This is a genomic window from Streptomyces cylindrosporus, assembly GCF_022698165.1.
Classification (GTDB): Bacteria; Actinomycetota; Actinomycetes; order Streptomycetales; family Streptomycetaceae; genus Streptomyces; species Streptomyces cylindrosporus.
The window spans coordinates 229636-287306 of record NZ_JALDAY010000001.1 but is presented as its reverse complement, the minus strand read 5'-3'; the positions used below and the strand labels follow the sequence as shown (position 1 = coordinate 287306).

Here is a 57671-nt window from a genome sequence, read left to right as displayed (position 1 = left end):
CAACTCCTCGACAGGGGACGCCCGTAGAGGGCTGTTACGCCTCCCGCGTGCCCGCGTACATCTCGTCGATCAGGTGCTTGTACTCCCGCTCCACCACCGGGCGCTTCAGCTTCAGGCTCGGGGTGATCTCGCCGTGTTCGACGTCGAGGTCGCGGGGCAGGAGGCGGAACTTCTTGATGGTCTGCCACTTCTGCAGGCCCTCGTTGAGCTCCTTGACGTACGCCTCGACCATCGAGACGGTGGCCGGCGCCGCGACGATCTCCGCGTACGACCTGCCCTCAAGGCCGTTCTCCTTGGCCCACTCCAGGATGGAGGGCTCGTCCAGGGCGATGAGCGCCGTGCAGAAGTTCCGGTCGGCGCCGTGCACCAGGATGTTGGAGACGTACGGGCACACCGCCTTGAACTGGCCCTCGACCTCGGCGGGCGCGATGTACTTGCCGCCCGAGGTCTTGATGAGGTCCTTCTTGCGGTCGGTGATCCGCAGATAGCCGTCGGGCGAGAGCTCGCCGATGTCGCCGGTGTGGAACCAGCCGTCGGCCTCCAGCACCTCGGCGGTCTTCTCCGGCAGCCCGTGGTAGCCCTGCATGATGCCGGGGCTGCGCAGCAGGATCTCGCCGTCGTCCGCGATGCGCACCTCCGTGCCGGGCAGCGGCTTGCCGACCGTGCCGGTGCGGTAGGCCTCGCCGGGGTTGACGAAGGAGGCCGCGGAGGACTCCGTGAGCCCGTAACCCTCCAGGATGTGGATGCCGGCGCCGGAGAAGAAGTAGCCGATCTCCGGGGCGAGCGCGGCCGAACCCGACACGCAGGCCCGCAGGTTGCCGCCGAACGCCTCGCGGATCTTGGCGTACACCAGCGCGTCGGCCGTCTTGTGCTTGGCGGCGAGCCCGAACGGCACGGACGCCGTCCCGGTGCGCCGGAAGTTGTCCTGGCTGACCTTGGCGTACTCGCGGGCGACCCCCGCGGCCCACTGGAAGATCTTGTACTTGGCGCCGCCGCCCGCCCGGGCCTTCGCCGCGACCCCGTTGTAGACCTTCTCGAAGATGCGCGGGACGGCCGCCATGTACGTCGGCTGCACGACCGGTAGGTTCTCGATGATCTTGTCGACACGGCCGTCGACGGCGGTGACGTGACCGACCTCGATCTGGCCGGAGGTGAGCACCTTGCCGAAGACGTGCGCGAGCGGCAGCCACAGGTACTGCACGTCCTCGGCGCTGATCAGCCCGGTCGCGGCGATCGACTTCGCCATGTACGACCAGCTGTCGTGCGCGAGCCGGACGCCCTTGGGCCGGCCCGTGGTGCCGGAGGTGTAGATCAGGGTGGCCAGCTGGTCCTTGGTGATCGCGCCGACCCGCTCCTTGACCAGCTCGGGGTCCTTCTCCAGGCGCGCGGCGCCCCGGGCCTCCAGCTCGGCGAGGGTGAGGATCCAGTCGCCCGTCTCGACGCCGGCCCCGTCGATCACGACCACGTGGGTGAGGGCGGGCAGCTCGCCGCGCTTCTCGACCGCCTTGGCCAGCTGCGCCGCGTCCTCGGCGATCAGCACCCGGCTCTCGGAGTCGGAGAGGATGAAGGCCGACTCGTCGGCGTTGGTCTGCGGGTAGACCGTGGTGGTCGCGGCGCCCGCGCACATGATGCCGAGGTCGGCGAGGATCCAGTCGAGGCGCGTCGAGGAGGCGAGGGCGACACGCTGCTCGGGCTGCACGCCGAGCTCGATGAGACCGGCGGCGATCGCGAAGACCCGCTCGGCGGCCTGTCCCCAGGTCAGCGACTTCCAGGCGTCCGGCCCCTCACCCGAGGCCGACGGCACCGGGTAGCGGTACGCCTCGGCGTCCGGCGTGGCCGTCACGCGCTCCAGGAAGAGGTTCGCCACGCTCGGCGGACGGTTCTCGATCAGTGTCTGTGTGTCGCTCACGACATCCTCCGGGGCCCGCGGCAGTGCGGCTGACTCAATTGCGGCTGGCTTCACGCAGTAGCGTTTGTTTAACTCGCGAGTAACTATCGAGCAGAGATCAGACTAGAGCCCGACCGGCCGGTTCGTAAGGGCTCTCGGCCTGTCACTTCGTACAGAGAGCGACGCTACGCACGCGTAGGGGCCCGTCGCTCTTTCGCACGACGGACCCCCGTTCTGCCCGGTTTGGACCGTAACCGGCTGTAACCCGCGGTTACTTCTTGCCCTTGCCCGACCCCGCGCTGTCATCGCTGGAGAGCACCGCGATGAAGGCCTCCTGCGGAACCTCCACGGAACCCACCATCTTCATCCGCTTCTTGCCCTCCTTCTGCTTCTCCAGCAGCTTCCGCTTACGGGAGATGTCACCGCCGTAGCACTTGGCGAGGACGTCCTTGCGGATGGCGCGGATGGTCTCGCGGGCGATCACCCGGGAGCCGATGGCGGCCTGGATGGGCACCTCGAAGGCCTGGCGCGGGATGAGCTCGCGCAGCTTGGCGACCAGCCGCACGCCGTACGCGTACGCCGCGTCCTTGTGCGTGATCGCCGAGAAGGCGTCGACCTTGTCGCCGTGCAGCAGGATGTCGACCTTGACCAGGGAGGACGTCTGCTCACCCGTGGGCTCGTAGTCCAGCGAGGCGTAACCGCGCGTCTTCGACTTCAGCTGGTCGAAGAAGTCGAAGACGATCTCCGCGAGCGGGAGGGTGTAGCGGATCTCGACGCGGTCCTCGGAGAGGTAGTCCATGCCGAGGAGGGTGCCGCGCCGGGTCTGGCACAGCTCCATGATCGAGCCGATGAACTCGGTGGGCGCGAGGATCGTGGCGCGCACGACCGGCTCGTACACCTCGTTGATCTTGCCCTCGGGGAACTCGCTCGGGTTGGTGACGGTGTGCTCGCTGCCGTCCTCCATCACGACCCGGTAGACCACGTTGGGCGCGGTGGCGATCAGGTCGAGGCCGAACTCGCGCTCCAGGCGCTCACGGATCACGTCGAGGTGCAGCAGCCCGAGGAAGCCGACCCGGAAACCGAACCCGAGTGCAGCGGAGGTCTCCGGCTCGTAGACGAGCGCGGCGTCGTTGAGCTGGAGCTTGTCGAGGGCCTCGCGCAGCTCGGGGTAGTCGGAGCCGTCCAGCGGATACAGGCCGGAGAAGACCATCGGCTTCGGGTCCTTGTACCCGCCGAGCGCCTCGGTCGCGCCCTTGGCCTGGCTGGTGACGGTGTCACCGACCTTGGACTGGCGGACGTCCTTCACACCGGTGATGAGATAGCCCACCTCACCGACGCCGAGGCCATCGGCACCGAGCATCTCGGGCGAGTTGGTCCCGATCTCCAGCAGCTCGTGCGTGGCGCCGGTCGACATCATCTTGATGCGCTCGCGCTTGTTGAGCTGGCCGTCGATGACACGGACGTACGTCACGACACCGCGGTAGGAGTCGTAGACCGAGTCGAAGATCATCGCGCGCGCGGGCGCGTCGGCGACGCCGACGGGCGCCGGGATCTCCCTGACCACCTTGTCGAGCAGCGCGTCGACGCCGACACCGGTCTTGGCGGAGACCCGCAGCACGTCCTCGGGGTCGCACCCGACCAGGTTGGCGAGCTCCTCGGAGAACTTTTCGGGCTGCGCGGCCGGCAGGTCGATCTTGTTCAGTACGGGGATGATCGTGAGGTCGTTCTCCATCGCCAGGTAGAGGTTGGCGAGGGTCTGGGCCTCGATGCCCTGGGCGGCGTCGACGAGGAGGATGGTCCCCTCGCAGGCGGCGAGCGACCGCGAGACCTCGTAGGTGAAGTCGACGTGCCCCGGGGTGTCGATCATGTTGAGGATGTGCGTATTGCTCTTGTCGTGGCTCGGAGCCCACGGCAAACGCACCGCCTGGGACTTGATCGTGATGCCGCGCTCGCGCTCGATGTCCATCCGGTCGAGGTACTGAGCACGCATCTGCCGCTGCTCGACGACGCCGGTCAGCTGGAGCATCCGGTCGGCGAGCGTGGACTTGCCGTGGTCGATGTGCGCGATGATGCAGAAATTGCGGATCAGAGCCGGGTCGGTACGGCTCGGCTCGGGCACATTGTTAGGGGTCGCGGGCACGCAGGGTCCTGTCTCTTGAGGCGCCTTATGCCTCGGGTCGGATCGATACGTAGGCTCCATGGTCCCACGGGCGGCGACCGGAGACCGTTTTGGGCTGTCGGCCCGGCCACTGGTAGTCTGGGCAGCTGTGTCTCATGCCCTCTCAGCGCGAGGCACATCATCGAGAAACCAAACCTGAAAAGGCTCAATCAGTGGCGAACATCAAGTCCCAGATCAAGCGGATCAAGACCAACGAGAAGGCCCGGCTGCGCAACAAGGCCGTCAAGTCCTCCCTGAAGACCGCGATCCGCAAGGCCCGTGAGGCCGCTGCCGCGGGTGACGTCGAGAAGGCCACCGAGTACCAGCGCGCTGCCGCGCGTCAGCTCGACAAGGCCGTCTCCAAGGGCGTCATCCACAAGAACCAGGCCGCCAACAAGAAGTCGGCGCTCGCTTCCAAGGTCGCGTCCCTCAAGGGCTGACACCTTTCTGATCTGACCGCCGGAGGGACTCGAGCGGGCCCTCTCTCATCCGCTCCCGTCCGGCACCCCAGAGCCTGTACGCGGCCTGCGTTCGCCACGCGGGTACGGGCTCGACATCGTGACCCGAAGGCCCCGGCGCCTCGCCCTTCCCCAGGGCGACCGCCGGGGCCTTCGGCGTGGGTGCCGCGGGTGGGTCACGCGGGGTGGGTGACGCAGGGTGGTGCTGCGGGGTGGGTGACGCAGGGTGGGTGCCGCGGGGTGGGTGCCGCGGGGTGGGTGACGGCATGCGGTGGACGCCGGCCTTGTGGGGCGGGCGCCGGCTCCGGTCGTCAGCCCGCGCAGGGTGGCGCGTCTCCGCGCTGGAGGCTTCGTACAGCTTGCACGCTGGAGGGGCTTCGCGTCCCTTGCAGGCGGCGCGCGCTCGACCGGTGAGGCTGCTCCCGCTCCCCCCTGCCCGTCACCGTCCTCTGGAGCGGGCCGCGCGTGCGATGGTCACGATCGCCTTCTCCAGTGCGTAGTCGGGGTCGTCCCCGCCGCCCTTGACGCCCGCGTCCGCCTCGGCGACCGCGCGCAGGGCCACCGAGACGCCGTCCGGTGTCCATCCCCTCATCTGCTGCCGCACCCGGTCGATCTTCCACGGCGGCATCCCGAGCTCCCGCGCGAGATCCGCGGGCCGGCCGCCGCGCGCGGACGACAGCTTGCCGATCGCCCGTACGCCCTGCGCGAGGGCGCTGGTGATCAGCACGGGTGCCACACCGGTGGACAGCGCCCAGCGCAGCGCCTCCAGCGCCTCGGCGGCCCGCCCTTCCACCGCCCGGTCGGCGACCTCGAAGCTCGACGCCTCGGCCCGTCCGGTGTAGTACCGCCCGACGACCGTCTCGTCGATGGTCCCCTCGACGTCGGCGACCAGCTGGGACACGGCGGACGCCAGCTCCCGCAGATCGCTGCCGATGGCGTCGACGAGCGACTGACAGGCCTCGGGCGTCGCCGATCTCCCGGCCGCCCTGAACTCCCCGCGCACGAAGGCCAGCCGGTCCGCCGGCTTGGTCATCTTCGGACAGGCGACCTCCCGGGCGCCCGCCTTCCGGGCCGCGTCGAGCAGCCCCTTGCCCTTCACTCCTCCCGCGTGCAGCAGCACGAGCGTGATCTCCTCGGCGGGTGCCGAGAGATACGCCTTCACGTCCTTCACGGTGTCGGCCGAAAGATCCTGCGCATTGCGTACGACCACGACCTTGCGCTCCGCGAAGAGCGAGGGACTGGTCAGCTCGGCGAGGGTGCCGGGCTGCAACTGGTCCGGGGTGAGGTCACGTACGTCCGTGTCGGCGTCGGCGGCCCTGGCGGCGGCCACCACCTCCTGCACGGCACGGTCGAGCAGGAGATCTTCCTGGCCCACGGCAAGCGTCACCGAGGCGAGAGGGTCGTCGTTAGCAGTCTTCCTGGCCATCGGGTAAAGCATGGCACGGGCCACTGACAACGGGCTCCGGCCGCCGCCCCTACGGCTCCTCCCGCCAGCCGTCCCACTCGCCGGCGAACTCGTCCAACGCCGCCGGGTCCAGCCGCTCGTCCTCGTCGCGCAGCACGACCAGCCACTGCGCGTCCTCGGCGTCGTCCTCCCCGGCCAGCGCGTCCCGCACGAGCTGCGGCTCCTCCGCCAGCCCGAACCGCTCCCTGACCGCCTCGGCCGCCTCCTCCGCGGCGTCACGGTCGGGCAGCACCAGCACATGTCTCACATCGCTCACGGCAGCCATTGTCCGGCACGATCGGGTGCCCTCCCGCAGGCCACGGGAGGGCTTCGCCGGTCACCCCTTGCGCACGATCTGCACGTCGAGGTCGACCCGAATGCTCGGCCCCACCACGGCTATCCCCCGCGCCAGCATCGTCTGCCAGCTCACGGTGAAGTCGTCCCGGTGCAGCTCCGTCGTGGCCCGGCAGGCCGCCCGCACCTCGCCCTCCATGCCGTTGCCGAGCCCGAGGTACTCCGTGTCGAGCGTGACCGTCCGCGTCACCCCGTGCAGCGACAGCGCCCCGGTGACCGCCCACCGGTTCCCGCCCTTGTGCACGAACCGCTCGCTGTAGAACTCCAGCGTCGGAAACCGCGCCACGTCCAGGAAGTCGGCGGACCGCAGATGGTCGTCCCGCATCCTGACGTTCGTGTCGATGGACGCCGCGTCGATCACCACATGCATCGCCGACCGCTCCACCGGCTCCGCGATCCGCACGGCCCCGGCGAACGAGTTGAACCGCCCGTGGATCCGCGCCAGCCCGATGTGCCGCGCGGTGAAGGCGATCGAGGAGTGCGTCGCCTCGATCTCCCAGTCCCCCACCGCCGGCAACTCCGGCGGCCGCGCCACCTGAAGCGTCACGTCCCCCAGCGAGGCGAGCGAGTTCTCCCCGACGGTCGCACTGGCCCGGTACGGCGTGTACCCCTCGGCGGACACCGCGAGCCGGTACTCGCCCGCCGGCACCGTCGTCACGAACGATCCGAAGGGATCCGTCTCCCCGCCGACCACCTTGCGCCCCATGGCGTCGCTGACGGCGAACTCCGCGTGCGTCACCGGCTCGTTGACCGGGTCCAGCACCCGGCAGCTCAGCACCCCGGCACTCGGCGGGGTCTGCACCGCCGCCAGGGGACTCGTCCGTTGCACCCTGTTCGTTCGGTTTCCCAGCCAGCGGCCGAACATCCGGTCACCCCTGTGCGCCTCGAATCACCTGTTACCGAAGAGACATTCGATCACTGTTGAGGCTTTCGAGGCAACACGGCCGGGCTACGCACGAGTAGCTACGACTGGTCCCTGCTGATCCCGATCAGTCACCCCTGGCAGGATTTCGCACAGTCGGCACACAGTCGAGCTCGACCCCGAACCTTTCCCGGTAGACCGCCAGCACCTCCTCGTCCGTTCCCAACTCCCGCTCCGTACGCGCCCCGTCCGCGGCCGTCTCCTTGAACGTCCGCCCGCTGAGCGTGATCCTCCCTCCGTCCTCCGTGACCCTGGAGCACACCAGGGACTGCGTGAAGTGCGAGGCGGGCGAGGTGCTGTGCCACCAGGCCCCGGCCACGAAGTCGGGGAGCACCCGCGGCCGCAGCTCCAGCCGGTACTGCGGCCGGCCGTCCAGGAGCACGTCCAGGTCCGGCCCCGCCTCGACGATCCGGAACCTCCCCACGGGATCCTCCTGCTCGCCCCGCTCCCCGAACCCCAGCGGGTAGTGGCTGTTCGCCCCGAACCCGACGTCGGCCAGCCACTCGCCCCCGTCCACCGTCCGCACCAGCAGCGCCAGATGGTCGTACGGGATCCCGAGCCGTCCCCCGTCGCCGTGCACCCGCGCCGCGAGCGGAGTCACCTCGAACCCGAGCGCGCCGAGCAACATCCCGAACGCGCCGTTGAGTTCGTAGCAGAACCCGCCCCGCCGTGCCCCGACCACCTTGTCCAGCAGCCGCTTCTCCTCCAGCACGATCTCCTCACCGAGGTGGACGGACAGGTTCTCGAACGGCACGGCGTGCAGATGGCGCAGGTGCAGCTCTCGCAGTACGTCGGCGGTGGGGGTGGTGGGCCGGTCCCCGGGCTCGATCCCCAGACGGCGGAGGTAGGCGTCGACCTGTGTGGTGTCCATGCCCTCAGTCTCGCGCCACCTCCAGCTCTGCGCCTGCCCCCGTGACGGCCAGCGCCCCGTCCAGATCCGTCCGCAGCACCACCGCGCCAACGGCCCGCAGCGCCGCGACCGTACTGGGAGCCGGGTGCCCGTACGGGTTGTCCTCCCCGCAACTGATCAGCGCGAGCCGCGGCGCCACCCTCCGTATCAGCTCCGGATCCTGGTACGCGGACCCGTGATGGGCGACCTTGAGCACATCCACCCCGCCCAGCAACGCACTCTGGGGCGACCTCAACAGCTCTTGCTGGGCCGGGGGTTCGAGGTCCCCCAGCAGCAGGAGCCGCAGCCCGCCGGAACGGACCAGCATCGCCACACTGGCGTCGTTCGGCCCGTCCGGCTCCAGTACCGGACGCGACGGCGGCCACAGCACCTGCCAGGCCAGCGATCCGGTCCGCCGCTGCTCCCCGGCGACGGCACGGGTGACCGGAATGTGCCGAGCCGCCGCCTCCCTCCGTACGAACTCGACCTGGTCCTCCGGCTCTTCGAGCCCCGTCGTCTCGATCGCCCCCACCGAACGGCCCCGCAACACCCCGGGTAGCCCCGCCACATGATCGGCGTGAAAGTGGGTGAGCACGACGAGCGGAATCCGGGTGATGCCGAGCGTGCGCAGACAGTGGTCGACGAGCGTCGGATCGGGCCCGGCGTCCACGACCACACCACTGCCGTCCCCCGCCGCGAGCACCGTCGCGTCACCCTGCCCGACATCGCACATCGCGAACCGCCAACCAGGAGGCGGCCATCCCGTGACCACCCTGACCAGAGGCGCCGGCTGCACGACGACGAGCACCAGCAGCACTCCGCACGCCCCGCACACCCACGGATGTCTCAGCAACCGCCGCCCCGCGAACACGACAGCCACCGTGACGACAGCGAGCAGCAACGCCCCGGCCCAGCTCCCCGGCCAGTCCACTCCCCCTCCCGGCAGCGCGGCCCCCGTCCGGGCGATGCCCGCGATCCAGCCCGCCGGCCAACTCGCGCACCAGGCAAGTCCCTTGGCGACCGGCATCAGCAGGGGCGCCGTCGCCAGCGCGGCGAATCCCAGCACGGTGGCCGGCGCGACCGCGATCTCCGCGAGCAGATTGCAGGGCACCGCCACCAGGCTCACCCGCGCCGACAGCACGGCGACGACCGGCGCGCACAGGGCCTGCGCCGCGGCGGCGGCCGCCAGCCCCTCGGCCAGCCGCGGCGGAACCCGACGCCGCCGCAACGCCTCGCTCCAGCGCGGCGCCAGCGTGAGCAGGGCGCCGGTGGCCAGCACGGACAGCACGAAGCCGTAACTCCGGGCCAGCCACGGGTCGTACAGCACCAGCAGCAGTACGGCCGTCGCCAGCGCCGGGATCAGCGACCTGCGGCGTCCGGTCGCCAGGGCCAACAGCACGACGGCACCGCAGGCCGCGGCCCGCAGCACGCTCGGGTCCGGCCGGCACACGACGACGAAGCCGAGGGTGAGGACGCCGCCGAGCAGCGCGGTCGTGCGCAACGAGATGCCGAGCCGGGGCGCGAGCCCTCGGCGCTCGACCAATTGCGCCATGCCCGGTGGTCCGATGAGCAGGGCGAGGATGATGGTGAGGTTGCTGCCGGACACGGCGAGCGTGTGTGCGAGGTCGGTCTCCTTGAAGGCCTCGTCCAGCTCCGGGGTGATCCGCGAGGTGTCCCCGACGACAAGCCCAGGCAGCAACGCCCGCGCGTCCCCCGGCAACCCGTCGGTCGCCTCCCGCAACGCCGCCCGCAACCGCCCGGCGAACCGCTGCGCCCCCGACGGCCCACCCACAACCTCCGGCACCCCCTGCCCCCGCACCCGCAACACCCCGGCGATCCGATCACCCCCCACGGCAGCGGGCACAACCCGAGCGACGACCCGCACCCGCGTGGAGGGCAGGAGGCCGAGCCAGGGAGAAGGGGGTGGGCCGTCGGCGGAGGGGCCCTCGGCATCGGCGAGGGGACGCTCGCCCTTGACGGAGGCAGGCATCTCGGTGTCGGTGAAGGGGCGCCCGCCCTCGGCTACGGAGGGGTTCTCGGCGCCGGTAGAGGGTCGCTCGCCCTTGACGGAGACCGGCTTGCCGACGTCCACGAGCATCAGCACCGGGGCCCGCGTCCTCACCACCGTCCCGTCCGCCTCCTCGACCCGCCGCACCTCCCCCTCGACCAGCACGGCCGCCGGAGCGGCATGGTCCCCTCTGACCCGGGGCTTGGTGAGCCGTGGATCGGAAGACACCTCGACCTCGGCGGTCACGGTGGCATACCGCCGCGCCAACTCCGGCACGGGGCCACGCCGTACGTCGGCCCCGTGCAACCCCGCGGAGACGGCAGCCGCGGCGACACAGAGCAGGACGCCGGCGACGGAGATGTGCGGCCAGGTGGGACGGGGGGAGGGGTCGCGGGGTCGGGTGGCGCGGGGTGAAGCGGCACCGGGCGAGGCGACGGGGAGCCGGGGGGCACGGGACGAGGCTGCACGAGATCGGCTGGCATGGGGCGAGTCGGCTCGGAGCTGGGTGGTAGGGGGTGAGTGGACTCCGGGCTGAGTGGCATGAGGCGAGTCGGCTCGGGCCCAAGTGGCAAGCGCCGGTCGATGCGAGGGCTTTCCCGTCCGTCCGCGGCTTCCCCCTCGTCTCCCGGCGAGCAGCAGCGCCCCGGCCACTGCAAGACACACCACGACAACGCCAGTCACCCACCCAGGCGTCGCATCCAGCATCAACGCCGCCGTCCCCCAAGCGGCCAGCGCCGGCGGCACGAGCCGCAGGTCCGTCGGCCCCTCCTGCCGGGGATTGGCCGCGCCAAGCCGTCCCTGGGCGGCGGCGTGCACGGCCGCCCGTCGGGGTGCGGGGCCGGGGTTGTCCCTTGCCGGAGGGACGGGGGTGCCGCCTGCCGAGGGGATGGGGGTGCCGCCTGCTGCGAGGTGTGCGTCGCCACCCGCCGCGACGTCAGGGATGACGCGTGCCGAGGGTCCAGGAGCACCACCCGCCGCCAGGCCCGCATCGCCACCCGCCACGAGATCAGCAACACCACCCACCGAGAGACCAGGAGCACCACCCGCCGCCAGGCCCGCACCGCCACCGCCCACGAGATCAGCAACACCACCCGCCGAGGGGCCGGGAGCACCACCCGCGGCCAGGCCCGCATCACCGCCCGCCACGAGATCAGCGGTACCGCCCGCCGAAAGACCAGGAGCCCCGCCCGCCGAAGGATCAGACGTGCCGCTCATGGCCGTACCAGATTCCGCAGGTCGGCGAAACGGCGGTCGCCGATGCCGTTGACCTCGCGCAACTCGTCCACCGAGCGGAAACCGCCGTGCTGGGTGCGGTAGTCGATGATGTGCTGCGCCAGCACCGGACCGACGCCGGGCAGCGTGTCGAGTTGTTCCACCGTGGCCGTGTTGAGAGCGACAGGTGCCGCAGGGGCCGCCCCACCCGCCGAGCCCCCTGCGGCTCCAGCGCCCGCACCGGCCGGCGCAGGCGCGGGCGCGGGACCGCCGACTACCACCTGTTCCCCGTCCACCAGGAACCGCGCCCGGTTGAGGTTCTCCAGATTCGTACCGGGCCGCACCCCACCGGCCGCCCGCAACGCGTCCTCGACCCGCGACCCGGCCGGCAGCCGATGGATCCCCGGCTCCCGAACCTTGCCGCTGACGTCGACGACGATCTCGGCGCCGGCAGTACTCCCGGCCTCCGGCACACCGGCCGCCCCACCTACAGCCCCGCCCGCAGACGCATCCGCCTTGGACTCCCCGCCCTTCTCCCGCTCCCCGAACGGAGCCGCCGCCCGCACCACCTCCGGCGCGCGCACGGACTGCGTCCGCCCAGCCCAGAAGTGCTGCACGGCGAACACGGCGGCCACGACAAGCAACACCCCAAGCGCCATCACACTCCGCCGCTCCAGCCCACACCGCGCCTGCAACCACAGCGGCATCCGCTCCCGCACGGCCAGTCCCACCCGCACACGCCAGGCGTCCCCGGACACACCGCTTACTGGAGGAACCTCGCCGCCGCCGTGGGCCGGAAAGTCATCTGGTCGGCCGGGCGGCAGGACACCGGAACCAGCAGGCGGAAGGACACCGAAACCGTCAGGCGAAAGAACAGCGGGACCAACGGACGGAAGACCAGCGGGATCACCGGACGGAAGCACACGGGGCCGGAGGGGCGGATCAGCATCGGGTTCGACGGGCGGCGAAACAGTCGGGCCGTGCGGCCGAGGAGCATCCAACCCTTGAGGTCGAGGAACATCCAACCCTTGAGGCCGCTGAGCATCGGGGCCGTCAGCCGGCCGGACACGGACATGGACATCAGCCTCGTCCCGCTCCTCCACAACCGACCCCGGCGCCCCCGCCCGAGCCCCCCGCCCCTCCCCCACCCGTTCCGGGAACAACGCCTCCGCCCGCCGCCGGAGTTCCTCCGCCGACGCGCGCCGATCGCGGGCGCGGCTTCGAGACGGTGTGCGGCGGTGACGTGTCCGGCCGTCGGAGGCAGGACCCCGCCCCGGGCCACTCGTAGCGGTCGCTGTGCGTGAACGTGATCGAAGAGCCATGCGCCGAGGATCGGCCGGCTCGACGCCCCCGCGATGATCTTGCTCAATTCCCGGGGATTACTCCCCAGTTGTGGATAACTCCACCACCCTCACGGGTGATCACAAGTTCCCCTCACAGCCACAGCGCCGGCGCGAGCCACCGACGGACCGTCACCTCGGCGAAACCACAACCCCCAACAACCCGGGCCCGGTATGCGCCCCGATCACCGCCCCGACCTCGCTCACATGCAGGTCCGCCACCCCCGGCACCCGCGCCCGCAACCGGTCCGCAAGCGCCGACGCCCGGTCCGGTGCGGAGAGGTGGTGCACGGCGATGTCCACCGGCGCGCTGCCGGCGCGGTCGGCCGCGATCTCCTCCAGGCGGGCGATGGCCCTCGACGCCGTGCGGACCTTCTCCAGGAGTTCGATCCGGCCGCCGTCCAACTTCAGCAACGGTTTCACGGCGAGCGCGGAACCCAGCAGCGCCTGCGCCGCGCCGATCCGCCCGCCGCGCCGCAGATAGTCGAGGGTGTCGACGTAGAAGTAGGCCGAGGTCCCGGACGCTCGTTTCTCCGCCGCGGTGACCGCCTCATCCACTGTGCCGCCCGCCTCCGCCGCCTCCGCCGCGGCCAGCGCGCAGAAGCCGAGCGCCATGGCGACCGTCCCGGTGTCCACCACCCGCACCGGCACCGGCGCCTCCCGCGCCGCGAGGACCGCCGCGTCGTACGTGCCCGACAGGTCCGCGGAGAGATGGAGGGAGACGATGCCGGTGGCCCCGGACTCGGCGACCTTGCGATACGTCTCGGCGAAGAGCTGCGGGCTGGGCCGCGACGTGGTGACCGGGCGCCGCTTCTGGAGCGCCTGGGCCAGCGACCGGGTGGAGATCTCGGTGCCCTCGTCCAGCGCCTGGTTGCCGAGGACCACCGTCAGGGGCACCGCTGTGATGCCGTGGCGCTCCATCGTCCGCGGCGGCAGGTAGGCCGTTGAATCGGTGACGATCGCGACATGGCGGGACATGAGCTGGAGGTTACCTGCCGTAGCGCCCGGACGGCAGCCCGGCCCCTCTCACCTGGTCTGCCCTTGACCGGATCAAGTAGTGCTCTCGGGACGGGGTTTCTTCTGCCATGGGTAGGTCGGGCGCTGCCCCGGCGGGTTGATGGCGGACCGCGGCGGTTCCTCGGCCGCACGCGAGCGGGGTGTCTCCGGCCAGGTCTGCTGCGCCGTCCCGTTGTCCGGAACCGGCGCCTCGGGCCAGGGCGGCGGGGCCTCCGTGGGCTGGGCCTTCGTCCAGTGCCGCAGGGCGTCGGCCTCCACGCCGATCTGCGCGCTGAGCGTGTCCAGATCGTCGTCGGCGAAGCGGCGGGCCCGGTCGCGGGCCGCCCAGCGCAGGGAGTCCGCCGACTGTGTGACGCGCTCGGTGCGTGCGCGCAGATCGGGCAGCCGCTCGGCGAGCGTGGCGCGGTCGGGGTCGGACTCCAGTCGCTTGAGCTCGGCGTCCAGTTCGTGTCCGTGCGCGCTGAGTCGCCGGAAGAGTGCCAGGGATTCCTTGAGCGACTCGTCCTCCCGCACGCCCGCGTGCAGCGCGTCCTGTGTGGCGCGCATGGAGGTGCGGAGCTTCAGACGCAGCTGGGCAACCTCGCTCACCGGGCCCGGGACGTACGTCTTGGCCCGGAGCGTGTGGTCCTCGACCGTGCGTCGGGCCTGGTCGATGGTGCGGTCCACGCCGCGCTTGGCGGCGCCGATCACCTTCACCGTGGCGTAGGCGCCGAGCACCAGGAAGAGCACGAAGAGAAGGGCGAACACCGCGATCACTGCTTCCACCGCTCCTCCTCCGACCGGGCGCGACACCTGCCGCGCCGCTCTTCAACGGTAAACGCAGCGGGCAGGCCCGGAGTTCCAGAAGAACCCCGAACCTGCCCGTAGGGGACTACCCCGAGACGCTCACCCCGGACCACCGAGGCCGACGCCAGACCGACGCCCAAGCCCCAGCCCCAGCCCCAGCCCCAGCCCCAAGCGCACACTCACACTCACGCCGGAACGATGTTCACCAGCTTCGGCGCCCGCACGATCACCTTCCGGATCCCCGCCCCGTCCAGCGCCGCGACGACCTTCTCGTCCGCCAGCGCGACCTTCTCCAGTTCCTCCTCGGAGATGGACGGCGAGACCTCCAGCCGTGCCTTGACCTTGCCCTTGATCTGCACGACACAGGTCACGGACTCGTCGACGACGTAGGCCGGGTCGGCCACCGGGATGTCCTGGTGGACCACCGAGTCGGTGTGGCCCAGCTTGCGCCACAGTTCCTCGGCGATGTGCGGGGCCAGCGGCGCGATCAGCAGCACCAGGGGCTCGGCCACCGACCGCGGCACGGCGCCGCCCGACTTGGTCAGGTGGTTGTTCAGCTCGGTGACCTTGGCGATGGCGGTGTTGAACCGCATGCCCTCCAGGTCGCCGCGCACACCGTCGATCGCCTTGTGCAGGGCACGCAGCGTGTCCTCGTCGGGCGCGTCGTCCACCACCGTCACGGCACCGGTCGCCTCGTCGACGATGTTGCGCCACAGCCGCTGCAGCAGCCGGAACTGGCCCACCACCGCGCGCGTGTCCCACGGCCGCGACACGTCCAGGGGACCCATCGCCATCTCGTACAGGCGCAGTGTGTCGGCCCCGTACTCGGCGCAGATCTCGTCCGGAGTGACCGCGTTCTTCAGGGACTTGCCCATCTTGCCCAGCAGTCGGGAGACCTTCTCGCCCTGGTAGTAGTAGGCGCCGTCGCGCTCCTCCACCTCGGCGGCCGGCACCGCGATGCCACGGCTGTCGCGGTAGACGTAGGCCTGGATCATGCCCTGGTTGAACAGCTTGTGGAACGGTTCGGCCGACGACACGTGGCCCAGGTCGAACAGGACCTTCGACCAGAAGCGCGCGTACAGCAGGTGCAGCACCGCGTGCTCGGCGCCGCCGACGTACAGGTCGACGCCGCCGTGCGGCTGGCCCTCGCGCGGGCCCATCCAGTACTGCTCGATCTCGGGGTCGACCAGCTGCTCGCTGTTGTGCGGGTCCAGGTAGCGCAGCTCGTACCAGCAGGAACCGGCCCAGTTGGGCATGGTGTTGGTCTCGCGGCGGTAGCGCTGCGGACCGCGGCCGTCGCCCAGGTCCAGGGTCACGTTGACCCAGTCCTCGTTGCGGGACAGCGGGGTCTCCGGAGAGGTGTCCGCGTCGTCCGGGTCGAAGGTGCGCGGCGAGTAGTCCTCGACCTCGGGCAGCTCCAGCGGCAGCATCGACTCGGGCAGCGCGTGGGCGATGCCGTCCTCGTCGTAGACGATCGGGAAGGGCTCGCCCCAGTAGCGCTGGCGGCTGAACAGCCAGTCGCGCAGCCGGAAGTTGACCGTGCCCTCGCCGATGCCCTTGCGCGCCAGCCACTCGGTGATGCGCGCCTTGGCGTCGGCGACGCCCAGGCCGTCCAGGGAGATCTCGTCGTTCGAGGAGTTGATGATCTTCGCGTCGTACGACGAGAAGGCGTCCTCCCACGTCGAGGTGTCGGTGCCCCGTCCGTCGGTCGGCTCGACGATGCAGACGATCGGCAGCTCGAAGGCGCGCGCGAACTCGAAGTCGCGCTGGTCACCGGCCGGTACGGCCATGATCGCGCCGGTGCCGTAGCCCATCAGGACGTAGTCGGCGATGAAGACGGGGATCCGCTCGCCGTTGACCGGGTTGGTGGCGTACGAGCCGATGAAGACGCCGGTCTTGTCCTTGGCCTCGGCCTGCCGCTCCACGTCGGACTTCGAGGCGGCCTGCGCGCGGTAGGCGGCGACGGCCTCGGCCGGGGTCGCGTGACCGCCGGTCCAGGCGTCGTGCGTGCCCTCGGGCCAGGCGGCGGGGGTGAACTTCTCGACCAGGGGGTGCTCGGGGGCCAGCACCATGTAGGTCGCGCCGAACAGGGTGTCCGGGCGGGTGGTGAAGACGGTGATCTTCTCGCCGTCGATCGGGAAGTCGACGCGGGCGCCCTCGGAGCGGCCGATCCAGTTGCGCTGCTGCAGCTTGATGGCCTCGGGCCAGTCCAGCTCGTTCAGGTCGTCCAGCAGCCGGTCGGCGTACGCGGTGATCCGCATGTTCCACTGGCGCAGCTTGGCCTTGAAGACCGGGTAGTTGCCGCGCTCGGAGCGGCCGTCGGCGGTGACCTCCTCGTTGGCCAGCACGGTGCCCAGCCCCGGGCACCAGTTGACCGGCGCGTCGGAGGCGTAGGCCAGCCGGAACTCGCCCAGGACGTCGGCGCGCTCGGCGGCGCTCAGCTCGCTCCACGCGCGCGTGTGCCCGGGTACGACGCGCTCACCGGTCTCGAACTGGGCGATCAGCTCGGCGATCGGGCGAGCCTTGCCGGCCTCGTCGTCGTACCAGGAGTTGAAGATCTGCAGGAAGATCCACTGGGTCCACTTGTAGTAGTCCGGGTCGATCGTGGCGAACGACCGGCGCTTGTCGTGGCCCAGGCCCAGCCTGCGCAGCTGGGCCTTCATGTTCTCGATGTTGGCCTCGGTGGACACGCGCGGGTGCGTGCCGGTCTGCACGGCGTACTGCTCGGCGGGCAGGCCGAAGGCGTCGAAGCCCAGGGTGTGCAGGACGTTGTGCCCGGTCATGCGCTGGAAGCGGGCGAAGACGTCGGTGGCGATGTAGCCCAGCGGGTGGCCGACGTGCAGACCCGCACCGGAGGGGTACGGGAACATGTCCATGATGAACTTCTTGGGGCGGGCGACGACCTCCGGGTCGCCGGCCAGGTCGCCCTTGGGGTTGGGCGCCGCGTACGTGCCCTCGGCGTCCCAGAAGTCCTGCCAGCGTGCCTCGATCTCGGCCGCCATGGCGGCCGTGTAGCGGTGCGGCGCAGCCACCTCGGCAGCCGCGGCGGGGTTCGTCTCGCTCATGATCCTCAAAGCTCCATCGATCGTCTCTGCCAGCGGCTGTGTCGTTCGGGAAACGAAAAATCCCCTCGCACAGGAGGGGACGCCGCGCCGATGCCGACCACGTCTGACCGGTGGTCGGGACTGATCAGCGCGGCTCGCTAAGCAGAAGGCGTACGGCACGCATGCGGTTAGGGTACCGCAGCGCTTGAGCGGACTGCGACGCGCTTCCGTATGGGTCCTTGGCACCGGATCACACCCGACAAAAACTGAACCAAGGTCAAAAGTTACTTCGCGTAACGCCCAGTACCCGGACATCACAACGGCCACGCAGTCCTTTGATAACAACGCAATAACTCAAACGTCGTACCCACCGGTATGGCGCCGCTTAGAGTGCGGCACCGGGACCGCTTTCCCGAACCGCTCGGAGTTGCCCCCATGAACCCTCGTCGCAGTAACAGTTCGCTACCCAAGGCAGGCCGGTCGGCCTACGGGGTGGCGACCGCCGTCGTTCTGCTGCTCATACCCGTTGTCGTGCTGCTCGGAGGCGGCTGGCTCCAGGACTTCCTCAACTTCGGCGCGGGCGTGCTCTCGCTCGTGTGCCTGACCTGCTCGGTGATCTGGGGCCTGGTCGCCCAGGACCGGCTGATCCTCAACACGCGTCAGCGCATCATCGCGCAGGGCATCCACCGGGTGACCGCCGTCGGCTCGATCGCCTTCCTGCTGGTGCACATCACCATCAAGCTGGCGCTGGACCACACCGTCCTGATCGCCGCGCTGATCCCCTTCAGCCTCGGCGTCTCGGGCAGCGGCGGCCTCATCGGCCTCGGCTCCCTGGCCGGCCTGCTCATGATCTTCGTGGGTGTCACCGGCGCCCTGCGCAACCAGTTCGCCTCCCCCGCGCCGGTCGCGGCCCGCTGGCGGGCCATGCACGCGCTGGCCTACCCGGCCTGGTGCTGTGCGCTGATCCACGGCCTGTTCGCGGGCCGCGCGGCGAAGCCGTTCTTCATGATCTCGTACGAGCTCTGCCTGGTGGCCGTCGCCGCGATGCTCGCCCTGCGCGCGGCCCCGCGCCCGTTCAAGCGGAGGGTCGCCGACCGGCTCGCCGAACTCCTGGGCAACGATCCTGGCTCGATCCGTGCCGAGGAACTCGAGGCCAGCCGCGCGCGCGTGGGCGACACCGCCTCCGCGCTGCCGGGCTACGAGCGCGCGCCCAGGCCGTCGCGTGCGGAGACGACGAGCACACCCGCCGCGGCGTTCTACGACACCGCCTCGTCGCGCACCATGTCCCCGGAGTCCACCGGCGGCTTCGCGGCGGCCTACCGCGCCGTGACGCCCCAGCAGCAGCCGTACGGGGCCGACCAGACCGCGCGCATGGACCTGCCGCTGGACATGCAGGCCACGGAGGCGATCCCCCGCCAGGACGGCACGGGCAGCTGGCCGGTCCCCTCGCCCCCTCCGGTCGGCGAGGCGCCCCCGTCGGCGTACGACCCGATGCAGGACACCGGATACAACATCCCGGCCTATGGCAATTCGGGCACCGCGGCCTACCGCAACAGTGATGTGTACGACACCGGTGAGATGAACACGGGGTACGGCACGTACAACCCCAACGACACGTACAACAGCGGTCCCGCCAATGCACCACAGCCCGGTGAGTCCTTCGACGCGCCGGGTTCGGGCGAACCTTGGAACACGCCTTCCGGAGGCTATAGGTGAACGAGGCCCTGCCCGACGTACCAGAAGTCCGCGTGGTCGGTCTTCCGCAGCTCACGTCGGGCTTCGACCTTGTCGAACGACTCGATCTGTCCATGCACCTCAAGGTGCACGGACCGCTCGAACCCCTTGGCGGCGAGCAGCTCGCGAAGCTCGCCGAGAACATCAACCTGAAGGGCCGCGGCGGCGCGGGCTTCCCCTTCCACAAGAAGCTGCGCTCGGTCGCCGAGGCCGCGATCAAGCGCGGCGTACGGCCGGTCGTCGTCGTCAACGGCAGTGAGGACGAACCGGCCTGCCGCAAGGACACGGTGCTGATCAACCGTGCCCCGCATCTCATCCTGGACGGCGCGCTGCTCGTCGCCGAAGCCCTGGGTGCCCGCACGCTCGTGGTGGGGGTCACCCGGGAGTCGACGCAGCGCTCCATGGAGGCGGCGCTCGCCGAACGCGGCCTGAGCAACAGCCGGCGCTCGGCGCTGCGCGCGAGCGTGCAGCGCAACCCCATCCGCATGGTGACCGGAGCGGCCGCGTCGCTGATCCGGTCGATCGACGGCGGCCCGGCGATCCCGCCCGGCCGCAAGGTCAGCGCTTCGCAGAACGGCGTCGGCGGCGCGCCCACGCTGCTGTCGAACGCCGAGACCTTCGCCCAGCTGGCGATCGCCGCCCGCATCGGGCCCGAGCGCTACGGCAACACCGGCCTGTACGACGAGCCGGGCACCGTCATGCTGACGGTCTCCGGCGCCGTCGCCCGCCCCATGGTGATCGAGGTCCCCACGGGCGTACCGCTGCGTTACGTCCTGCAGCTGGCCGGCGCCCCGCCGGTGCCGCAGGGCGTGCTGACCGGTGGCTACCACGGCAAGTGGATCGACGCGGCGACGGTCAACGAGGCGATCGTCTCCCGCAACTCCCTGGACGCCGTGGGCGGCGCACTCGGCGCCGGAGCGATCCTGCCGATCACTCAGGAGACCTGCCCGCTGGGCGAGTCGCTGCGCGTGGCGCAGTGGCTGGCCGAGGAGAGCGCGGGCCAGTGCGGCCCCTGCTACCTCGGGCTGCCGGCCGCCGCGCGCGGCATGGAGGACATCCTCAACGGCGGCGGTCCGGCCGCCCTGGAGGCGCTCAAGCAGGTCGCCAAGAACGTGAAGCGGCGCGGCGCGTGCTCGCACCCGGACGGCTCCGCGATGTTCCTGGAGTCGACCATCAAGGCGTTCACCGACGACCTCGCCGCCCATGTCCTCGGAAACGGCTGCGGACGGCCCGTGGAGGGCGTTCTGCCGCTCTTCGAGGACGGCAAGCTGCCCACGGGCATCCCGGGCGGCGGAGAGGCGCCACAGGAGACCGGAGCCAGCCGGCAGAAGATCTACGTCGACTGGACGCTGTGCCGCGGCCACGGACTGTGCGCCGACATCCTCCCGGAGGTCTTCGAACTGGGCGCCGACGGCTTCCCGACCGTCGCCCAGGCCCAGGTGCCGCGCTACGCGGAGGCCAAGGCCCTGCGCGCGGTGCGCCGCTGCCCGGCGCTGGCCCTGCGCATCGAGGAGGAGGCCCCGCGCGACCGCGCGCCCTCCCGGAACCTGCCGGTGCTCTCCCAGGGCCGCGGACGGCGCGCACTGGGCCGCTGACCCCCGCACCACGAAGGGCCGCCCGATCCGGGCGGCCCTTCCGCGTTCCCAACTCCCCCTGCGGAAAAGAAAGATCCCGCCGGGTTGTCTCGACCCGGCGGGATCTGCTGTGGAGCTAAGGAGAATTGAACTCCTGACCTCCTGCATGCCATGCAGGCGCTCTACCAACTGAGCTATAGCCCCGTGTTCTGGTCCCCCGGGGTTTCCCCCGGCGGCGACGCCAACATTACACGGTCCACCGGGTGGAACACCAAATCGTTTCCGTCGGCCCAGGACAGCGCCGACGGTGTCAAGCGGTGACGAAGGAGTAGAACCGCTTGAGGGTGCAGTGCTCCTCCAGAAGGCGCCCGTAGATCGGCTCGCCCTCCAGTTCGCGGTACGTCTCGATCGGGTCGCCTTTTATGATCAGCGCCCGCGCGCACTCCTCGCACCAGTACTGGTAGTCGGGGTTGACCGGTTCCATGTCGCGGACGATCGGCGTACCGCTGCCGCACCAGTCGCACTTTCGCCTGTGTGCACCCATCGATCAGCTCCAGCTGTGGCCGCAGGCCGTGCACACGTAGGAGATTCCACCGTTGTCGCCGAGGACCTGAGCGACATGGAGGGAACCGCAGGAAGGGCAGCTCAGGCGGGTGACCGTGTCCCGTGTCGACGCCGCTTCGAGGAGGTGGCCGTCCTCCTCGAGGATGCTCGCAGGCATCACTAGCTCCCTCCCGTCGGGCCGCGCCCCCTTCCGGCCGTTTGATTCTGCCACGGCCGGACCGATACGGTCAGCGACGCCTCAGTACCAGTCCGGACACGGCACCCGCCGCGGCCGTCCCGGCCAGCGCGAACATGCACGCCAAAAGCGCCTCCGCAGAGGTATACGCCTCCGGGGCCCCAAGTGACTCAAGCCGATTGAGGAACAGTGTGCCGAACGCGGCGACTCCGGTCAGCTGTCCGAGCTGAGCGACCGTGGCGAGCAGTCCGCTGGCGTCCGCCGCGTCCTCGGGCCGGACCGTGGCCAGCGCCCGGGTCAGGGTAGGGCTGAAGCCGAGCGCGATCCCCACGCCGACGCCGGCGTAGGCCACGTACAGGGGCACCCCGCCCTCGGCACCGCCCTTCAGGGCCAGGCCGACGCCGGTCACGGAGAGCGCGATCAGCACGAACCCGACCGGGATGAGCAGCCGTTGCCAGGACGCCGGCCAGTTGCGCCAGGTCAGCCCGACCAGCCCGAAGACGACCGCGGTGGGCGCGAAGCTGAGGCCCGCGCGCAGGGCGCTGTAGCCGAGGCCGCCCTGGATGTGCAGGGTGACCGCGAACAGGAAGCCGCCGTTGACGGCCATGACGGCGAGGATGCGGAAGACCGCGAGGCCCATGCCGGGGTGGCGCAGCACGCGGGGTGCGATCAGCGGGGCGCCACCGTGCCGGGCGAGCCGGGATTCGTACCAGCAGAACAGGGCGAAGAGCACGGCCGCGGAGGCGAGGGACAGCCAGGACCACAGCGGCCAGTCCTGCTCCTGCCCGAGCACCAGCGGCACGGTGAACAGCGACACGGCCGCGCCGAGCAGCAGCAGGCCGGGCAGGTCGAGGCCGCGCCCCCGGTCCCCCGCCTCGGCGTCGCGGGCGGGCAGCACCCGGCTGCCGACGGCCAGCAGTACGAGGCCCACCGGCACGTTCACCAGGAACACGGGACGCCAGCCGGTGCCGAACAGGTCGGCGCTGACGAGGAGTCCGCCGACGACCTGCCCGGCCGCGGCACCGACCGCGATGACCGCGGCGTACGCGCCGAGCGCGCGGGCCCGGGCCTCGCCGGTGAAGTTCCGCTGGATCAGGCTGAGCACCTGCGGGATCATCACGGCCGAGCCCGCGCCCTGCACCAGCCGGAACACGATGAGTTCGGCGGACCCCCGCGCCAGGCCGCAGGCGAGCGAGGCCGCGGTGAACAGGGCGAGACCGGCGAGGTGGACCCGGCCGTGGCCGAGCCGGTCGCCGAGGCGGGCGCCGGTGATCAGCAGGACCGAGTACGTGATCGCGTAGCCGGCGATCACCAGTTGCAGGTCGGCGCCGGAGGCGTGCAGGTCGGTGCCGATGGTGGGGGCCGCGACGTTCACGATGAACACGTCGAGCAGGGCCATGAACTGGGCGGCGAGGACGAGCGCGAGCAGCGCCCGGGGCCGGTTGTCAGTGGCGGGTGCTTCACTTTTCTCAGGCGTTGGAAGGGGCGCGGGCCCCGGTCCCGTCCGGGATGTCGTCGTCATGCTCCCGAGCGTGACGAGGCCCCGGTACGGGTGCGGAGAGCCCGCCGATGCTGGTACTGACAGCACCTGGCAGCGCAGGAGTCCGGGATCGAGGATGGTCGTACGACGGGGGACGTGACGTGGGGGACGTGACGATGACGACGACACAGCGAAGGCGGCCCGAGCTGGCCGCGTTCCTGCGCGGCAGGCGGGCCCGGGTGACGCCGGCGGACGTGGGCATGCCGCCGGGCCTCAGGCGCCGCACGCCGGGGCTGCGCCGCGAGGAGGTCGCCCAGCTCTCGGGCGTTGGGGTGACCTGGTACACATGGCTGGAGCAGGGCCGGCCGATCAACGCCTCCGCGCAGGTCCTGGACGCGGTGGCGCGCACCCTGCGGCTGGACGCGCCGGAGCGGGAGCATCTGTACCGGCTCGCGGAGGTGCCCTTCGAGCCGGTCCCGGAGCGGATGACGCAGACCGTCGCGCCGGAGGTGCAGGGCATCCTCGACGGCCTCGATCCGCTCCCGGCGGTGGTCTACAACTCGCGGTACGACATCCTCGCCACCAACCCGGCCTACCGCGACCTGTTCATGGTGCCGGCGACCCTCCGGATCGGTGTCCCGAACGTGCTGTGGACGCTGTTCACGGTCCCCGAGAAGGCCTGCCCGGTGGTGCACCGGGAGCGCGAACTGCCGGTGATGGTCGCGACGCTGCGGTCCTGGTACGGCAGACATGTCGGCGAGCCGGCCTGGGAGGACTACATACGCGCGCTCTCGGCGGCCAGCCCCTACTTCGCCGAGCTGTGGGCGAGCGGTGAGGTGATACCGCCGGGGCCGCGGGTGAAGACGTTCCACCACGAGGCGGTGGGCGAGCTGCGGATGACCTCGCAGTCGCTGCAGATCGACGGGATGCCGGAGTGCCGCATCGTGGTCTACACGCCGGCGGACGAGGCCGCACACAGAAAATCCCGCCTCCTGAGGGAGACGGGATCCTGATCGAGCGATCTTTGACAACTCAACAGAGTGTCGATTGTGGAGCTAAGGAGAATTGAACTCCTGACCTCCTGCATGCCATGCAGGCGCTCTACCAACTGAGCTATAGCCCCTTGTTCCTTTGTTCTTCCCGCTCGGCGGGGCGAACAAGAAGAACTTTAGCCTGCGACCTGCCGGAAAGTGAAATCCGCTCAGTCGTCGTCGCCGAGCACCGGTTCCGGGAGCGTGCCGGCGTTGTGTTCCAGCAGGCGCCAGCCGCGGGCGCCCTCGCCCAGGACGGACCAGCAGCAGTTGGAGAGGCCGCCGAGGCTCTCCCAGTGGCGGGCCTCCAGGCCGAGCAGACGGCCGATGGTGGTGCGGATCGTCCCGCCGTGGCTGACGACCACGAGCGTGCCGTCGTCGGGGAGCTTGTCGGCGTGCCGGAGCACGACGGGGGCGGCCCGCTCGGCGACCTCGGTCTCCAGCTCGCCGCCGCCGCGGCGGACCGGCTCTCCGCGCTTCCACGCGGCGTACTCCTCGCCGTACCGCCCGATGATCTCCTCGTGCGTCAGCCCCTGCCAGACGCCCGCGTAGGTCTCGCGCAGCCCCTCGTCGTGGGTGACCTCCAGGCCGGTGAGCGCGGCGAGCTCGGCCGCCGTGTTCGCGGCGCGCTGGAGGTCGGAGGCGACGATCGCGTCGGGCCCGAGGGAGGCGAGCAGCCGGGCGGCGCGGCGGGCCTGGGCGACGCCGGTCTCGGTGAGCTCGACGTCGGTGGTGCCCTGGAAGCGGCGCTCCACGTTCCACGAGGTCTGGCCGTGCCGCCACAGGATGACGCGGCGGCCCCGGCCGGGCCTGCCGGCCGAGACCTCACCGGTGGCGCTCATCACCACTCACCGCCCAGGTCGGCCGCCTCCTCGGCGGCCTGCAGCTTGGCGTGCTCCTCGCCCTTGCCGCGGGTGGCCTTGGCGTCGGCCGGGAGCTCCAGCTCGGGGCAGTCCTTCCACAGCCGCTCCAGGGCGTAGAAGACCCGCTCCTCGCTGTGCTGGACGTGGACGACGATGTCGACGTAGTCGAGCAGGACCCAGCGGGCCTCGCGGTCGCCCTCACGGCGTACCGGCTTGGCGCCGAGCTCCTTCTGCAGCCGCTCCTCGATCTCGTCGACGATCGACTTGACCTGGCGGTCGTTGGGTGCGGAGGCCAGCAGGAAGGCGTCCGTGATCGACAGGACGTCGCTGACGTCGTAGGCGATGATGTCGTGCGCGAGCTTGTCGGCGGCCGCCTGGGCGGCGGTGTTGATGAGCTCGAGAGAACGGTCAGTGGCGGTCACTACGTGGCTTTCGGTCGGCGGTCACTTGACATCAAGGGTCTCACGGACCGCCGGGGGCACCCCACGTGATTAAGGGATCACATGGGGCGCCCGGGGCCGCGCCTAGGACGACGAGGGCTTGTAGTCCTGGCCGAGGGTCACCGACACGTCCGCGTTCGAGGTGGTCTTGCCCTTGCTGACGGAGCTCGCGGACAGGCCCAGGGTCTTGGCGACCTCGGTGGCGTTCTCCTTGTCGGCGGTGTCCGTGTAGACGACCTTGGAGGTGGCCGAGGTGGTGGACGCGGTGCCGCCGCCCAGGAAGGTGAAGCCGCCGTTGAGCAGGACCACGCGGGCCTTCTCGGTGTTGTCCTTCACACCGCTGGCGTTCTGGACGGAGACCCGGACCGCGGAGCCCTGGTCGGGGCTCTTGGCGGTACCGCCGAGGACGTCCTTCACCACACTGGCGCTGGCCTGCTCGCTCAGCGTGCCGTCGCTCTGGACGGGCAGCAGGGCGGTCTTGTAGTCGCCGCCCTTGGCGAGGTCGGCGAGCTTGGCGAGGAAGGTGCCGAGGTCCTTGTCGGTCAGTGACGGGTCCAGGATCTGGGCCAGTGTCTGCACGGTGGTCGTCGCCCCGGTCGGATCCGAGGAGATCTTGCGCAGCACGCCCTGCATGACCTGGCCGAACCGCTCCAGCTGGGCGTTCTGGGCCTCGCCGGAGGCGCGGTAGGTGGCGTAGGCGACGGCCATCTTGCCGCTGAGGGTCTGGTCCTTGCCCTTGTGGACCAGGGCGGCGGCGCCCTTCTTGGTGGCGTCCGGGTCGGGGACGTCGGCGTTGGTGTCGACCTCGATGTTGCCGACGAGGTCGACCAGGTTCTGCAGGTAGGGGGTGTCCAGGCGCCAGGTGCCCTCGATGTCCGTGCCGAGGACGGTGTCGAGGGCGTCGCGGGTGCCGGAGGAGCCGTCGTCGTCGACGGACTTGGCGAGGGTGGTGGAGTTGCCGTCGTCGTCGGTCACGGAGAGGTCGTTGGGCAGCAGGACGGTGGTGCCCTGCTTGGTGGTGGTGTTGTCGACGAGCAGCGCCGTGGAGGTGCCGCCCTTCTTGGTGTTGTGCAGGTGGACGACGATCACGTCGCGGTTCTGGGCGCCCGCGGCCGTCGCCGTGCCCTTCTTGGTGTCCGACTTCGACAGGCCGGGCAGCTTTCCGGCGTACCAGAGGTAGCCGACACCGCCGACGGCGACCAGGGCGAGGACCACGACGAGGGCGACGAGCCGGCTGCGCGCGCGGCGCTTGGCCTCCTCGCGGCGCTCGGTGCGGTTCTCGGTGAAGTTCAGCCAGTCGATGACGTCCTCGGAGTCGGCGTCGGGGTCCTCGACGAAGGCGAACTGCTCGGTGCGGTAGTCCCGTTCGGGCCGGGCGGGGCTCTCCGTGTCGTCGGCCGGCTCGGCCGGGCCGGCCTGCTGCGGGATGTAGGCGGTCTGCTCGGCGACGCGGGGCTGCTGCCCACTGGCGGCGGCCCGCCCGTAGGGGTCGTACGCGGACGGGGCGCTGGCGGTGCCGCCCTGGGGCGTGGCGGTGCCGTACGGGTCGTAGGCGGGCACGGACGGCTGCTGGCCCGTCCCGTAGGGGTCGTACGACGGGGCGGGCTGCTGGGAGCCGGTGGCGTACGGGTCGTAGCCGTAACCCTGCTGCTGGTGCCGGCCGTACGGGTCGTACTGCTGCTGGGGGGCCTGTTGCGGCGGGACCTGCCGGTACACGGGCCGGCCGTACTCGTCGTAGCCGACGAGTTCGTACTGGTCCTCGCGGTCTTCGCCGTAGCCCGCGTCGTATCGGTCGTTCACCGGTGCCCCTCTCGGCTCACTCGCCGCGGTACAGCTCGCGCTTGTCGATGTAGCGCACGACTCCGTCCGGCACCATGTACCAGATGGGTTCGCCCTTGGCGACTCTCGCACGGCAGTCTGTGGAGGAGATGGCCAGCGCGGGAACCTCCACCAGAGAGACACCGCCCTCCGGCAGGCCGTGGTCGGTCAGCGGGTGGCCGGGCCGGGTGCAGCCGATGAAGTGCGCGAGGGAGAAGAGCTCCTCCGAGTCGCGCCAGGTGAGGATCTGGCCCAGGGCGTCGGCGCCGGTGATGAAGAAGAGGTCCGTGTCGGGGTTGAGCTGGCGCAGGTCGCGCAGGGTGTCGACGGTGTAGGTGGGGCCGCCGCGGTCGATGTCGATGCGGCTGACGGAGAACTGCGGGTTCTCGGCGGTCGCGATGACCGTCATCAGGTAGCGGTCCTCGGCCGGGGAGACGTCGCGGTGGGTCTTCTGCCACGGCTGGCCGGTCGGCACGAACACCACCTCGTCCAGGTGGAACTGCGCGGCGACCTCACTGGCCGCCACGAGGTGCCCGTGGTGGATCGGGTCGAACGTTCCGCCCATGACGCCCAGGCGGCGCTTGCCCGGGTTCGACGGGCCGTTGCCGGGGCCGCTCACCGGGCGGCGTTCCGTGCCGGTCTTCGCGTCTGTCGCCGGACCGGTAGGCATGTCCTGCTCTCCCATGCGTGCAGACCCTACCGGCCCGGCCTGAGGGCGCCGGTCGCCGGACTCAGCGGTCGCGGTTGAAGCGGGTGGTGATCCACAGCAGGAGCAGCAGGATGAGCAGGGCGCCGCCGCCGGTGACGGCCGGCTGCAGGCTTTCGTGGTTGCCGCCGTGCTCGCCCTCGGCAGCGAGGGTGACCAACTGGGCAGCGGTGCTGTGGAGGCTCATCGGCAGCAGACCTATCGGGTGTGGGCGGGACAACAACGTCGGCCCAATCGTAAGCGGGCGGCCGGGCGGCGATCACGCCGACTCCTCCGTTGGGGAACCCTGGGCGCGGCTCAGTCGTCTTTCCGCTTGTAGCCCCGCAGCAGGAACCACCCGGTGAACGCGCAACCCAGGAACATCACGACGATCACGACCCGGAGCAGATACCCCGACCCCTGATGCTGTGCGGCGCTCGCGGCCTCGGCGAGCCAGGCGGCCGCGGGGGTGTGCTCCATGACTGTGGGACTCCTTCGGTGTAGTGCCCGTCCACGGTAACTCCGCCTAGGCTGGGCCTTGCTTCGGGGGCGCAAAGGGCCGCACAAGGGTCCGCAAAGGGCCACTCACACGCACATGGGGGAAGACATGTCCGACGACGGCCACGAGCACAACGGACACGAGAACGTACCGAGCAGGCAGCGCAGGCGTTTTCCCGGGATCTCCTCGCGTGCGTACGAGCACCCGGCCGACCGCAGCGCGCTGGTGGCGCTGCGCAAACTGAGCGGCTTCGACACGGTCTTCAAGGCGCTCAGCGGGCTGCTGCCCGAGCGCAGCCTGAGGCTGCTGTTCCTGTCCGACTCGGTGCGCGTCTCGGACCAGCAGTTCGCCCACCTCAACGACATGCTGCGGGACGCCTGTTACATCCTGGACCTGGAGAAGGTCCCGCCGATGTACGTCAACCAGGACCCGCAGCCGAACGCGATGTGCATCGGCCTGGACGAGCCGATCATCGTCGTCACCACCGGACTCGTCGAGCTGCTCGACGAGGAGGAGATGCGCGCGGTCATCGGCCACGAGGTGGGCCACGCGCTGTCCGGCCACGCGGTGTACCGCACGATCCTGCTGTTCCTCACGAACCTGGCGATCCGGGTCGCCTGGATCCCGCTGGGCACGCTCGCGATCATGGCGATCGTGACGGCGCTGCGCGAGTGGTTCCGCAAGTCGGAGCTGTCCGCGGACCGCGCGGGTCTCCTGGTCGGGCAGGACCTGAAGGCCTCGATGCGCGGCCTGATGAAGATCGCGGGCGGCAACCACCTGCACGAGATGAACGTGGACGCGTTCCTCAAGCAGGCCGAGGAGTACGAGGCGGGCGGCGACCTGCGCGACTCGGTGCTGAAGATCCTGAACCTGCTGCCGCGCTCGCACCCGTTCACCACGATCCGGGCGGCCGAGCTGAAGAAGTGGTCCGAGACCCGCGACTACCAGCGGATCATGGACGGCCACTACCCGCGCCGCGACGAGGACAAGGACACCTCGGTCTCCGACTCCTTCAAGGAGTCCGCGGCGAGCTACGCCGGCAATGTGAAGAGCTCCAAGGACCCCTTGATGAAGCTGGTCAGCGACATCGCGGGCGGGGCCGGGGGAATCGGCGGCCGGGTCCGCCGGGGCTTCGACGGCTTCACGAGCTCGGCGCCGCCGCGGGACGAGCCGCCGGCGGACGAGACAGGCCGGGACGAGAGCTGAGCGAGGAGGCCGGGAGGAGGCCGACGGGACCGGAGATCTCGTCGGCCTCTCTCACACCTTCGGCTCCGCGCTGGTCGCCAGCGAGCCGCACAACGCGGTGGTTCCACCGGTCGCATACGGATCGGTGCCCGCCGGGCCGCCCGTCCGCGCGGTCTGCCCTGCCAGCAGCGGGTGGAAGTGGTTCGTGGAGTCCTCCGCGCAGGACAGCGGCCCCACCTGGACGTAGGACACCACCAACTGCGCCTGGTGCAGCCGCAGATCGTCGCGGTCGAAGCGGAATTGCAGCTCGCGCCGGACGGTGAACAGGGAGGCCTCCGCCTTGGTACCGGAGCCCGTCGGCTTGAGCGCGTACACGAAGGTGTGGTCCGCGGTCACCTCCAGCGTCGCCGAGTCGGTCTCCGACGCCTGCAGCGAGCCCTCCACGCGGATCTTTGGGTCGGCGAGCTCGGCGCGGGTCTGGTCGAAGCGAACCAGCCAACCCGTCGGCTGGTGCCGCCCGTCGGCGACCGGATGCTCGAAACTCTGGTCGAACTGGTCGAGTTGGTCGCCGTCGAGCATGACGCGCACCGGCCGGACCTCCTGACCGCTGATCACCTCGGGGTAGAGCGAGGAGCGGACGATGTAGTCCTTGGCCGTGGTGAGCGCGGACACCACCTGGCTGTCGGAGAAGTGCGCGGTGCGCCGCGCGGCCGGCAGCGGTATGCCCTCGGCGCCGATCCGGAACTGCGCGGCGGGGCTGTGCGCGTACAGGTACTCGGGATCGGCCGCTCCCGGCACCTTGGCCTGCGGGGCGAGCGGGATGACGGTCATCCGCAGGGGCTCCACGGGCTGCCGGGCGGCCGGCGTGGTGTACGGGTGCCGTACACCCATGTAGATCGCCGTTCCGAAGGCCACGGCGATCAGCAGGACCAGGATCAGGACCTGCCGGGACAGGCCGCGCCGAAGGGGCGGGCGGCGGCGTACGGCGGGCGCGTGGTCGGCCATGCGCTCCTGCGCGGAGAACTCCTGGAGGCGGGCAGCACGGACGAACGATTCGTCGAAGACGACGGATCGGTACTCGTCCTCGCCACCTCCGGGGCCGCCCTCGGGTGTCCCCTCCGGTGGGTCTCCAGGCCCTCCCATACATTCAGGGTAGGTCTCCGGGAGCTCAGGTAAACGCCCTGGTACACGACAAGTTCTGACAGGTTCTCACCAGGATCGAAAGAGAGCGCGAACAGACCGCTCGGGGCGCCGATCAACCGCTCAGGGGTTGCGCGGGATCACCGAGATCGCCGGCTGGGAGGTGTCGGCGGAGGCGGAGGGCGTCGCGGCGCTGCCCTGTTCGAGACCGGTCGAGGCGGGCGGCGGCACCTGGTCCCGGCTGCCCGAGGAGGCACCCCGGTAGACCGCAGTGAAGGCCAGCGCGACCATGCCGATCCCCATCACGAGGGCCAGCATCCAGGCGACCGGGCGGTGCCAGTGGACCTTCTTGCCGTACGTCCCCGGAGCGCCGTAGCGGCCCTCCAGGACATCGGTGTCGTCCAGGTCGTCGAGCTCGGGATCATGGCCGAAACCGGTGCGGCCCTCGGGGCCGTACCCGTCCTCGTAGCGCTCGCCGCGGCCGTGGGCCCGGCGTGCTTCCGCCTCGGAGGCCTCGGCTCTCGCCTGGGCGGCGGCAAGGAGGCGTTCGACGGCGGTCGGCTCGTGCACCACTGCCGCCCGTACGAAGGCCTCGTCGAAGACCACGGAGGCGAACTCTTCGTCCGACACCCCGCGGTCGTGGTCGTCGTCGGGCTCCCAGCCGTCAGGGAACGGCGTGCCCCCCACGTCCTCCGGCACGGATCCAGAGTAGACCTGGGGGGTCAATTTGGGCAGACGGTATGGAAATTCATCCGCCTTGTGAGACACCTCTCGTGCGCCGGGCGGGCGCGCACCGGGCGCGCTTGCCAGGCGCATATGCGCGCACATATGCGCCCCGCGGTGCCCTCGCCGGCTCAGCGCCGGATGTGCCCGTCGCCGGTGACGATGTACTTGGTGCTCGTCAGCTCCGGCAGGCCCATGGGTCCCCGGGCGTGCAGCTTCTGCGTCGAGATGCCGATCTCCGCGCCGAAGCCGAACTGGCCGCCGTCGGTGAAGCGGGTGGAGGCGTTGACCGCGACCGTCGTGGAGTCGACCAGCTGGGTGAAGCGGCGGGCGGCCTGCTGGGAGGTGGTGACGATCGCCTCGGTGTGACCGGACGACCACAACCGGATGTGGTCGACGGCCTTGTCGAGGGAGTCGACGACGGCGGCGGCGATGTCGTAGGAGAGGTACTCGGTGTCCCAGTCCTCCGCGGTGGCCTCGACGACGGTCGCCTTGGAGTCCTTGGCATATGCCAGCACACGCGGGTCGGCGTGCACGGTCACCCCGGCCTCCGCGAGGGCGTCCAGGGCGCGCGGCACGAACTCGGGGGCGATGTCCTGGTGGACCAGGAGGGTCTCGGCGGCGTTGCAGACGCTGGGCCGCTGGGCCTTGGAGTTGATCAGGATGTCGATCGCCATGTCGAGGTCGGCCTGGGCGTCGACGTAGACGTGGCAGTTGCCGGTGCCGGTCTCGATGACGGGGACGATGGACTCCGTGACGACCGTCTGGATCAGGGAGGCGCCGCCGCGCGGGATCAGGACGTCGACCAGGCCGCGGGCCCGCATCAGCTCGCGGACGCTGTCGCGGCTCTCGCCGGGCACCAGCTGGATGGCGTCGGCGGGCAGGCCCGCCCCGCCCACGGCGTCGCGCAGCACCCGCACCAGGGCGGTGTTCGACTCGTACGCGGAGGCCGAGCCGCGCAGCAGGACCGCGTTGCCCGACTTCAGGCAGAGGGCGGCGGCGTCCACGGTGACGTTCGGGCGGGCCTCGTAGATGATGCCGACCACGCCGAGCGGGACGCGGACCTGGCGCAGGTCGATGCCGTTCGGGAGGGTCGAGCCGCGGACGACCTCGCCGACCGGGTCGGGCAGCGCGACGACGTCCCGTACGTCCGAGGCGATGGCCCGCACCCGCTCCGGGGTGAGGGTGAGCCGGTCGATGATCGCCTCGCTGGTGCCGGCCTCGCGGGCCTTGGCGATGTCCTTCGCGTTGGCCTCGACGATCTCGCTCGTACGGACCTCCAGGGCGTCCGCGATGGCGGCCAGCGCGTCGTCCTTGACCGCGCGCGGCAGCGGGGCGAGGTCGGCGGCGGCGGCCTTGGCGCGGTAGGCGGCCCGGTTGACCGGGGACATGGAGTCGTACGGCGAAAGCGTGGTCATGAGGGAAGGGTAGTGCGCGGGGCGGACCGGACCACCAGGGATTCCAAACCCCGAGACACCTGTCCAAGGCGGCTCAAAACGGGTGCACGCCGACGGGAGAAGCCGGTGGCGGGCCGTAGCCCTCCGCGAGGCGCTGGTGGTAGGTCTCGCGGTCGATGACCTCCAGGCCGACGATCTCCCAGGGCGGCAGCTTCGCGGTCTGGCGGTGCTCGCCCCACAGCCGGAGGGCGACCGCGGCGGCGTCGTGCAGGTCGCGGGCCTCCTCCCAGTAGCGGATCTCCGCGTGGTCGTTGGCGTATCTGCTGGTCAGCAGAAAGGGGTGGTCGTGGGCCAGCTGCTCCAGGCCGCGCCGCACCTCCTTCAGCGGGGCCTCCTTGCCGGAGACGCTGAGCGTGACGTGCCACAGGCGGGGCAGATCGGCCGGCTCCTCGTAGCGGTCGCCGGCCGCGACGCTGGTCAGGGCGCGCTCCTCGCCGGCCGGACGGGAGGCGACGCCGTCGCGGGACGCCGCCGCCCCAGGGCGCACTCGTCTCACGACGGCCTCCTTCACCACGGGTCGAGCGATGCTCGGCGGAATGTGTCCCTGAGACAAAGTTGAGCAGGCCGCAAGGGTCCGTGGGGCGGTTTTGCGGAACGTCCACCTCAGGGCGGGCCGTTTTGCGGGGCGTTCCCCCTGTTTTCGGTCCTTGACGAGCGTCAGGAAGCCACGCTCATCCCAGGACCACCAGGTCGTCCCGGTGCACGACCTCGCGTTCGTACGCCGGTCCCAGCTCCCGTGCCAGCTCCCGCGTCGAACGTCCGAGCAGCTGGGGAATCTCCTTGGCGTCGAAGTTGACGAGCCCGCGCGCCACCGCCCGCCCCTCGCCGTCCCGCAGCTCCACCGGGTCCCCGGCGACGAAATCGCCCTCGACGGCGGCGATCCCGGCCGGCAGCAGCGACTTGCGGCGCTCCACCACAGCCCGTACCGCACCGTCGTCCAGGGTCAGCGAGCCCTGCGGGGTGGAGGCGTGCTGGAGCCAGAGCAGACGGTCCGCGGAGCGCTTGCCCGCGGGCAGGAAGTGCGTGCCGGTGTCGCCGCCGTGCAGGGCCTCGGCCGCGTGGACCGCACTGGTGAGGACGACCGGGATGCCGGCCGCGGCGGCGATCCGGGCGGCCTCGACCTTGGTGACCATGCCGCCCGTGCCGACGCCCGCCCTGCCCGCGCTGCCGATCTCGACGTGCGCGAGATCCTCCGGCCCCCGCACCTCCGCTATCCGCGAGGTGCCGGGCCTGCTCGGGTCGCCGTCGTACACGCCGTCGACGTCGGAGAGCAGGACCAGCAGGTCGGCGTGGACGAGGTGGGCCACCAGGGCCGCGAGCCGGTCGTTGTCGCCGAAGCGGATCTCGTCGGTGGCGACGGTGTCGTTCTCGTTGACGATCGGGAAGGCGCCCATCGCGAGCAGCTTGTCAAGGGTGCGGGAGGCGTTGCGGTGGTGGGCGCGGCGGCTCATGTCGTCGCTGGTCAGCAGCACCTGGCCGACGCGGACGCCGTAGCGGGCGAAGGAGGCGGTGTAGCGGGCGACGAGCAGCCCCTGGCCGACACTGGCGGCGGCCTGCTGCCGGGCCAGGTCACGGGGGCGGCGGCGCAGGCCGAGGGGGGCGAGACCGGCGGCGATGGCACCGGAGGAGACGAGGACGATCTCCTTCTCTCCCCCGCTGCGGCTCTTGGCGAGGACGTCGACGAGCGCGTCGACCCGGTCGGCGTCGAGACCGCCCGCGGCGGTGGTCAGCGAAGAGGAGCCCACCTTGACGACGATCCTGCGGGCTTCGGCCACGGCCTGCCTAGCGCTTGCCACCTGCGTTGTCCCCACTTCCTTGCGCGTGGCAGCAATCTACGCGAACAGTGGTGGGCACCGCGTATCTGTCCAACAGTTGGCAGTCCCCTCTTGGGAGAAGGCAGCCCCGCTCAGCCTGGTCGAGTGCAACGGGACTGACGACCAACGAGGCCCCCGCGGCAGTGAGTCGAGGCTTGAACCCCTCTCAGCGGCACGGGAGCCTCGTATGTCGCGAGCCCCGAAAGGGCTCAGTGCGTCTCAGGTGCCCTGGTCACAGTCGTGTGGGTGTGTCCACAGCGTCTGGAACTGGTCGATGTATCGGTTGGTGACCCACCCGTCGATGACACGCAGCATCACGTCGTTGGCCCGATGCGCCGAGTTCTCGGTGAGGTTGTAGGAGCCGACGAAAACGGCCTTGCGCCACTCGCTGGCGTACTTCGCGTCGATCAGGAGCAGCTTGTTGTGGCTCCAACCATCACAGCCGATCTGGATGTCGTCGACACCGTATTTCTCGATGATGTCCTTACCGGACTGCTCCTGGACGATGATCTTGACGTCACAGCCGAGGTTCTGGAGCCGGTTGAGCTCAGTGATGATCTCCCGAGCATAGGCTTCGTCCTCAACCAGGCTCGCCTCCAGCCAGATGCGGTCGTTGCCGTCCTCACATGCGCTGACATTGCCCAGAACATCAGCTACGCGGTTGCTGTCGGGTTGCGGGAAGAAGTAGGCCTTCGACAGGTCGTTGCTGCCGTCGATCGTCCTGCTGGCGTCAGTGCTCCAGGTAACACCGTCATACGTCCAGCCACCCGCGTACAGACGACGCCAGTAGTTCACATAGGCGGAGAACAACTGGGCGTCATCACGACTGATCAGCAGGTTCTGCGCATGCTGCGCCTGCCACTTACCCAGGTTGCTGGAACTCTGAAGCACCAGCTTCGTGTCACCCTTTTTAATCACAAAGAACTTGTTGTGCATGGAGCCGTGATCGGCATCCATGCAGGAATTTCCGCAGTACTTCCAGTCAATATCTGCGGCACTGAGTATATCTGCGATATCTTGACTCGACGGGCCGATCACGACCCGCACGCTCACGCCGGATTCCGCGGCGGCAGCAAGCGAATTGGCGATTGCAGTACCACCTCCGTCGACATCCCAGTTGTACAGCGCAACGCGAATGTAGTCACCGGTCTCACCGTCGGCCGCGGCTGCTGCCGTGGCATCAATCTTGGCCTTGATCTTGGCCGCAATCAGACGGTCCTCGATTCCACCTCCGTAGGTGAAGCAGACCTCATAGTTGCCGGATTCCTCACAGGTTCCGTCTATGGCGGCAGCGGGGGGCGCGGAAACCACTGCCGCCATCAATGACATAATGAGCAGAAAAGCGAGCTGGAACGAGCGCCGTAGGCGGTTGAAATTTTCTTTCATCACCGGCACATCATACGACACGAAAAGGCGATGTAAAGCAGAATTTCGTGACACCAAACGCGCGTAACAACGACTCCATCAGGAAGCTTTCCATGCAACGGCCTGTAGTGCCTTGCATTTGCCGCGCAAAGAAAGACTCCGTACGGTTCTTTGCCGAGCACCTCGATGACGGCGCCTGGGGAGTCGCCAGGGCGGTACGGACCCGCGCCTCAGCCCCAAAACATCGGTCTCTCCGTGACGTATGACGCGGTGCTGTGCCCGAGCCGCGAAGGCACGGACACAGCGCTGGGTCGGTTGTTCCGACAGGCTGGAGGCCTAGGCCTAGAGGCCTGCTACCTCGTTGATCCAGTCAAGGCTGGTGGGGACGGTGGCGGCCCCCATGGGGCCGACGCAGACATGGGTCGACGTGTTGTAACTCGTCCAGGAAGTCACGCCGACCTGGTAACGCAGGCCGTCGACGAGCTTGAACTGCGGACCGCCGGAGTCTCCGGAACAGGCAATGCCGTTGCCCTTCGAGCTCTTGATGCCCCGTCCGCCGATCCAGTCGTCGCCGTCGATGTCGCTGACCTTGATGGTCGCCCGCTTGAGGTTCACGGACGGGGAACCACCCATCTTGCTCTGCGATCCCCAGCCGAAGATGTAGTTCGTGGTGCCCTCCACGGGACTGGCGCTCGCCAGACGTACGTGCTCGGCGTTCGCGTCGCGGGTGAGGTGGAGCAGGGCAATGTCGTGGTTGGTGCGCAACTTGATGTCGTCCACCTCGATCACGCCACCACCGGCGTTGTACTGCTTGCTCTTGACCCGGACCTGGATCTTGGAGGCATCCTGGCCGATCCCTGTCTCCGAGAAGCAGTGCTTCGCAGTGAGAATCCACCGTTCGGCGATGATGGATCCGGAGCAGAGCAGATTGCCTCGTCCCGTGCCCGCGTCATCGTTGTCGTACAGGATCGCGGCTATGCCGTCCGCCGAGTCCGCGGCCTCACCGTTCACAATCGCCGGGTCCTCGGTCACGCCGTCGCCAGTGGCGCCGATCGGCAGGAACTCGGCGAGGTCTGTGTCATCCGCCATCGCGGACGGCGTACCGGCTCCGAACAGGCTCGCTCCGATGATCGCGGCCGCAGTCACGAACGTACGAATTCTCAAAGCTCATCCTTCTGATAGTGACGAGACGGGAAATTGACGAGAGGCCGTGAACGCGCCTCTCACAGACCGGCCACTTCGTTGATCCAGTCGAGGCTGGCCGGCACACTCGCGTAGGTCTGGTAGCCCTGGCAGACACCGCCACTGCTGGTGACCGTGGACAGCACGCCGACCTGGTAGCGCAGGCCGTCGACGAGCTTGAACTGCGGGCCGCCGGAGTCTCCGTAGCAGGCGTAACCGTTGATCTTGTAGCTACGGATGGCCTGACCGCCGTAGTAGTCCACGGCGTCGGTGTCGGTGACCTCGACCGTCGCGCGCTTGAGGTAGGTGGACGCGCCGCTGTAGCCGTTGGTCGAGCCCCACCCGAAGATGTAGTTGGTGGTCCCCACGGCCGGGTTCTTTGTCGGTAGACGCACGTACTCGGCGTTGGCCGAGCGGGTGAGGTGCAGGAGCGCAATGTCGTGGCTGGTTCGCACCTTGGTGTATTCGACGTTCACCACGCCGCCACCGCTCGTGCGGTCGAGGCTCTTGACCCGGACCGACAACCGGTCTGGCGACAACTTCGCCCCGTCGCCCTCGATGTCGAGGACGCAGTGCTTCGCGGTCAGCACCCATTCGGCAGCGACCAAGGAGGCGGAACAGCGGAACTCACCATCCAGGAGCAGCGCGCCCATACCACTGGCCGACGTAGCGGCTTCGCCGTTGACGACGGCAGGCGATTCACTGTCGTCTCCCGAAGCCTGAGGGAGTGCCAGAACCTCTCCGTCATCCGCCAGTTCGGCAGCAACAGCCGGCGATACCAGAGCTGTCGAGCTGGCGACGGCCAAGGACGCGGCCACAGCCACAGTCGCAAGAAGGGAGCGGAGTCTCATAGTCGTTGCGATCCGTTCGTCCAGTAGAGCCACTGGGCTACGGCCGTCCCGGTGGACCCCGCCGGTCGACTCCGCAGCACCTGAATGCGAGAGCATGTTCGACTTGGCCGCTGAAAACGCGCTGAAAGTGCGCTGAAACAGACCGTGAGTTCCCCAGCGGCGTCCAGGGGCGGCTACTTCCCCGACCGGGCATGGCGTGCCGACAGCTACAGCGGGCGATCGCGATGCCACCTGGCAACACCTGGGCGGCGGTCGGCAAACCCACCTTCGAGAAGCAGACCGGCACCACTCCGCCAACGCCGCAAAGCAGTCGAAGCCGACGGCCCGACACCGAAACAGAACATTCAACCCGCCCGATTGCGCACTGACAGGTTCCACACAGGAAAACCCGACAGATCGCCACGAAAGGGTGACTTTGAGAAAATCGAGGCAGGACAGAGGGTATTGTTAAGGTAAATTGGTGGTATCGCTGGGGTGGGCGAGCTACATCTGAGGGGGGCTCGAGTGAATCGGGTAGAATTCCGACTTCTTGGACCTGTGGGGATCTGGCACGAGGGCCAGCCGCTGGGGCACACGACCCCGCAACAGCGCAGCGTCCTGTCGACGCTGCTGCTGAATTCCAATCAAGTCGTCCCAATAGATAGCATAGTGCGTGCACTATGGGGAGAGGAGCCACCGAATTCTGCCCGTAACGCCGTACAAGGATACGTATCCAAACTCAGGCGCATCTTGAAGGATTTCCCTGAAAACGAGATATCCACTCACCTGCAAGGGTATTCACTGCGTGCAGACAAAGAGCAGGTGGATCTTCATCGCTTTCGACATCTGGTCGACATGGCCCAGAAGTCCGATGCCGTGCGAGCGGGCGAATTGCTGGGCAAGGCACTCGACTTGTGGCACGGCCCGCCGCTCTCGGGCGTGGCGGGCCAGTGGCTGACATCAACGGCCGGTGTCTACATGGAGGAGGAACGGCTCTCCGCACTCGAGGAGCACGCCACGGCTGTCCTTGAAGCTGGTCGAGTACACGACGCGATCAGAGATCTGACCTCTCTTGTCATCGAACATCCTCTCCGTGAACGCGCTGCGAGTCTACTCATGACAGCACTTCACAGATCAGGCAGACGCGGTGACGCGTTGACCGTTTTCCGTGATATACGACGCCATCTCGTAAAAGAGCTCGGAATCGAGCCGGGGAGCATCCTGCACAATACCCATCAGGAGGTTCTTAGCGACATTTCTGACGTTCTCCGTGAAAGCAAAAATGCTCCCCAAGAAGAGTGCGCAGGAGTCAGTCCCTAGAGGGACATATCCTGGGGTCAACCGTCCTCCACATCAATCCAACCGGGCCGTGCCCTGAGTGGTCTGCGACTGCCGCACCAGTTTCGGCTCTCTGCGCCCGCGACAACAGCCGGTCTGCCGAGTACCGCAGCCAGGCCGTCGGCAGCTCGGCGTCCCTGTCACCCAGGGTCTCTTTACACACCCGTGCCGTCTTGTGGTCGAACCCCGCCGCATCTCGCGACAGCCTCGGAGGGCTACAGTCCCACTTCCCTCCCCAACTGAGTCCCCGCTTCGCCCTCCCGTGCGCCGTCGCGGCAAGGTTCGCGCCCACGTCTCTCCGGCTTCGTGGCGTGGAGCGGCACGGCGACGGGCCCGCGGGGCAGGCAATCGCATCGGGAAGACCGGGGGCTAAGGGCCTGGTCAGCGGGACGGCGGAGCCGGGGTAAGCCACCGAGGGCCGCCCGGGATGCGGGCCATCCCCACAAGGGACGGTCGCTGATCACTCACGGGTGCCGTCGGATCACTCAACCTGCAATACATGACCGTAAGGAGGCGTTGGCGATCAAAAGGAGACAAGCGAGGATGCGCCGGGCCGGACGCGCGTAGCGTGCCCCGTGTGCAACTGCGGTACGCCTTCCGTCTCTACCCCACCGCCGGGCAACAGGCCGCGCTGGGGCGGGCGTTCGGCTGCGCCCGGGTGGTCTACAACGACGCCGTGCGCGCCCGCCGAGAGGCGCACGTCCAAGGCCTTCCGTACCCGAAGCTGGGCCTGTTGTCCCGTCTGTTGATCACCGAGGCCAAGCGGCGTGCCGAGCGGGCCTGGCTGGGTCAGGTGTCGGCGGTGGTGCTGCAGCAGGCGCTGCGCGACTGCGAACGCGCCTACACCAACTTCTTCGCGTCGCTGAGGGGCGAGCGCCAAGGGGCGCGGGTGGGCGAGCCGCGCATGAAGTCCCGCAAGGATCGCCGGCAAGCGATCCGCTTCACGGCCAATGCCCGCTGGTCGCTCACCGCCTGCGGCAAGCTGAACCTGCCCAAGATCGGCGAGGTGAAGGTGCGATGGTCGCGCACCCTGCCCACCGAGCCCTCTTCGGTCACCGTCGTCAAAGACGCGGCCGGGCGCTTCTTCGCATCCTTCGTCATCGACACTGACCCGCACGCCGACACGGAGCGCATGTCCGAGACGGACCAGTCCGTCGGCATCGACCTGGGCCTTGCCCACTTCGCCGTGCTATCCGACGGCACGAAGATCGACTCACCACGGTTTCTGCGGCGCGCGGAGAAGAAGCTGAAGAAGGTCCAGCGCGAGCTGGCCCGCAAGCAGAAGGGATCCAACAACCGCGAGAAGGCCAGGGTCAAGATCGCCCGCGTGCACGCGCAGGTGGCCGACGCACGTCGGGAGTTCTGCCATCAGCTGTCCACGAAGGTGATCCGTGAGAACCAAGCGATCGCCATCGAGGACCTGCCGGTGAGAGCGCTGGCGCGCAGCAAGATGGCCAAGTCCGTGCACGACACTGGCTGGGCCCAGTTCATCGACATGTTGAAATACAAGGCCAAGCGGTACGGCCGCACCCTGATCCAGATCGGCCGGTACGAGCCCACCAGCCAAGTGTGCTCCATGTGCGGCCACCACAACGGACCCAAACCCCTCGACGTACGCGAGTGGACCTGTCCCGCATGTGGCACGGTCCACGACCGGGACGTCAACGCCGCACGCAACGTGAAAAAGGCCGCTGGACTATGAACAGGCGACCGAAAGGTCGTCGCGGTCTCAAGCCCGTGGAGCGCAGGTAAGACCAGGCCAGGTGTGCTGGCACCGCGTGAAGAAGCAGGAAGCCAAGGAATCCCCTCCGGACATGGTGTCGCGAAGCGGCACACCACCGGGGAGGAAGGCCAGAATCCTCGGGGTTCCCCAGAGGAGCAAGTCAATTCGACATCCCGCACCGCCGGATCGACACCCTGCCGGCGGACCTGGACCCGGCCACCCTCTACGAGGAGGCCGACTTCACCGCGCTGACCGGCGGCCATGTGGAGCGCTTCGAACGCTTCGAGGGGTTCCTGGACCGCAACGGCCTGCGGAACACCTTCACCCACGGCGACGGCGGCGCGGCCTTCGAGGCCCGGATGAGCGCCCTGACGTTCCCGCCCGGCATCCGCCCCTGGAACGACGCGGACCTGGCCTCGCTCACGTCGCGATTCGGCTGGATGCAGACCCGTATAGCCGAACTGTCCCTGGACAACGCGAGGTTGAAGCGAGAACTGAAGCAGACCACCACCAAGCCGACGCCCCCGGCGACCCCGACGACATCCGTCTACCGCCGAGCCCGCAAGGTGGTAGCCCGCCCGATCCGCAGAGCACTCCAGTCAGGCCGCTGAGGACAACGCCCTGCTTTTTAGGGGCGCGGGGAACTGCGCGACAAGCCCCCACGGGCCGCCAGTCGCACAACAAACCGCGCCCCCCACCCCCTTAGGCGGCCACAACCGCCCGAGCCCTCAAAACCCTCCGGGCCCTCCGCACAGCCCGCCGCAGCACAGACGCCGGCGCATGCTCCCGATACCCCGGAAACGCCCGAGCCTCCCGCACAGGAGCGAGGTACACCCGGTCAGGTATCCCCGCGGAGGCGTCCCGGAAGTACGGATACACCAGGTACACCTCCCGCCCCTTCTTCTCCAGCAGCGCAGCCGCCTGCTTCTTCGCCTTCACGAACTCCACGACCGGCACCAGCAGTTCCGGCTTCTCCTCGGCGACGAGATGCATCCGCAGCCGCTCGTCGACGCGGAGCCGCTGCGCCACCCCCTCGGTCCAGTACTCCTCGATCAGCGGCTTGGCCAGCTCGAACTTGTGCCGCCGTACAGCCTCGCTGTCCTTGAGGAACTTCGGCCCGAACTGCGGCAGCAGCGTCACCACGAACGGCCGGTGCATCAGCGAGTCACGCCGCTCCCCCGGCGGCACGAACTCGGCGATCAGATTCATCAGCGCACGCGCCGAGTCGAAGCGCAGGGTGTAACTCCCGCTCTTCGTCACGTGCTTGCCGTCCGAGCGGCCCACCAGGTAGTAGCAGGTGTAGTCGGCGAGCACCGAGACCCCGTCGGCCCGCAGATACGCCTCCATCGTGAACAGCGCGTCCTCGCCGGTCCACAGCGACTCGTCGAACCGCATCCCGTGCCGCTCCAGGAACTCCCGGCGGAACAGCTTCTGCGCGCTCAGCGTGAACTTGATGTTGGAGGAGAAGACGTCCGTGCGCTCCAGCGTCCGGCCCCACATCGACCGCGGCGGCTTGCGGTTGACGCCCTCGACGCGGCCGAGGACCACGTCCGTGCCGTTGCGGTCGGCCATCGCGACCATCCGCTCCAGCGCCTCGGGGCCGAGCCGGTCGTCGGCGTCCAGGAAGAAGACGTAGCGTCCGGAGGCCTTGCCGAGCCCGACGTTGCGCGGGCCGCTGGGCCCGCCGGAGTTGTCCTGCCGGACCACCGTGACCGGCATGGCCACGCGCGCGGCGAACTCCTCCAGGCACTCCCCCGTCCCGTCGGTGGACCCGTCGTCCACCGCCACGACCTCGATGCGCCCGGGGCCGAGGGTCTGCGCCTCGACCGAGGCCAGGCACTCGACGAGGTACGGCATCGCTTCGTACGCCCCGATGACGACAGTCACGTCAGGCTGCGCCACGGTCACATTTCCCCCTAGTCACGGAATGTTTCCCCCGTATCGTCTTTTTGGCTACCTAGTAGACGGACGACCCGGGCTGTGGGTTGCCTGTAGATACGTAAAAAGGGCCCGGTTTTCGAGGATCACTCCTCGGAAACCGGGCCCTTCTCACCGTTTTCACACGGTGGGCGGCCTCATGCGGTGGGCGGCTGCGCCGACAGCGCGTCCGAGAGCTCGTCGGCCCCCGGGGTGCCGGCCGCGGCGGTCCGCGACTCCTGGCCGAGGTTGCGCGTCTCGGCCTTGAGCGCCAGGTCCGCCACCGCGGTGTTGAACTGCTGGATGGAGGTCGGCTCGTCCGGGCCGAGCAGGTACTGCTTCAGCTCCTTGCGGTCCTTCGCCAGCGGGTCGGCGGCCGGATCGCGCACCGCGGCCAGCAGCTCGCCCAGTTCGGCGGCGGAGTTGGAGAGGATCGTCGCCGCGCGCACGGCGGTGTTCTGCCGCTTGAACTCCTCCACCCCGAGCTCGGCGGAGTCGGTGACGGCGTACGGCTTGCCGCTCGCCAGGAAGTCGGAGACCACGGAGGAGATGTCGGAGACCATCGCGTCCGAGACGTTGAAGCAGTCGAACAGCCGCGGCTCGGCGCCGGAGATGACCCGGTGCTCGAAGCTGCCGAAGGAACGCCAGTAGGCGTCGTTCCACTCGGCGCGCAGCCGGGCGACCTCCTCGTGCTTCTTCATGTCGACCAGGCCGTCCCGCGCGGCCTCGGCCTCGTCGCCCCGGTCCCTCCCGGTGCCGGACAGCTCCGCCAACCGCGCCTCGATACGGGCGAGTTCGGCCTTGGCCTGCTCCTGGGCGGCGGCATCCGCGGTGAAGCGGGCGTCGGCGGCGCGCTCGGCGGCGGCCTTCTCGACCAGCGCGACGATACGGCGGTGCGCGGCGCCGGCCTCCTTGCTCACGGTGCCGGTGAACGGGTGCGCCTTGTACAGGACGCGGACCGGCGGGTCGGCCTTGACCAGCTTCTTCACGATGTTCTCGCCGGCCAGCACGGTCGAGGTGTTGCCCGGATCGCCGTCCCAGCCCTCCCAGGTGGGCGCGTACAGCACGGTGGGGATACGTCCGTCCGGCACGCCCTCCCAGCCGCGGATCGGCGCGAGCTGCGGGCGGCCGACCTCCACGATGTCTTCGTCGCGGACGCCGACGTCGGCGATGGCGTAGCGGTCGCGGCCCGCCCGGCCGGCGGTCCACACCTCGTCGTACACCTTGCTGAACGGGTTGACGCTGGCCAGCTTGTCGCTGTCGCCGTGGCCGATGAAGACGTGCTTCATGGTGGGGACGCGCAGCAGGTGGATGTTCTTGCCGACGTTGGCCGCGTACAGCGCGACCCGTACGGTCGACAGGTCCATGTTCATCAGGTGCACACCGCCGGGCACGCAGATGACCGGGACCGTGGTGGGCGCCAGGTTGTTCAGGATGACCCGCTCGCGCAGGATGACCAGCGGCCTGGAGTCGAGCTGCTCCATGGTCTCCAGCCACATGTTGACCTGGTACGCGGAGTCCTTGGAGCCGGAGAAGTACAGCACCGTCTCCGGGCGGTACTCGCGCAGCCAGGCGCTGATCGTGTCCAGCACCTTCTCCGGCTTGGGCGGCAGCCGGTCGGCACGCAGGTGCGGCATCAGGAGCAGGACGTACAGCGCACCGAGGAAGAGGGTCACGCCGACGCCGATGTAACCGGCGAGGTCGAGGTCGTCGCCGATGGCGCAGACGAGCAGGCCGACGACGGCCGCGAGGTCCAGGTGGAGCATCTTCTGCCCGGCCTTGGTCATCAGGGCGCGCGGCGGGGCGTCCGGGATGGTCAGCCGGGAGGCCAGGTCGACGTTGCGGGTCACGACCGGCATCTGTCGGCGCTTGCCGATCAGGGTGACCAGCGCTCCGTGCGGGGCCTGGAGGCCGAAGAAGACGATGAAGCAGGCGATCGCCGCGTAGAAGACCGGCTCCTGCGACAGGCCGAGCCTGGCCAGCAGCAGGACGAGCAGCAGCTCTCGGATCAGGAACCGGATGGACAGGCCGGCTCTGACCTTGTTGAGCAGGTTGATCAGGTAGCTGCCCTTGCGGTGCAGATAGTGGTCGGCCAGGTACGTCACGGCTGCCGCTGCGGCGAAGGCGGGCGCGCTCGGGATGATCGCGGCCAGCAGCAACGCCGGGTAGCCCAGCATCATGAGCGCCGCCGCGGCCAGCTCGGCCGCGCTGCCCACCCGGGCGACGCGAATAGCGGTGGATATCACGGAGAACCTGCTCTGGGAGGGGAGTGCCGGTTTTGTTCTGTTTACGTATACAGGCTCTTACTTATACAGGCCCCTGCGAAGCCCCGGGTCGATGCACTGCCTAATGCACTGCGTTAACACCGGAAAGCAGAGGCCTGAATAACGGAAGGCTAATTTCCGTCGATTATTACACGCCGTCCTGTCGGTCGAGCACCGAGGCCAGGGCCGCCTCGAAGCCGGAGGCCTGCGCCGCGCCCGCCGTCGGGTCCTGCTGGCGGACGTCGATGACGTGCCCGGTCAGCTCGGACAGCAGCACGTCCAGCGAGGTGCGGGCGACCGCCTCGGAGGAGAGCAGCGAGCCCGCGGGCTCCTGGCCGAAGGCCTTGGTACGCATGGGTGTCGCCGTGCGCTCGGGGTTGATGCAGTTGACGCGGATGCCGTCGCCGGCCCACTCGTCGGACAGGGCCTGGGTGAGGTTCACCATGGCGGCCTTGGTGGAGGAGTAGAGGCTGTACTCGGCGCGGCCGCGGGTGTAGCTGCTGGAGGTGTAGAGCAGCAGCTGGCCCTTGGTCTCGGCGAGGTACTTGTAACTCGAACGTGCGATCTGCACGGGGGCCAGGTAGTTGACCTTCAGCGCTTCCTCGATGGTCGCGTTGTCGGTCTCGGCCAGCTTGCCGATGCGCAGGACGCCCGCGGTGTTGACGACGTAGTCGATCCGGCCGGTCTCCGCGTACGCCTTGGACAGCGCGTCGTCGACCTCCTCCGGGTTCTCCACGTGGGTGCCGGTGGTGGAGCGGCCGAGCGCGTACACCTTGGAGCCGTAGGACTCGGCGAGCTCGGCGATGTCCTTGCCGATGCCGTACGAGCCGCCGAAGATCACCATCGTCTTGCCGGTGAGCAGCTCGCGGTAGGCGGCCTCGTCGACCTGCTCCGGCGCGACCATGGAGGCGAGCTGGAACAGCTTGTCGGCGATGAAGACGTCGACCGGCTGGGTGACCTTCATGTTGTACTCGTCGCCCGCGACGACGTGGATCGGCACGTCCGGCAGGTACTTGAGCACGACGGAGCAGTCGTCGGTGGCCTGGAAGTTCGGGTCGCCGTCGGCGACCTCGTAGGCGCGCCTGATGGTCGACAGCTTGAAGGCCTGCGGGGTCTGGCCGCGGCGCAGCCGGGAGCGGTCCGGGATCTCGGTGATGAACTCGCCGTCCTCGCCGTGCGTGCGCGTGACGATGATGGTGTCCGCGGACGGGATGGCGACGTCGACCGCCTGGTAGCGCTCCAGGGCGGCCACGCAGTCGTCGATCACGCGCTGCGACAGCAGGGGGCGCACGGCGTCGTGGAAGAGGACGTTGAGGTCCTCGCCGTCGGCCAGGCCCTCGCCGAGGGCCTCGATGGCGCGCTCGGTGGTCTCGTTCCGCGTGGAGCCGCCCTCGATGATCTTCTTGACCTTCTTGAACCCGGCCTTGGCGACGATCTTCTCGACGTCGGACACGTAGCCCGGCGCCATCAGCACGATGATGTCGTCGATCGAGTCGGCCTGCTCGAAGGTCGTCAGGGTGTGCTCGATGACTGCCTTGCCTGCGATCTTCAGCAGCTGCTTGGGGATCGAAAGACCCACACGCTGGCCGGTACCACCGGCCAGGATCACTGCGGTGGTACGGGGCTTGGCTATGTGCTGGGACACAGAGGACCTACCTTGGGGCGTCAGGGAACGGGGAAATGGTCCCACTTGCGGTTACCGCTGTGCAAGGTGAGCGCCGTTCGCTGCATATGTACGCGCTACCTGGTATTCACCTTGCACTGCTGGTGACACCGCGAGCCCCACGGGGACCACGGGAAAACCGAACTCCGGTTGCTGTGAGTAACCGCACAGCTTTTCAGTGCCGCCGCAGCTTCTTCAGACAGCGATGACACAGCACCTTCACAAGTTCCTTGGAAGAAGTCTGGTGAACCGTGCGCGCCTTGGCCGCCGAGGTGTGCCGCACGGGCACGGCGGCGGCCGCGGCGAGGGCGCCGTACAGGGCGTGGGCGGCCACCTCGGGGGCGATCCGCGGCTCGGCGGGGGCTTCCCACACGGGCGGCTTCGGTACGACGGTGAGCAGCGCGGGGTCACCCAGAACGCGTACCCCGAGCTCGCCGATGCGCTCCACCATCTCGGCGCCGACACCGGCGGCGGCCTCCAGGGCCCAGGCCGGGGTGCTGATCTTCACGTCCTCGGGCGAGGGGCTGCACGTATTCTTCATATGCATCACGGCGCCATTGCGCACAAGTTTCGAATACAGCTCGTCGGGCAGCTCATTGCCGCGGAATTCCTTGTTAAGATTCCGCAGCATTTCGGTCTCGGCGAGGGTGAGAGAGCGATTCGCGGTGTCCGGAACCGGCTGCAGAAGATTGGCCGGAAGACCGAGCAGCGCCTCGAAGGTGCGCATCAGCCCGCCCTTGTCACTGTCGTCCACGACGACCACGGTGACCCGCTCGGGGCCGACCACCCGGGCCCACCGCTCGATCAGCCGGTCGTGCCGGTGCCGGCGCCAGAAGCTCGGGTTCGGCTGCTCGTACGGCGCCTTTTTGAGCATGTGGGTGAGCCAGTCCTCGTATCCCATCCGCAGCCCGTTCTGCACGTACTGCTGCCACTGCGAGGGCATGATCTTGGCCAGCGGGCGCAGGGTGACCAGGACGTGGACGCGCTCCCCGCCGAGCTGCTCGACGATCCGGGCGATGGTCGCCTCGTCGTCGGCGTCGGCGAAGAACTCGCTGCTGACGACCGACGTCTTCTTGCCGGTGGCCTCGACCTGGCGCAGCAGCTTCGTCCAGTGCTGGTCGGTGGGCACGGTGTCGCCCATCATCGCCGGCCGGGCGCAGGCGGCCAGCGCGGCCTCCATCGGGTGCCGGGTGTGCGCCGGGAACTCCACGCCGTGCGCGGGCAGTTGGTCCTTGGCGGCGAAGAGCGCGCCCTGGATCGAGGTCGTCCCGGTCTTGTGCGGGCCGATGTGCAGCAGCCGGGTGCCGGCGGGCAGCGAAGCAAGTCCGTTCATCCGGGCTTCGTCTCTCGTACAGTCCGTCTCCATGGTTAAGGGACGGTAAGAGTAGTACCTGAGACTTACCTGAGAGAGGCCTGGGACACAGATGAGTCCCAGGCTCCCGTCACACAGACTTCACACGGCCACGGGTGTCACGCGAGTTCGACGCCCGGGCGGCCGTCCTCCACCCGCAGCCGGGCGTAGGTGCTCGGCGTCGCCTTCGGCTGCACCACCGTGTCCACCACCCTGACCTGCGCGTCGATGCCGTCGCGCCGGATGTCGAAGAGGTGGTATCCGCGGTGGGCGTCGATGACCTTCCAGTGCGGGTTGTCCGCCTTCAGCGGGTCCCACTGGGCGTGGAAGGCGGCCTGGTCCTGGTCGCCGTTGCTGGAGATGGAGGTCCCCACGAACTCGGCGCCGACGACGTCGGAGTCCGGGTCGGCGTAGTCCGTCTTCAGGTCGCTGATCATCGTCAGGTGCCGGTCGCCGCTGAGCACGACCGGGTTGCGGACGTCGGCGAACTCCCCGAGGAGGGCGTTGCGTTCGACCTGGTAGCCGTCCCAGGCGTCGTAGTACCAGAGCTTGCCCTCGCCGAGCTGCAGATCGGTCTCGGCCATCATGATCTGCGAGGCGACGAGGTTCCAGCGGGCCGGCGAGTCCTGCATCCCGTCCAGCAGCCACGCCTTCTGCTCGGCGCCGAGCATGGTCTGCGCCGGGTCCTGGGCGCCGGCCTGGCTGGTGGCCTGGTCGCTGCGGAACTGGCGGGTGTCGAGGACGTTGAGCCGGGCCAGCCGGCCGAACTCCAGGCGGCGGTACATCTGGATGTGCGGGCCGCTCGGAACGGCGCTCGCGCGCACCGGCATGTGCTCGTAGTACGCCTGGTAGGCCGCGGTCAGCCGGGCCACGAAGGCGTCGTGCGACTGCTTGGCGGGGTCCTGCGGGATCTCGCCGGCGAAGTCGTTGTCCACCTCGTGGTCGTCGAAGGTGACCACCCAGGGGGCGTTCGCGTGCATGGCGGCGAGGTCGGGGTCGGTGCGGTACTGGGCATACCGGTTGCGGTACTGCACCAGGGTGTACGGCTCCCCCGTCCCCTCGTGCCGGCGCGGGCCCGTCGAGGCCGGCGTCGACTCGTAGATGTAGTCGCCGACGAAGAGGACGAAATCGGGGTCCTGCTGGAGCATGTCGGCGTACGGGGTGAAGTAGCCGTGCTGCCAGTTCTGGCAGGAGGCCAGCGCGATGCGCAGGGAGCCGCCCTTGCTGTGCGGGTGGGGGGCGGTGCGGGTGCGGCCGGTCGGCGAGATCTGGCCGCTCGTGCGGAAGCGGTACCAGTACGAGCGGTCGGGGTGCAGGCCCCGTACATCGACGTGAACGCTGTGCCCGTACTCGGGCCGGGCCTGGGCGACGCCCCGGCGCACCGGCTTTCTGAACCGCGCGTCCTGGGCGATCTCCCACTCCACGGGGACGACGGTGTCGGGCATGCCGCCGCCGTTCAGCGGGTCGGGGGCGAGCCGGGTCCACAGGACGATGCCGTCGGGGAGGGGGTCGCCGGAGGCGACGCCGAGGCTGAACACCCCGTCCGGCAGGGTGTTCTCAGCCGCTCGGGCGGTTCCGGGAAGCCACAGCTGGGCTGAGGCGGCGGCGCCGAGGACGGCGGCGCCTGCGGTAAGAAATCGGCGACGGTCGGGCTGGATGGCACCGGTCATGCGCGAACTCCCTTGCCTCGCTGGCCTCTTGGACACGTGCAAGGCTCACGCAGTCGGGCAGTCCACCCGCTGAACCCAAGCCTTCGCGTGCATGACAAATAGGCAGACAACAGAAGACCCGTTGAAACGCGTCGAGGGAAACGTGTCTGACGGCTGCTCAGTGGCCGAAGCCCGAGCCCAGCCTCGCGCCCGCGGCCACCGTGCCGAGGGTGCCCGCGCCGAAGGTGAAGGAGCCGGTCGCCGTGATGGCGTGCTCGGTGGCCCGGAACACCCACACCCCGCCCTGGCCGCCGTTCTCCCCGGGCGCGCCGACGGCGAGTTCGGCACGGCCGTCGTGGTCGACGTCCACCAGACGGGTGGCCGACCCGAACGCGTCGCCCTTCTCGCCGGTGCCGGGGACGCCCGCGGTGTTCTGGCTGAAGACCATGGAGCCGCTGCTCGTCGGGCCGGTGTTCGTGCCGCGCAGGACGACGACGCTGCCCGCGTCGGCGACCGAGCCGAGGTCCTCGCCGGGGATGCCGGCCGCGATGTCGGCGTACCCGTCCCCGTCGACGTCGGCGACCTGGACGTCGGTCCCGAAGCGGTCGCCCTTCTCGGCGGTGCCCGGCACCAGCGGGGTGTCCTGGTAGACGAACTTCGCCTTCACCCCGTCGGGCCCCTCGGCGGTGCCGGGGATCCAGGTGATCCGGCCGCCCTTGACGTACGGGTTGTCGAGGTCGCTGTCGTAGCCGTCGACGGCCCGGCCCACCACGATGTCGTCGTAGCCGTCCTTGTTGACGTCCCCGAGGTCGAGGTTCTCGCCGCCCTGCAGTGCGGCGCCGTCGATGTCCTGGACCAGCGCGAAGGGGCTGACGCCCGTCGTACTGCCCGTCCAGTACACGACCCGGCGGGCGTCGAACTCGTCGCCGTCGTTCTCGACCGCGGCGATGTCGGTGACGCCGTCGCCGTTGAGGTCCCCGGTGGCGAGGTCCAGCACCCGGCTGTCGAACCTGTCGACGACGACCTGTCCGCCGTGCGCGGTGGAGCCGTCCCGGGCGAAGGTGCCGCTGAGGATCCGCAGGTCGTGGGCGTTCTGCACGGTGATCACGTCCGGCGCCCCGTCGCCGTCGACATCACCCGCCGCGAGATGCCCCTGGTCGCCGAGTCGGTCGTACGACGATTTCCCGCCCGCGAGCGAGGCGCCGCCGGACAGCCCCCTGGCGCCGCCCCAGATCACCTCGACGAGCCCGGCGTCGGCGCCGACCGTCGTGTCCTCCCCACCGGCCCCGACGATCAGGTCGGCGTACCCGTCGTCGTCCAGGTCGGCGCTGGTCACCGCGGAGCCGAAGCGGTCGCCGGTCTCGGCGGTCCCCGGTACCCCGGCGCTGTTCTGGCTGAACACCTGCTTGGTCGAGGTCTTCAGGCCGCTCGCCGAGCCGTAGACGACGGCGACGTACCCGGCGGTCTTCTTCCCGCCGACGGTCGCCGAGGGCGCGGCGACGGCGAGGTCGGAGTAGCCGTCACCGTTGAAGTCGTCCTGGAGCCGGGTGGCGGCGGCCCCGCTCCCGGCGGCGTGCGCGGCGGCGGGGAGCACGCCGGCCCCGGTGACCGCCAGGACGACGGCGAGTCCGGTACGCCAGGCCGTGCGGGGTCTGCGTCTGTCCATGGGGCAACTCCGGGAGTCCGAGGGGCGATTGCCCAGTACGACTCGCCTCGGGTCGGAGGGGTTGCCCTGGCGTGTGCCGCGAGTTCTCCCGGAGTTAACCCGGCCCGGCTCGGTGCCGGGCCGGATTCCGCCTACTCGGCGAACGGGTCGAAGTCGCCGTACTCCCGCATCGCCTCGTCCCGCTCGGCGTCGCGGTCCCGGCGGCGCTGGGCCGCGGGGCGCGGTGCCTCGAAGCGGTGGTCCTCGCCGCGGCGGCCCAGCATCTCCGCGCCGGCCGTCATCGACGGCTCCCAGTCGAAGACGACCGCGTTCTCCTCGGGACCGATGGCGACGCCGTCGCCGGAGCGGGCGCCGGCCTTCATCAACTCCTCTTCCACACCAAGGCGGTTGAGCCGGTCCGCGAGATAGCCCACGGCCTCGTCGTTGTTGAAGTCGGTCTGGCGCACCCAGCGTTCGGGCTTCTCGCCGCGCACGCGGAAGAGCAGCTCGCCGCCGAACTCCTCGCGGCTCACGGTGAAGCCGGCGTCGTCGACGGCCTTCGGCCGGATCACGATCCGCGTGGCCTCTTCCTTCGGCTTCGCGGCCCGCGCCTTCGCGACGATCTCGGCCAGCGCGAACGACAGCTCCCGCAGCCCGAGATGGGCGACCGCCGACACCTCGAAGACGCGGTAGCCGCGGGCCTCCAGATCCGGCCGCACCATCTCGGCGAGATCCTTGCCGTCCGGTACGTCGATCTTGTTCAGGACGACGATCCGCGGCCGCCGGTCCAGGCCGCCGCCGTACTGCTTCAGCTCCTCCTCGATGACGTCGAGGTCGGAGACGGGGTCGCGCTCGGACTCCAGGGTGGCCGTGTCCAGCACGTGCACGAGCACACTGCACCGCTCCACGTGCCGCAGGAACTCCAGGCCCAGCCCCTTGCCCTGGCTGGCGCCCGGGATCAGTCCCGGCACGTCGGCGATGGTGTAGACGGTCGAACCGGCCGTCACCACACCGAGGTTGGGCACGAGCGTCGTGAACGGATAGTCGGCGATCTTCGGCTTGGCGGCGCTCAGCACCGAGATCAGCGAGGACTTGCCCGCGCTCGGGTAGCCCACCAGCGCCACATCGGCGACGGTCTTCAGCTCCAGTACGACGTCCTGCAGATCCCCCGGCTCGCCGAGCAGCGCGAAGCCGGGCGCCTTGCGGCGGGCGCTGGCGAGGGCCGCGTTGCCGAGGCCGCCGCGGCCGCCCTGGGCGGCGACGTAGGAGGTGCCGTGCCCGACCAGGTCGGCGAGGACATTGCCGGCCTTGTCGAGGACGACGGTCCCGTCCGGCACGGGCAGCACCAGGTCCTGCCCGTCCTTGCCCGAGCGGTTGCCGCCCTCGCCGGGCTTGCCGTTGGTGGCCTTGCGGTGCGGGGAGTGGTGGTAGTCGAGGAGCGTGGTGACCGACTGGTCGACGGTGAGGATGACGTCACCGCCGCGCCCGCCGTTGCCGCCGTCGGGTCCACCGAGCGGCTTGAACTTCTCCCGGTGTACGGAGGCACAGCCGTGGCCCCCGTTACCCGCGGCGACGTGCAACTCGACGCGGTCCACGAAGGTGGTCATGGTTCTGTGCCTCCAGAAAAGTACGGGTGTTACCTATGTCAACACGCGAAAGGCGGACCCGCCTTCCCACCAGGGAAGTGAGGTCCGCCTCGCGCGAAGCTTCCGATCAGGGCCTGATTCAGGCGACCGGAACGATGTTCACGACCTTGCGGCCACGGTGGGTACCGAACTCCACCGCACCGGCCTGCAGCGCGAACAGCGTGTCGTCGCCGCCACGGCCGACGCCGGCGCCGGGGTGGAAGTGGGTGCCGCGCTGGCGGACGATGATCTCACCCGCGTTGACGACCTGACCGCCGAAGCGCTTCACGCCGAGCCGCTGGGCGTTCGAGTCGCGACCGTTCCGAGTGGACGATGCGCCCTTCTTGTGTGCCATCTCTCCTCAGTCCCTTACTTCGCAGCCGTGGGGATCTCAGTGACCTTGATCGCCGTGTACTGCTGGCGGTGGCCCTGACGACGGCGGTAGCCGGTCTTGTTCTTGTAGCGCAGAATGTCGATCTTCTGGCCCTTGTGGTGGTCCACGACCTCGGCCTGGACCTTGATGCCGGCCAGCACCCACGGGTCGCTGGTCACAGCGTCGCCGTCGACAACGAGCAGGGTCGAGAGCTCGACCGTGTCGCCAACCTTGGCGGTGGAAATCTTGTCAACCTCAACGATGTCGCCGACAGCAACCTTGTGCTGGCGACCACCGCTGCGCACGATGGCGTACACGCGGATCTCACTCTCTCGCTCGGGAACGGCACCCCCGCAGTCCAGCCACCCGACACGGGCAGCCTCTCCGGGGCACCCAGTGCCCTGGAGGAATGAGGTTTACGGGGATGTGGCGCGCCCATATCCAAGGACACGCCGACGGTCAAGGTTACGGGGCCGCCGTTCGGGGGTCAAACCGAGCCCTACAGGTACTCCTGCCGGAACAACCCCCGCTCGAGCACGGCGGGCATCGCCGCGGCGACCAGGCCGTTCAGGTCACCGCCGCTCCACCGGAACCCACGACCGACCAGGAACTGCCCGACCCTGAACCGGACGGCCGGATTGGCGTGCTCCAGGACTTCGCCGAACCACCCGGCCGCGTTCGCGTCCTGAGCCCCTCCATCCACCTCCCAGGCGCACGCCGTCGCCGCCAGGGCGAGATCGGCCTGGATCACCGGATCCGTTTCCCGCTCAAAAGCACTCCGGAATCGCTGGAAATCCGCGGCGGGCGTCTCGGAAGCACTGCCCAGAAAAACAATGGCAGCGCCTCTGACATCCCTGGAAGAACTGTTCTGCTCCTTCTCGGCGAGCGGCACCGCGCGCAGCACTTCCGCACGCACCCGCGCTTTGAGAGGACTGGCGGAATCAAAGACGCCCTCGACGGAAATGATCGTGTCGAGGAGCTGGAGCGCGAACTGCTTCCATCGGAAATCCGGCAGCCCGAGCATTGCGCACAGCGCCCGCACGGCCGGCACCGTCTCCTCCTCGACCGTCACGGCCGCGTAGCAGACGAGCTCGTGCAGGGCATGAGCGGCATCGATCGCCTCTTCCTCACCCTCCGCCCGAAAGAGCTCGTCCAACCCGACCTGAACCCGCCGAGCCACCTCCGGATCCACGTCGAAGGATCCCCACTCCACACCGAACGCGTCCACGAATCTCCCAAATCGCCCGCCGCTTACAAATCCCGAAAAGGGCGGTGCCTCCTGTGCGCCACAAGTGGCCGCGCAGGAGGCACCTATTACCCGGAGCCGTCAGAAGTCTATGCCCAGCCCCTTCAGCATCGCGTCGCACTTACTCCAGCACGGCTTTGCCGGAGTGCCGTGTTGCGCCGCATCCTTGGCGAACGAGTTGAACACGAACACGGTTCTGATGGATCCGCCCCGGACGGCTGTCGCCGCCTGCTCCAGACTGGCGCCGGCATCACGAGCGCTGTTGTAGGCGTTCAGCAGACATCCCACCTCGGCACAGCCGTAGTGCGAACGCTCACCGATCGCCTCGACAAAGCCCTCGGGAAGGTCATCCGCTTCCCGGTGAACATTGTGCCCGTAGAACTTCTTGCCGGTGGAGTCAGTGTACTCGGAGGCATATTGGACGGACTTCTTGCCTGCCTTCGGCTGAAGGGAATCCGCGTACTGGGCCAGAGGGTCACAGTTGTGCACCAGCAGCGGCGTCCGGCCCGCGAAGACGTAGTACGCATGGATCCCGGTGATCGTCAGATCGTGGGTGCGCTGCCGCTTGTCGAAGTGGTGGTTGGCCGTGACCTCGACCGTCTTGCCGGACGGGGTGCGGAGCTTCATGCCGGGCTTGAGGGCGCCGGCCTTGATCCAGCCGTGCTCGGACTCGACCCAGAACGGGTGCGTGACCGTCGCGACCAGCATTTCCTCCGTGCCGGTGGCCGTCCTCACCGTGAGGTCCGAGAACTCCTTGTCGTCCTCGGTGACGATGGTTCCGGCGACCTCACGGACGACCGTCTTCCCGGTCTTCGCGTCGGTCACCGTCACCTTGTCGCCGAGTTCGACGTCCTCGATCGGTTTCGTGGAGCCGTCGGCCAGCAGGACCTTCGTGCCGGGCAGGAAGCTGTGGCACTCGGTCTTTCTCAGCTTCTTCAGGGCTTCCGCGGCCTTCGAGCGAGCCGCGGCCAGCCCGTCCTTGGCCTTGGAGAGGGCCTTGTTCGCCTTGAGCAGGTCCTTGACCCCGCCGATGAGGTCACCGACGAGACCCACGACCCGCTTGGCGAGCTTGACGCCCTTGGCCCACTTCCAGGGCACGCCGTACTTGGCCATGATCTTGCCGGCGAGCCCGCCGGCGAAGCTGCCCGCGATGTTCAGCAGTGTCTCGCCGCAGGATCCGACGTCACCTGTGGATATGCAGTCGAGCGCCGCGTCGACCCCGAGGATGTCCCGGACGATCTTGACCAGTTCCTTGCCGGCCGAGCTGATGCGCTTCTTGGCCGAGGACTGCTGGCTCTGGGCCCGGCCGACCTCCTGCTTCGCCTCGTGGACCTTCTCCCCCGCGGAGCCCGGCGCGCACAGGAAGTCGCAGTCCGGAGTACCGCAGCCGAGCGCACCCGGGAACAGGGAGCACGTCGTCGACGAGGCCAGCCCGCTCGGGTCGGACAGGGTGACCGGGCTGTTGTTGGCGTAGGTGTAGCCGTTGATCTGCTGGGGCTGGGTGTAGTCGATGACCGGGTCGACCGAGACGAACTTGCCGATCATCGCGTCGTACTCACGCGCGCCGAGATGGGTCAGCCCGGTCGACGCGTCGACCGTGCCGCCGACGTACCCCTTCTCCCCGGGCCAGGCACCCGTGGCCTTGCCGCGCTCCACGCCGTACGGGTCGAAGCGGCGCTGCGAGACCGCGCCCGTGGCCGCCTCGACGGCGATCTCGCCCGTGCCGTGGTGGTCGGCGGCGAGGAACGACAGCTTGCCGTCGTCGGTACGGACCGCGACGGTCTCACCGGCGTACGAGTAGTACCGGGTCGCGGACTTCTTGGTGCCGTCGGCGGAGAGCTTCAGCTCCATGCCGGGCAGGTAGACCGTGGTCCCGGAGGTGTCCTTGCGCTGGATGCGGTTGCCCGTGGCGTCGTACAGGTACGTCGTCTCGGAGCCGCTCGCCTCCTTCACCTTGGTGAGCCGGCCGGCGTCGTCCCACTCCAGCGACTGGGCGTCGCCGCCGATCGTGCGCTTGGTGGTGGAGCCCGCGTCGTCGTACTCGTACGCGTACTGCTTGTCGCCGGTCGGGGTCTTCTCCACGACCTTGGTGAGCTGGTGCGGCCCGTCGCCGAGGGCGCCCGCGCCGCCGTACTCGTAGCTGCGCGTGATGTCCTTGGCCGCGTTCAGGCCGAGGTCGTGGTTGGTCTCCGACTTCCGGTTGCCGATGGCGTCGGTGACGTACGACTTCCAGTAGGGGGCCGGGCCGCCGAGCGCGCCCGTGCCGGGGGCCGCCTTGCAGGCGGCGGGGCCCGAGCCGTCGACGGGCGCGGTGGAGCCGACCGTTCCGGAACCGGCCGCGTCCGCCGCCGTGGACGCCGGTGTCCACGCCTCGGACAGCCGCTGCCGGCTGTCGTAGGCGAAGCACTGCACGTCCGGGGAGGCGCTGTTCGCCGAGTCCGCGATCGACAGGACGTTGCCGGCCTGGTCGTAGGAGTACGTCGACTGCTTCGCCGGGGCCGTCGCGCCGTAGACGTCCACGGTGGAACGGGTCAGGCGGTCGGTGCCGGTCTCGTAGTCGAAGGTCTGCCAGACCTTCTTGCCGGAGCCGGTGTACAGCTCCAGCTGCTGGAGCCGGCTGGTCTTCGAGTAGGCGGTGTTGGTGACGTAGGAGGTCGTGCCGGTCAGCGTGGTCGGGCGCTGGAGCTCGTCGTAGCCGTAGGTCAGGGCCTCGGCGGGGAGGCTGCCGACGGCGGGCAGGCCCGACGACTGGACGGTGCCGTCCCGGTTGTACGTCGAGGTGAAGGTGTACGTGCCGG

At 69.4% G+C, this 57671-nt stretch carries 48 protein-coding genes and 2 tRNA genes (2 of these 50 only partly in view); 9 read left to right on the top strand and 41 right to left on the bottom strand.

Annotated features, from left to right (window positions below; translation table 11 throughout):
- Positions 1-27: the 3' portion of a response regulator gene (locus MQP27_RS01215; protein WP_242759396.1), read on the top strand. It extends 546 nt beyond the left edge of the window; the window shows 27 of its 573 coding nt (coding positions 547-573); its start codon lies beyond the left edge, outside the window; its stop codon occupies positions 25-27.
- A 7-nt stretch (positions 28-34) separates the two neighbouring features.
- Here the strand turns inward: MQP27_RS01215 and MQP27_RS01210 are convergent, their stop codons facing one another.
- Entirely contained in the window at positions 35-1909 is a 1875-nt protein-coding gene (locus tag MQP27_RS01210; protein WP_242759394.1) for an AMP-dependent synthetase/ligase, read from the bottom strand.
- A gap of 250 nt (positions 1910-2159) precedes the next feature.
- A complete protein-coding gene (lepA, locus tag MQP27_RS01205; protein ID WP_242759392.1) occupies positions 2160-4028 on the bottom strand; it encodes a translation elongation factor 4 in 1869 nt (622 codons plus the stop codon).
- Between the two features lie 191 nt (positions 4029-4219).
- Between lepA and rpsT the strand changes: the two genes are divergently transcribed.
- A complete protein-coding gene (gene rpsT, locus MQP27_RS01200; RefSeq protein WP_015660447.1) occupies positions 4220-4486 on the top strand; it encodes a 30S ribosomal protein S20 in 267 nt (88 codons plus the stop codon).
- A 457-nt stretch (positions 4487-4943) separates the two neighbouring features.
- Here the strand turns inward: rpsT and holA are convergent, their stop codons facing one another.
- The 9 genes from holA to leuS form a co-directional block, all read right to left on the bottom strand.
- The gene (gene holA, locus MQP27_RS01195; protein ID WP_242759383.1) at positions 4944-5930 is read right to left on the bottom strand and encodes a DNA polymerase III subunit delta; all 987 of its coding nucleotides are present in this window, start codon (positions 5928-5930) and stop codon (positions 4944-4946) included.
- A gap of 49 nt (positions 5931-5979) precedes the next feature.
- On the bottom strand, positions 5980-6225 hold the full coding sequence (locus MQP27_RS01190) for a hypothetical protein (RefSeq protein ID WP_242759381.1): 246 nt from the start codon (positions 6223-6225) through the stop codon (positions 5980-5982).
- 60 nt (positions 6226-6285) lie between these two features.
- Positions 6286-7167: a YceI family protein gene (locus MQP27_RS01185; RefSeq protein ID WP_242759373.1), complete on the bottom strand. Its 882-nt coding sequence runs from the start codon at positions 7165-7167 to the stop codon at positions 6286-6288.
- Positions 7168-7291: 124 nt separating this feature from the next.
- Positions 7292-8095: an arylamine N-acetyltransferase family protein gene (locus tag MQP27_RS01180; protein ID WP_242759371.1), complete on the bottom strand. Its 804-nt coding sequence runs from the start codon at positions 8093-8095 to the stop codon at positions 7292-7294.
- A 4-nt stretch (positions 8096-8099) separates the two neighbouring features.
- A complete protein-coding gene (locus tag MQP27_RS01175; RefSeq protein WP_242759369.1) occupies positions 8100-10937 on the bottom strand; it encodes a ComEC/Rec2 family competence protein in 2838 nt (945 codons plus the stop codon).
- Positions 10938-11332: 395 nt separating this feature from the next.
- A complete protein-coding gene (locus MQP27_RS01165; protein ID WP_372511121.1) occupies positions 11333-12496 on the bottom strand; it encodes a ComEA family DNA-binding protein in 1164 nt (387 codons plus the stop codon).
- 309 nt (positions 12497-12805) lie between these two features.
- A complete protein-coding gene (locus MQP27_RS01160) occupies positions 12806-13651 on the bottom strand; it encodes a DegV family protein (protein WP_242759363.1) in 846 nt (281 codons plus the stop codon).
- Between the two features lie 72 nt (positions 13652-13723).
- The gene (locus MQP27_RS01155; RefSeq protein WP_242759357.1) at positions 13724-14455 is read right to left on the bottom strand and encodes a hypothetical protein; all 732 of its coding nucleotides are present in this window, start codon (positions 14453-14455) and stop codon (positions 13724-13726) included.
- A 206-nt stretch (positions 14456-14661) separates the two neighbouring features.
- Positions 14662-17541 (bottom strand): leucine--tRNA ligase, encoded by a 2880-nt coding sequence (gene leuS, locus MQP27_RS01150; protein ID WP_242759355.1) that lies wholly within the window; start codon positions 17539-17541, stop codon positions 14662-14664.
- A 471-nt stretch (positions 17542-18012) separates the two neighbouring features.
- Here leuS and MQP27_RS01145 point away from each other — a divergent pair, with 471 nt between their 5' ends.
- Together MQP27_RS01145 and MQP27_RS01140 are read left to right on the top strand one after the other, a co-directional pair.
- Complete coding sequence (locus tag MQP27_RS01145) at positions 18013-19236, top strand: cytochrome b/b6 domain-containing protein (RefSeq protein ID WP_372511120.1); 1224 nt, start codon at positions 18013-18015, stop codon at positions 19234-19236.
- Positions 19233-20849: an NADH-quinone oxidoreductase subunit NuoF family protein gene (locus tag MQP27_RS01140; protein WP_242759343.1), complete on the top strand. Its 1617-nt coding sequence runs from the start codon at positions 19233-19235 to the stop codon at positions 20847-20849. Before MQP27_RS01145 ends, MQP27_RS01140 begins: the two co-directional genes overlap by 4 nt.
- A 110-nt stretch (positions 20850-20959) precedes the next feature.
- Here MQP27_RS01140 and MQP27_RS01135 read toward each other — a convergent pair.
- From MQP27_RS01135 to MQP27_RS01120, 4 genes are all read right to left on the bottom strand, one after another.
- A tRNA-Ala gene (locus MQP27_RS01135) sits at positions 20960-21032 on the bottom strand.
- A 106-nt stretch (positions 21033-21138) separates the two neighbouring features.
- Complete coding sequence (locus MQP27_RS01130; protein ID WP_003976229.1) at positions 21139-21372, bottom strand: hypothetical protein; 234 nt, start codon at positions 21370-21372, stop codon at positions 21139-21141.
- A 3-nt stretch (positions 21373-21375) separates the two neighbouring features.
- Positions 21376-21549: a hypothetical protein gene (locus MQP27_RS01125; protein ID WP_242759341.1), complete on the bottom strand. Its 174-nt coding sequence runs from the start codon at positions 21547-21549 to the stop codon at positions 21376-21378.
- A 70-nt stretch (positions 21550-21619) separates the two neighbouring features.
- On the bottom strand, positions 21620-23089 hold the full coding sequence (locus MQP27_RS01120; protein ID WP_372511119.1) for an MFS transporter: 1470 nt from the start codon (positions 23087-23089) through the stop codon (positions 21620-21622).
- A 134-nt stretch (positions 23090-23223) separates the two neighbouring features.
- Here MQP27_RS01120 and MQP27_RS01115 point away from each other — a divergent pair, with 134 nt between their 5' ends.
- Positions 23224-24060 carry a helix-turn-helix transcriptional regulator gene (locus MQP27_RS01115; protein WP_242759339.1) on the top strand — a complete coding sequence of 279 codons (837 nt, stop codon included), beginning with the start codon at positions 23224-23226 and terminating at the stop codon, positions 24058-24060.
- A gap of 37 nt (positions 24061-24097) precedes the next feature.
- On the opposite strand, the gene MQP27_RS01110 is transcribed toward MQP27_RS01115, so the two are convergent.
- From MQP27_RS01110 to MQP27_RS01080, 7 genes are all read right to left on the bottom strand, one after another.
- A tRNA-Ala gene (locus MQP27_RS01110) sits at positions 24098-24170 on the bottom strand.
- 78 nt (positions 24171-24248) lie between these two features.
- The gene (locus MQP27_RS01105) at positions 24249-24920 is read right to left on the bottom strand and encodes a histidine phosphatase family protein (protein ID WP_242759337.1); all 672 of its coding nucleotides are present in this window, start codon (positions 24918-24920) and stop codon (positions 24249-24251) included.
- On the bottom strand, positions 24920-25363 hold the full coding sequence (gene rsfS / locus MQP27_RS01100; protein ID WP_242759334.1) for a ribosome silencing factor: 444 nt from the start codon (positions 25361-25363) through the stop codon (positions 24920-24922). The genes MQP27_RS01105 and rsfS overlap by 1 nt, the downstream gene beginning before the upstream one ends.
- Before the next feature lie 102 nt (positions 25364-25465).
- Positions 25466-27181: an LCP family protein gene (locus MQP27_RS01095; protein WP_242759325.1), complete on the bottom strand. Its 1716-nt coding sequence runs from the start codon at positions 27179-27181 to the stop codon at positions 25466-25468.
- Positions 27182-27197: 16 nt separating this feature from the next.
- Positions 27198-27884 carry a nicotinate-nucleotide adenylyltransferase gene (nadD, locus tag MQP27_RS01090; protein WP_242759322.1) on the bottom strand — a complete coding sequence of 229 codons (687 nt, stop codon included), beginning with the start codon at positions 27882-27884 and terminating at the stop codon, positions 27198-27200.
- Between the two features lie 46 nt (positions 27885-27930).
- A complete protein-coding gene (locus MQP27_RS01085) occupies positions 27931-28092 on the bottom strand; it encodes a hypothetical protein (protein ID WP_242759319.1) in 162 nt (53 codons plus the stop codon).
- Between the two features lie 110 nt (positions 28093-28202).
- Positions 28203-28364, bottom strand: a complete 162-nt coding sequence (locus MQP27_RS01080; protein WP_242759302.1) for a hypothetical protein — start codon at positions 28362-28364, stop codon at positions 28203-28205.
- Between the two features lie 127 nt (positions 28365-28491).
- On the opposite strand from MQP27_RS01080, the gene MQP27_RS01075 reads away from it, so the two are divergent.
- On the top strand, positions 28492-29589 hold the full coding sequence (locus MQP27_RS01075; RefSeq protein ID WP_242759299.1) for a M48 family metallopeptidase: 1098 nt from the start codon (positions 28492-28494) through the stop codon (positions 29587-29589).
- A 51-nt stretch (positions 29590-29640) separates the two neighbouring features.
- On the opposite strand, the gene MQP27_RS01070 is transcribed toward MQP27_RS01075, so the two are convergent.
- From MQP27_RS01070 to MQP27_RS01035, 8 genes are all read right to left on the bottom strand, one after another.
- Entirely contained in the window at positions 29641-30711 is a 1071-nt protein-coding gene (locus MQP27_RS01070; protein WP_242759289.1) for an SCO2583 family membrane protein, read from the bottom strand.
- Positions 30712-30831: 120 nt separating this feature from the next.
- Positions 30832-31407 (bottom strand): SCO2584 family spore wall biosynthesis protein, encoded by a 576-nt coding sequence (locus tag MQP27_RS01065; protein WP_443735745.1) that lies wholly within the window; start codon positions 31405-31407, stop codon positions 30832-30834.
- Between the two features lie 155 nt (positions 31408-31562).
- Entirely contained in the window at positions 31563-32849 is a 1287-nt protein-coding gene (locus tag MQP27_RS01060; protein ID WP_242759273.1) for a glutamate-5-semialdehyde dehydrogenase, read from the bottom strand.
- A gap of 73 nt (positions 32850-32922) precedes the next feature.
- Positions 32923-33375 carry a DUF8830 family protein gene (locus MQP27_RS01055; protein ID WP_242761327.1) on the bottom strand — a complete coding sequence of 151 codons (453 nt, stop codon included), beginning with the start codon at positions 33373-33375 and terminating at the stop codon, positions 32923-32925.
- 184 nt (positions 33376-33559) lie between these two features.
- On the bottom strand, positions 33560-34663 hold the full coding sequence (proB, locus tag MQP27_RS01050; RefSeq protein ID WP_242761318.1) for a glutamate 5-kinase: 1104 nt from the start codon (positions 34661-34663) through the stop codon (positions 33560-33562).
- A gap of 258 nt (positions 34664-34921) precedes the next feature.
- Complete coding sequence (locus MQP27_RS01045) at positions 34922-36109, bottom strand: phospholipase D-like domain-containing protein (protein ID WP_308289901.1); 1188 nt, start codon at positions 36107-36109, stop codon at positions 34922-34924.
- Between the two features lie 300 nt (positions 36110-36409).
- Positions 36410-37213, bottom strand: coding sequence for a S1 family peptidase (locus tag MQP27_RS01040; RefSeq protein WP_242759270.1), 804 nt, complete (start codon positions 37211-37213; stop codon positions 36410-36412).
- Between the two features lie 77 nt (positions 37214-37290).
- Complete coding sequence (locus MQP27_RS01035; RefSeq protein ID WP_242759263.1) at positions 37291-38055, bottom strand: S1 family peptidase; 765 nt, start codon at positions 38053-38055, stop codon at positions 37291-37293.
- 519 nt (positions 38056-38574) lie between these two features.
- On the opposite strand from MQP27_RS01035, the gene MQP27_RS01030 reads away from it, so the two are divergent.
- The 3 genes from MQP27_RS01030 to MQP27_RS01020 all read left to right on the top strand — a co-directional run bounded on the left by MQP27_RS01030 (position 38575) and on the right by MQP27_RS01020 (position 41751).
- Entirely contained in the window at positions 38575-39399 is an 825-nt protein-coding gene (locus tag MQP27_RS01030; protein ID WP_308289900.1) for an AfsR/SARP family transcriptional regulator, read from the top strand.
- Between the two features lie 586 nt (positions 39400-39985).
- A complete protein-coding gene (locus tag MQP27_RS01025; RefSeq protein ID WP_372511118.1) occupies positions 39986-41119 on the top strand; it encodes an RNA-guided endonuclease InsQ/TnpB family protein in 1134 nt (377 codons plus the stop codon).
- A gap of 284 nt (positions 41120-41403) precedes the next feature.
- Positions 41404-41751, top strand: a complete 348-nt coding sequence (locus tag MQP27_RS01020) for a hypothetical protein (protein WP_242759257.1) — start codon at positions 41404-41406, stop codon at positions 41749-41751.
- Positions 41752-41842: 91 nt separating this feature from the next.
- On the opposite strand, the gene MQP27_RS01015 is transcribed toward MQP27_RS01020, so the two are convergent.
- The 11 genes from MQP27_RS01015 to MQP27_RS00965 all read right to left on the bottom strand — a co-directional run.
- The gene (locus MQP27_RS01015; protein WP_242759254.1) at positions 41843-43048 is read right to left on the bottom strand and encodes a glycosyltransferase family 2 protein; all 1206 of its coding nucleotides are present in this window, start codon (positions 43046-43048) and stop codon (positions 41843-41845) included.
- A gap of 167 nt (positions 43049-43215) precedes the next feature.
- Entirely contained in the window at positions 43216-45303 is a 2088-nt protein-coding gene (locus tag MQP27_RS01010) for a CDP-glycerol glycerophosphotransferase family protein (protein ID WP_242759251.1), read from the bottom strand.
- A 166-nt stretch (positions 45304-45469) separates the two neighbouring features.
- Positions 45470-46966 carry a bifunctional cytidylyltransferase/SDR family oxidoreductase gene (locus tag MQP27_RS01005; RefSeq protein ID WP_242759247.1) on the bottom strand — a complete coding sequence of 499 codons (1497 nt, stop codon included), beginning with the start codon at positions 46964-46966 and terminating at the stop codon, positions 45470-45472.
- Positions 46967-47159: 193 nt separating this feature from the next.
- On the bottom strand, positions 47160-48350 hold the full coding sequence (locus MQP27_RS01000; RefSeq protein ID WP_242759239.1) for a hypothetical protein: 1191 nt from the start codon (positions 48348-48350) through the stop codon (positions 47160-47162).
- Positions 48351-48454: 104 nt separating this feature from the next.
- Positions 48455-50005 carry an alkaline phosphatase D family protein gene (locus MQP27_RS00995; RefSeq protein ID WP_242759237.1) on the bottom strand — a complete coding sequence of 517 codons (1551 nt, stop codon included), beginning with the start codon at positions 50003-50005 and terminating at the stop codon, positions 48455-48457.
- A gap of 157 nt (positions 50006-50162) precedes the next feature.
- The gene (locus tag MQP27_RS00990) at positions 50163-51650 is read right to left on the bottom strand and encodes an FG-GAP-like repeat-containing protein (protein ID WP_242759235.1); all 1488 of its coding nucleotides are present in this window, start codon (positions 51648-51650) and stop codon (positions 50163-50165) included.
- 131 nt (positions 51651-51781) lie between these two features.
- Positions 51782-53236, bottom strand: a complete 1455-nt coding sequence (gene obgE, locus MQP27_RS00985; protein ID WP_242759230.1) for a GTPase ObgE — start codon at positions 53234-53236, stop codon at positions 51782-51784.
- A 118-nt stretch (positions 53237-53354) separates the two neighbouring features.
- Complete coding sequence (rpmA, locus tag MQP27_RS00980) at positions 53355-53609, bottom strand: 50S ribosomal protein L27 (protein WP_242759227.1); 255 nt, start codon at positions 53607-53609, stop codon at positions 53355-53357.
- Positions 53610-53623: 14 nt separating this feature from the next.
- A complete protein-coding gene (rplU, locus tag MQP27_RS00975) occupies positions 53624-53944 on the bottom strand; it encodes a 50S ribosomal protein L21 (RefSeq protein ID WP_003990208.1) in 321 nt (106 codons plus the stop codon).
- 182 nt (positions 53945-54126) lie between these two features.
- Positions 54127-54855 carry a hypothetical protein gene (locus MQP27_RS00970; RefSeq protein WP_242759220.1) on the bottom strand — a complete coding sequence of 243 codons (729 nt, stop codon included), beginning with the start codon at positions 54853-54855 and terminating at the stop codon, positions 54127-54129.
- 99 nt (positions 54856-54954) lie between these two features.
- Positions 54955-57671: the end of a polymorphic toxin-type HINT domain-containing protein gene (locus tag MQP27_RS00965; RefSeq protein WP_242759218.1), read on the bottom strand. The gene runs 4156 nt beyond the window's last position; 2717 of the gene's 6873 nt are visible here — the last part of the coding sequence; the start codon falls outside the window, past its right edge; it ends in the stop codon at positions 54955-54957.

Excerpts from the sequence above, each read along its gene's own strand:
- holA (WP_242759383.1), bottom strand. The coding sequence starts at position 5,930 with ATGGCCAGGAAGACTGCTAACGACGACCCTCTCGCCTCGGTGACGCTT.
- MQP27_RS01185 (WP_242759373.1), bottom strand. The coding sequence starts at position 7,167 with ATGTTCGGCCGCTGGCTGGGAAACCGAACGAACAGGGTGCAACGGACG.
- MQP27_RS01180 (WP_242759371.1), bottom strand. The coding sequence starts at position 8,095 with ATGGACACCACACAGGTCGACGCCTACCTCCGCCGTCTGGGGATCGAG.
- MQP27_RS01160 (WP_242759363.1), bottom strand. The coding sequence starts at position 13,651 with ATGTCCCGCCATGTCGCGATCGTCACCGATTCAACGGCCTACCTGCCG.
- leuS (WP_242759355.1), bottom strand. The coding sequence starts at position 17,541 with ATGAGCGAGACGAACCCCGCCGCGGCTGCCGAGGTGGCTGCGCCGCAC.
- MQP27_RS01130 (WP_003976229.1), bottom strand. The coding sequence starts at position 21,372 with ATGGGTGCACACAGGCGAAAGTGCGACTGGTGCGGCAGCGGTACGCCG.
- MQP27_RS01125 (WP_242759341.1), bottom strand. The coding sequence starts at position 21,549 with ATGCCTGCGAGCATCCTCGAGGAGGACGGCCACCTCCTCGAAGCGGCG.
- MQP27_RS01120 (WP_372511119.1), bottom strand. The coding sequence starts at position 23,089 with ATGACGACGACATCCCGGACGGGACCGGGGCCCGCGCCCCTTCCAACG.
- MQP27_RS01115 (WP_242759339.1), top strand. The coding sequence starts at position 23,224 with ATGACGACGACACAGCGAAGGCGGCCCGAGCTGGCCGCGTTCCTGCGC.
- MQP27_RS01105 (WP_242759337.1), bottom strand. The coding sequence starts at position 24,920 with ATGAGCGCCACCGGTGAGGTCTCGGCCGGCAGGCCCGGCCGGGGCCGC.
- nadD (WP_242759322.1), bottom strand. The coding sequence starts at position 27,884 with ATGGGAGAGCAGGACATGCCTACCGGTCCGGCGACAGACGCGAAGACC.
- MQP27_RS01085 (WP_242759319.1), bottom strand. The coding sequence starts at position 28,092 with ATGAGCCTCCACAGCACCGCTGCCCAGTTGGTCACCCTCGCTGCCGAG.
- MQP27_RS01080 (WP_242759302.1), bottom strand. The coding sequence starts at position 28,364 with ATGGAGCACACCCCCGCGGCCGCCTGGCTCGCCGAGGCCGCGAGCGCC.
- MQP27_RS01075 (WP_242759299.1), top strand. The coding sequence starts at position 28,492 with ATGTCCGACGACGGCCACGAGCACAACGGACACGAGAACGTACCGAGC.
- MQP27_RS01070 (WP_242759289.1), bottom strand. The coding sequence starts at position 30,711 with ATGGGAGGGCCTGGAGACCCACCGGAGGGGACACCCGAGGGCGGCCCC.
- MQP27_RS01060 (WP_242759273.1), bottom strand. The coding sequence starts at position 32,849 with ATGACCACGCTTTCGCCGTACGACTCCATGTCCCCGGTCAACCGGGCC.
- MQP27_RS01000 (WP_242759239.1), bottom strand. The coding sequence starts at position 48,350 with ATGGAGACGGACTGTACGAGAGACGAAGCCCGGATGAACGGACTTGCT.
- MQP27_RS00995 (WP_242759237.1), bottom strand. The coding sequence starts at position 50,005 with ATGACCGGTGCCATCCAGCCCGACCGTCGCCGATTTCTTACCGCAGGC.
- MQP27_RS00990 (WP_242759235.1), bottom strand. The coding sequence starts at position 51,650 with ATGGACAGACGCAGACCCCGCACGGCCTGGCGTACCGGACTCGCCGTC.
- obgE (WP_242759230.1), bottom strand. The coding sequence starts at position 53,236 with ATGACCACCTTCGTGGACCGCGTCGAGTTGCACGTCGCCGCGGGTAAC.
- rpmA (WP_242759227.1), bottom strand. The coding sequence starts at position 53,609 with ATGGCACACAAGAAGGGCGCATCGTCCACTCGGAACGGTCGCGACTCG.